Source organism: Achromobacter colocynthidis (assembly GCF_057334535.1).
Map to the genome: position 1 here is coordinate 176,361 of NZ_JBHFIZ010000039.1, position 55,360 is coordinate 231,720.

A 55,360-nucleotide genomic window follows, 5' to 3' on the forward strand; every position below is an offset into this window, starting at 1 on the left:
GGCCATGGGGCGGGGCCGCTCTGCAATCCCTGCGCAAACCGAATTACTTGTTGCGCGCCATCGGGATCAGTTGGTTGACTTCCTTCAGGGCGCCTTCGTAGCTGTTGCCCGCCATGACCGGCGACGTCATGAACTTGCCGCCGACGGCAAACGACGGCGTGCCGTCGATGCGGTAGGCGTCGGCCAACTGGGTGGCGCGCTGCACCTGGGTTTGCACGCTGAACGAATCGAACACGGAATCGAACTTGGCGCGGTCCACGCCTTGCGTGGCAACCCAGTCGCCCATGGACTTCTTGTCGAACAGGCGCTTGTGTTCACCGTGGATGGCGGTGAAGAACTTGGCGTGCAGGTCGGGGCGTTCCAGGGCCAGGAACGTGTAGTAGACCTGTTGCAGCGGCTTCATGCCGGCGTTGAACGCGATGGGGACTTGCTTGAGGACGACGTCCGAAGGAACCGTCTTGGCCCACTCTTCAACCATGGGTTCCATGGCGGCGCAGTGCGGGCAGGTGTAGGCGAAGAATTCCAGCACTTCCACTTTGCCCGGGGTGTCCGACGGCAGCGGCGGGTTGATTGCCACATAGGCTTGCGTGCCTTGAGCGTGGCTTACCGGGCTGAAGAACGCCGAGGCGCTCAGCGCGGCCGCGGCCATGATGCGAATAATCTTGGGGGACAACATGGATGAGAGGTTCCTGAGTAAAAAGTTACAGACAGGCTCGGGGCCGGATAAGTTCAATGCAAAAAATAGCGCCGGATAGGTTTACTGGCGGACCACGGCGGTTTCGATCTTGTTTTCGCCCAGGCGGCCACGCGCGCGATTCATGTCGTCCAGCCGCGCAAACGGACCCACCCGCACACGGTTCAGCGGCTTGCCGTTGACTTCGGCCTTTTGCACCGCCACCGGCAGGCCCAGCAGGATGATGCGGGCCCTTAGCGATTCAGCGTCGCTTTCACCGCGAAACGCACCCGCCTGCAAGTAATACGAACCCGTTGCCGCCGGCGCGGCCTTGGCGGCTGGGGCTGGGGTGGGGGCGGGCTTGGACAGCGGTGTCGGGCTTGGATTTTGCGTTTGAGCCGGCGTTTGACCCGGCGCGGCGGCCTGCGGCTTGTTGGTGGACGGCAAGGTGGCGATCAGCGCACCCAGGTCATCCAGCCGGGATGGCGTTTCGTCGGGCTTGGACGCAGTGCCCGCACCCGGCAGCGGCATCGGCGCGGTGGCGGTTGGGCCGGTGGGCGGTGCGCCCGCCGCCCCGTCGCGGCCGTACAGGCCCGCGTTCGGGTCCGGCGCCTGGCGCGGGTCGGGCAGCTTGCCCGTGTCGCCCTGGCGGGTGGCCCGGTCCACGAAGGGCACGGGAGCCTTGGTGACATAGAAGGCCACGACGGCGGCCACGATCAGGCCGAGGAGCAGGCCGGCGAGCGCCCCGTAAAGGGTGCTGCCGCTTTCGCCAGAGGAACGGCGGGTGGTTTTGCGCTTGGTTGCCATGAACCGATGTTACATCCGCTCGGGCGCGGACACGCCCATCAGCGCCAAGCCATTGGCCAGTACCTGGCGCGTGGTGGCGGCCAGGCGCAGGCGCGCCAGCTTCAAGGCCGCGTCGTCCACCAGTACACGTTCGGCGCTGTACCAGGCGTGGAAGTCCGACGCGCAATCGCGCAGCCAGAAAGCAATGTGGTGCGGCGACAGGTCCTGGGCGGCCAGCGCCACCACGTTGGGGAATTCGGCCAGGCGTTGCATCAGCGCGAATTCAGACGGCGCGGTCAGCAAGGACGTATCGGCGGCGGCCACGTCGGCGGCGGGCATGCCGGCGTTGTTGATCATCGTGCAGATGCGCGCGTGGGCGTACTGGATGTAATAGACCGGGTTCTCGTCGCTTTTCGACAAGGCCAGATCTACGTCGAACACGAATTCGGTGTCGGCGCGGCGCTGGATCAGGAAGTAGCGCACGGCGTCGCGGCCCACCCAGTCGATCAGGTCGCGCATGGTGACGTAGCTGCCGGCGCGCTTGGAGATCTTGACCTCTTCGCCGCCGCGCATCACCTTGACCATCTTGTGCAGCACGTAAGACGGGTAATCCTTCGGGATGCCTTCGTTCAAAGCTTGCAGGCCGGCGCGCACGCGGGCCACGGTGCCGTGGTGGTCGCTGCCCTGGATGTTCACGGCGCGGTGAAAGCCGCGTTCCCACTTGGCCTTGTGATACGCCACGTCCGGCACGAAGTACGTGTAGCCGCCTTCGCTTTTGCGCATGACGCGGTCTTTGTCGTCGCCCGTGCCCAGTTCGGTGGTGCGCAGCCAGAGCGCGCCGCCCTCTTCATAGGTATGGCCGCCGGCAACCAGCGCCTTGACGGTGGCTTCGACGCGCCCCGACGTGTACAGCGAGCTTTCCAGGTAGTAGTTGTCGAACGCCAGGCCGAACGCCTGCAAGTCCAGATCTTGTTCGCGGCGCAGATAGGCCACGGCGAAGACGCGGATGTCGTCCAGGTTGTCGATATTGCCGGTGGCGGTGACGGGCTCGCCGTCGGACGGCTGGATGGTCTTGCCGGCCTGGAAGTCGCGCGCGATGTCGGCGATGTAGTCGCCCTTGTAGCCGTCTTCAGGCCAGTCGGGGGATTCGGTCGTCAGGCCACGGGCGCGCGCCTGCACGCTGATGGCCAGGTTGTGGATCTGGTTGCCGGCGTCGTTGTAGTAGAACTCGCGGGTGACGTCCCAGCCGATGGCGTCGTACAGGCGGCACAGGGCGTCGCCCAGCGCGGCCTGGCGGGCATGGCCCACGTGCAGCGGGCCGGTGGGGTTGGCCGACACGAATTCAACCAGGATCTTCTCGCCGCTGCGCGGGGCGCGGCCAAAGCTTGCGCCCTGCTCGGCCACCGTGGCGATGACGGCCTGGCGCGCCGCAGCGGTAATGCGCAAGTTGATGAAGCCGGGGCCGGCGACTTCGGCGCTATCGACCAGATCTCGGGCCTCGGGGGTGGCGAGCAGCGCGTCCACGATGGCTTGGGCCAGTTCGCGCGGGTTGCGGCGGGCCGGCTTGGCCAGTTGCATGGCTACGTTGGTGGCAACGTCGCCGTGGGCGGCGACCTTGGGGCGCTCGAGCAGCACATTGGCCTGGGCGTCGGGAAGGCTCTGCGCAACGGCGGCCTGGATCAGGGAGATAAGCTGTTTTTGTTGCTCGGGGAGCATGGGCGTCTGAAGAAGTTCTGGGTGAGTGACCAAGGCGGGGATCAAGCGGACGGTGTCCGGGCCGGCGATGTCACGGGAATCATCCGGAATGATAGTTGATTTGGCGGTCCAACCGGCGGGCACGGGGGCGCAAACTGTCCGGCAAGCGTTCGCGCGGGCGGCGGAACTCTCAATAAAATCAATCGCCTAGGTTTCCGGGGACGTGCCGGCGGTAGCGGCCCCTGCACCCGCCCCGTAGCGCCAGTTGGCATCCCTGGGGCGTTGGGGTAGTGTATGTAACGTATTCATTGAGGGAGACCGCAACATGCTGATTACCTTTCACTCCAAGGTCGTGGCCGAAGTTCTGATGGTGTCCGACCACGCCATGCCCATCCTGCAGGCGGCGGGAAAGCCCATCGGCGACAAAATCCCCGAACGCGGTGTGTTCACCGCCGAGCAACTGGGCCCCGCCATCAACGGCATCGAGCGCGCCATTGAAAGCGCTGAGCGTCCCGACGAGGACGAAGACGACGAAGACAAGGCCCCGCGCTCGGCCATGGCGCGCGCGGTGGGCATGAAAGAACGCGCATATCCGCTGCTGGACATGATGCGGCAATCCCAGGCCGCGGGCGTTGAAGTCACCTGGGAAGCGTCGCGCGGCTGGTAGGCAATGTCGCCCGGCGGACAATCTGCCCGGCGTTTTTTGCCTACCCTTGCCGCCTGACGCCCTTTCAAGGAACCCTTTATGCGCTGCGACATCACCATTGTTTTCGACACCCGCCGGTCGCTGGACCTGAACGCCACGGTGGAAACGTCTCCGCAACGCCAGAGCGATGCGCGCGACTGGTTCGACGGCGCCTGGGAAACCCTGGGCTGCGAACCGTTGCGCCCCAGCGGCAAAGTGCTGCTGCTGGACAAGGTGCTGGGCGTGGCCGATGCCCTGGGCTACGACACCCTGTCCAGCGACGCCAAGGAAGCCCGCGAGTTCGCGGAGCACCTGGCCATGGCGCTGGAGCGTCCGCGCATCACCGTTGACCTGCCGGGTTTGACCGTCGGCTACTGACGGCACCGGCGCGGCACACGTGAAAATCCCCGCTCGCAAGGCGGGGATTTGTTTTGGGCGGCGTCCGCGCGTAACGCGGCAGCAGGAAAACCTAGCGAATCCCCGCCCGCATGAATGACTGCACGAACTGCCGCTGAAACAGCAGGAAAGCGATCAGCAGCGGCGCGGCGGACATCAGGGTGGCGGCGGTAATGACCGACCAGTCGATGCCCTGGTCGGTGGACGAGAACACCTGCAAGCCCACGGTCAGCGGCCGGGACTCGACCGAATTGGTGATGATCAGCGGCCACAAGAAGTTGTTCCAGTGGTGGCTGACCGACACCAGCCCATAGGCCACATAGATCGGCTTGGCCAGCGGCACGTACACCTTCCACAGAATCTGCATGGCGTTGGCGCCTTCCATGCGCGCCGCTTCCTCCAGTTCGCGCGGCACGGTCTTGAAGGTCTGGCGTAGCAGGAAGATGCCGAATGCCGACGCGAAGTACGGCAACCCGATGGCGAACACCGTGTCGCGGATGCCCAGTTGGCTCATCGAACGGTAGTTCTCCACCAGCAGCACGTCCGGCATGATCATCAACTGCAACAGCACCAGCATGAAGACGAAATCGCGGCCGCGAAATTCGAAGCGCGCGAAGGCGTAGCCCGCCAGCGTGGACAGCACCAGTTGCGCCGCCAGCACCATCGTGACCAGCATGAAGGTGTTCAGGAAGTAGCGTGGAAACGGCGCCGCGTGCCAGGCGCGCACGAAGTTATCCAGCGTCAACGGCGCGAACAGCTCGAAGCGGGTCGCGTAGGCGGGCGGGTGGAAGGCCGCCCACATCGCGTAGGCCAGCGGCAGAATCCACAACAGGCCTAGCGCCCAGGCGCCCAGGGTATCTAGCTTGTCTTTCATTGATAGTGCGTCCTGCGATCCAGCCAGCGGAACTTGAACAGCGCGGTCAGCGCCAGTACCACCAGCAACACGACGGTCAGCGTGGCGGCGTAAGCCGTGTCCCAGAAACTGAACCCCACCTGGTAGATGTAGTACAGCAGCAAGGTGCTGGCGTTGTCCGGCCCGCCGCGCGTCATGACCACAACATGGTCCACCAGACGGAAGGCGTTGATCAGCGCATTGATCAGCACGAACAGCGTGGTGGGCATCAAGAGCGGCCACAGGATGCGGCGGAAATACTGCCAGCGCGATGCACCTTCCAGCATGGCGGCCTCGCGCAGCGACGGCGACACGGTCTGCAAGGCGGCCAGGTAGAAGATCATGAAGAAGCCGGCCTCTTTCCACACCGTCACCAGCATCAGCGCCGGCAAGGCGGTTGCGCTGCTACCCAGCCAGTTGGCGCCGGGCGCACCGAACCAGCCCATCACCTGCGCAATCAAGCCGTATTGCGGCGTGTAGAAGAACAGCCAGATGTTGGCCACCGCCACCATCGGCAACACCGTCGGCGTGAAGTAGGCCATGCGCAGAAAGCCGCGGCCGCTCAGATTGCGGTTTACCCACAGCGCCATGATCAGCGCAATGCCGATGGACGTGGGGATCGTGCCCAGCGCAAACCACAGGTTGTTCCATAGCGACTGCCAGAACACCGGATCGTCGCGCATGACGGCGTAGTTCTCCAGCCCCACGAAGCGCGCCGGACGCGCGCCCTTGGGGGTAGAGAAAAAGCTGTGCCAAAGCGTCGCCACCGCCGGGTAATGCGTGAAGGCGGCGAGCAGCACGATGGCTGGCAGCAACAGCAGCCAGCCATAAAGCGCATGTAAAGAGCGGCTCATCGTGCTTGTCGGTTTACTTGTAGGAACGCAGGATGCGATCGGCCTCGCGCTGTGCGTCGGTCAGCGCCTGCTGCGGCGTCTTCGACCCGATCAGCGCGGCTTGCAAGGCATCGTTCAGGGTCTTGGTGACGCGCTGGTTCTCATGCGTGGAGAATTCCGCCACGCTGACTTCCAACTGGTCGCGCGCGACCGCCGCGGCCGGCACTTCCTGTGCGTACTTCTTCATCTTCTCGGTCTGCCAGGCGGCCGGCGTCACGGCGACGTAGCCCGTGGCGATGCTCCAGTCAGCCGCGCGTTCCGGCGTGGTGACCCACTGCGCGAACTTCAGCGCGGCCTGTTGCTGCGCCGGTGTACCGCTCTTGAAGATGTAGAAGTTGCCACCGCCCGTCGGGCTGCCGCCGCGCTTTTGCTTCGGCATCATGGCCACGCCGAACGGGAAATCGGCATTCTTGCGGATGTTGGTGAGGTTGCCGGTGGTGGTCCAGACCATGGCCGCCTTCTTCTCCAGGAAGTCCTTCGGCGTGGTGCCCCAGTCGATCGTGCCCGTGGGCATGATCTTGTGCTTGGCGGACAGGTCGCGCCAGAACTGGGCGGCTTCCACCACCGCCGGCTTGTCCAGGTAGACCTCGTTGCCGGCCTCGTTCATCAGGATGGCGCCGTTGGGCGTGGTCAGCGCCTGGAACAGCCAGTAGGCGAACGCGCCGCCCGACGGAATTTCGATGCCCCACTGCGTGGTGTTGCCCGAGGCGTCCTGCTTGGTCAGTTTCTTGCCGTACTCAACCAGTTCGGCCCAGGTGGCCGGCGCGCGTTCGGGATCCAGCCCGGCGGCCTTGAACAGGTCCTTGTTGTAGTACATGACGATGGTCGAACGCTGGAACGGCACGCCCCAGGTGTGGCCGCCCGTGCGGCTGTTCTGCATGAAGGCGTCATAGAAGCTGCCCAGCCACTTCTTGTCGGCATCGGACTTGGCCAGCGAATCGATTGGCACGATGGCGTCTTCGTCGATCAGGGTGAACATGTCGGTCGACAACAGCACGGCCAGTTGCGGCGGCGTGCCGCCCTTGAGCGCCGTCAGCGCCTTGGCGATGGAATCCTGGTACGAGCCGGCGTAGATGGGCTTGATCTTGATGTCGGGGTTTTCCTTCTGGAAGTCCGCCACCATGTCGTCGACGATCTTGGTGATGGGGCCGCCCACGGCCACCGGATAGTAGAACTCGACTTCAACAGGCTTGTTCTGCGCCTGTGCCGGCAGGGACAGGCAGGCGGCGGCCAGGCTGGCGGCCAGGGTCTTCAGTACGATGCGTCGCATGGTGCGTTTCCTTTCCTGTGGATTGGGCGTCTTTCAGCGCCCGACGGTGTTGATGACCGCCGAGTCGGCGGCAAAGAAATGCTGTTGCTCGGTCGGCCACGTCAGGCCCAAGGCCTCGCCGGCGCGGGCGCGCAGATGGCCGCCAACCCGCACGGCCACGCCACTGGTGTCTCCCACGCGGCACACCACGATGGAGTCCGCGCCGAAGTACTCGACGCTTTCGACAATGGCGGGTATGCCCGCGCTGTCGATGCGGATGTGTTCCGGGCGCACGCCCAGCTTGACCGCGCCCGCTGGCGCGTTCGCGATGGTCGGGCCTTGCGTGCCGGTGATGACCGTCGAACCCTGCTGGCTGGTCAGCGCGATCAGGTTCATGGGCGGGGTGCCGATGAAGCGGGCCGCGAATTCGCTGGCCGGGCGCGCGTACAGGCCGTCAGGCGTGTCGTGTTGTTCGATCTGGCCGCCGCGCAACAGCACCACCTGGTCGGCCATGCTCATAGCCTCGGTCTGGTCGTGCGTCACATACACCATGGTGATGCCCAGGTTCTGCTGCAACGCGCGGATCTCGCGGCGCATCTCGTGGCGCAGTTGCGCGTCCAGGTTGGACAGCGGCTCGTCCATCAGGCACACGGGCGCTTCGGAAATCACGGCACGTCCCAGCGCCACGCGCTGTTGCTGCCCTCCCGACAACTGCGACGGCTTGCGGTCCAGCAGATGGGCCAGGCCCAGCAACGCGGCCACGCGCTGCAAGCGGCGATCGAAATCGCGCGCGGGTTCCTTGCGCACCTTCAAGCCGAACAGGATGTTCTCGCGCACGGACAAGTGCGGAAACAGCGCGTATGACTGAAACACCATCGAGATGCGGCGCTTGGCGGGCGGAAGTTGCGTCACGTCGCGGTCGCCGATGCGGATGGTGCCCGACGTGGGCGTGTCCAGCCCGGCAATCATGCGCAAGGTGGTCGACTTGCCGCAGCCCGACGGGCCCAGCAGCACGGTGAAGCTGCCTGCCGGCACCGTGAAGCTCACGCCGTGGATGGCGGCGGCGTTGCCGTACTGTTTGGTGAGGTTATCCAGAACGATGGATGACATGCTGTCTCGAAGATCTAATTGTTAGATCCGCATTGTTGCCTGTTATGAAAACCTTTTCATTGTGCAGCGCAAACATGACGGATTCGTGGCAAGCTCTACGGCTTCAAACTGCGCTTCGCGTGTCGGGCGCAGCGCTCATGCAAAGGGATACGGGCCGGGGTAATCCCCGATAACGGCGTGATGCGTGACAAGGTTCGCGCCCTGCCACCAATGCAACTGGTAGCCCGGCGGTTCCATGATGTATTGCAGTGTCGGGCGGGGGCCAAGCTCCAGCGCCAACTGATGCGCGGTGCCGGGGCACGTTGAGGCGATCGTGCCGCCGAAGCGCTGGAAGATCGTGCGGTGCAAATGGCCGCACAGCACGCGCTCTACCTTGGGAAAGCGCGACACGATGCGCTCCAGTTCCGGCGCGCCCGCCAGCAAGCCGATGGCGTCCATGTGCTCAATGCCGGTCAGGAACGGCGGGTGGTGCATCAACACCAGCGTGGGGCGGTCGGGTTGTTCCGCCAGGCGCGCCGCCAGCCAGTCCAGCCGGTCCTGGCAAAGCTCGCCATGGCTCTTCATCGGCACCACGGTGTCCAGCGCCAGCAAGCGCAGCGGATACGTTTCGATCGCGTACTGGATGAACGGGCCGCCGCCTTGCAGATAGTGATGATCGGGAAACGCAGCGCGCAGCTCCGCACGATCGTCATGATTGCCCGGCAGCAGAAAGTACGGAATCTCCAGCGCGCTCAAGTGGTCGCGCAACACCTGGTATTCATGCGGGCGGCCCAGGTCGGTCAGGTCGCCTGTGATCAGCACGCAATCGGGGCGCGGCGTCAGCGCGTTCAGCGCGCGCACGGCGGGCGCCAGGAACGCTGCGGGGTCGATGATGCCGTAGGCCTTGTCGCCCGGGGTGCGCATGTGCAGGTCGGTGATTTGTGCGATGAGCATGATGCGTACGGAATGTTGGAGATGGATAAAAGCAGCGGAATACGGTCCGCGGTCAACGACGCACGGACGCCGCGGTGCCACCGACCACGATGCAATGCGGCAGGCGATTCGATTGCGGGGGCTGGCCGTGAATCTGCGCCAGCAGGTTCGAGCACGCCGTCTGCCCGATGCCATCGCTGGGTTGCGCCACGGTGGTCAGCGGCGGGGTCAACAAGGCGCCAAAGCGCATGCCGTCAAAGCCGCAGACCGAAATGTCCGTGGGCACGCGCAGCCCCAGCGCGACCAAGTCGGCGATGACGGCGGTGGCCAGCAAATCGTTCGAGCAGAACAGCGCGGTGGGCGCCTGCTTGCCGCGCAGCGCCGCCTTGAGCACGTCGGCGTCGCTGCCGGTATGCGAGCTCATGGCGATGTGCTGCACGGTATCCAGATTCAGCTTCTTGGCGCAGGCGCGCGCGCCCATCAGGCGGCGTCGTGCGCGGTCGGACGCGGTCAAGGGGCCGGTCACCAGCGCAATGCGGCGGTGCCCCAGCGCGGCCAGGTGCGCCACCATGTCGCTGGCCGCGGCGCGATTGTCGACAGAGGCGAATGGGTGCGTGGACGACTCGTTGTAGACCAGCACATAGGGCATGCCCGCGCTGTCCAGATCGTCCAGTGTGGCGCTTTTGTTTACGTCGGCAACCGTAAGGATCAAGCCATCCACCTGGTGATCCATCAAGCCTTGCACCGCCGCCGATTCAACGGCGGGGTCATAGCCGGTGGCGGTCAGCATGACGCTGTAGCCGGATTCGCGCGCCCGCCGTTCCGCGCCTTCGAAGCATTCGGCAAAGACGGGGTTGGACAAGGTGGGCAGAATCAAGCCGATGGTGCGGGTGCTGCCCGACCGCAGGCTGCGGCCCACGCGGTTGGGCCTGAAGCCGGCGCGCTTGGCCACGTTGCGGATATGCGCCAGCGTGTCGGGATGCACGATCTCGGGCTGGTTGAACGCGCGCGAAACCGTCGCCGGCGAAACGCCTGCCTTGCGGGCCACTTCAATAATGGAAAAGCGGGGCGACGGGCGCGTGGCCATATCTTGATGACTGTCAATTTGCTGAAAACGATTTCATCTTACAAGACAAATATGACCTTTGTGTTGCACGGGTTTGCGCTATGCTGGTGCGAACGCAACAACATAAAGCCAGGGCGCGGCGCAGACGAATGACTCGGGAAAACACGGTGTTTTTTCGGTGTTTTTGGTGTTTTTCCCAATTGACGCGGCGCGCACAATGGCTGGGATCTGTCCGCTGAATCCGCGTGGCGATAATGCCGCGCGGCAAGCAAGGACTGACCCCTCGGTCAAGGGGACCGGGTGCGCTTCAGCCGCCACGCAATACGTGGCGCCGGGATAGAGGAAAAAGAAAATGTCTATTGCCTTGAACAGACTTGGCGCGCTTGAAGCCGCGCGCAAGCTGCAACGGCGCGAGTTAACCGCGGTGCAGCTGGTGCGGGCGTGCTTTGCCCGTATCGAGCAGCGTGAGAACACCATTCATGCCTGGACGGCGCTGCAAAAGCAGGCGGCGCTGGACCACGCCCAGGCCCTGGATGACGGCGCCCTGCGCGGCCCGCTGCACGGCCTGCCCATCGGTGTGAAAGACTTGTTCGACACCGTCGACCTGCCCACCCGCTATGGTTCGCCCATTTACGAACGCCACCGCCCCGGCCTTGACGCCGCGTCAGTGGCGCTTTGCCGTGGCGCGGGCGCTGTTGTTGTGGGCAAGACCGTTACCACGGAATTCGCCACCTACCAGGCTGGCCCCACGCGCAACCCGCGCAACGAAGCCTATACGCCGGGCGGCTCGTCCAGCGGTTCGGCGGCCGCCGTCGCCGACGACATGGTGCCCTTCGCGCTGGGGTCGCAAACGGCGGGCTCGATCATCCGTCCGGCCTCATACTGCGGCATCGTGGGCTTCAAGCCCACGTTCGGGGCGATTCCGCGCGCGGGGGTGAAAAGCCTGGCCGAATCGCTGGACACCGTCGGCGGGTTCGCGCGCTCGGTGCCGGACGTGGCGCTGTTCGCCTCGGTCATGATGCGCGATGCGCGCATGCTGAACCTGTCCTACGACGCCAAGCCGCGCATCGGCATGTGCCGCACGCTGCAATGGCGGCATGCGCAGGCCGAAACCAAGGAAGCCTTCGCGCAGGCCGCGGCCACTTTGTCGCGCGCAGGCGCCGTGGTGCAAGAGGTGCCGCTGCCCGCGCAGGATTGCATGCTGGTGCAGTTGCACGCCGACATCATGGCGTTTGAGGCCTCGCAGTCGCTGGCTTACGAACGCCTGCAACACGCCGGCCAGCTCAGCCCCAAGATTCAGGCGGTGCTGGAAGCGGGGTCGCAGATTACGGCGGAACAACACATCAAGAATCTGGCTCGGGCCGAGGAGTCGCGTGCCCGTGTGAATGGTTGGTTCGAGGACTACGACGTGGTGCTGGCGCCCAGCGCTGCCGGCGAAGCGCCGTTTGCCGACCTGGGCACCGGTGACCCGCAGTTCTCGCGGCCCTGGACCCTGTTCGGCCTGCCCTGCTTGAACCTGCCCTTCGCCACAGGCCCGCAAGGCCTGCCCGTGGGGCTGCAGTTGATCGGGCAACGCTACGACGACTACCGCGCGCTGGCAATTGGCGCCTGGGTCCATGAGCGGCTGCTAGAGGCCAATGACACGGACATCGGCGCCTCCGACATGTGGCCGCGTGGCTGAACGCTATCGGGATAGCGTTGTGCAGAAAGCAGAAAGCCCGCCGATAAGGCGGGCTTTTGTTTTGCCGGGTGCGTCAAAGAGAGGTGTGTCTTTGGGTGGCGGCCAGCCCATGTTTCGGGCTGGCTGTGGGCGTTCAGTTCAGGTTGCGCAAACGGAGTGCGCGTCGCAAGCGGAATGCGCGGATCACGCGGATTCGGCTTCTGCGGCTTCCTGCTCAGCGGACGCCACGGCGCCCGCATTGATGTGACGGTTGACGGCGCTCAGCACGGCCTGGAACGAAGCGGTCACGATGTCGCGGTCGATGCCCACGCCAAAGCCCGTGCTGGACTCGCCGACGCGCAATTCCACGTAGGAAGCGGCGCGCGTGTCGGTGCCGGTGCCGATGGCGTGCTCGTGGTAGTCCATGATGCGCACAGGCACGTCCAGCGCGGCGACGAAGGCCGAGATGGCGCCATCACCCTTGCCCGTCACGATGCGGCGTTCGCCGTTGTATTCAAGTTCGGCTTCGATGCTGAAGTGCTGGCCTTCGCCGGCCGACGGATTGCCGTCGATGCGGTGGCGGATCAGCTTCCACGGCGTCTTTTGCTCAAGGTATTCGCGGTTGAAGATGGTGTGCACATCGTCGGCGGTGACTTCGCTGCCGGTCTCATCCGTGACGCGCTGGATGGCGCGGCTGAATTCAATTTGCAGGCGGCGCGGCAAGACCAGGCCGTGTTCCTGTTCAAGCAGGTACGACACGCCACCCTTGCCGGACTGGCTGTTCACACGGATCACGGCGTCGTAGCTGCGGCCAAGGTCGGCGGGGTCGATCGGCAAGTACGGCACTTCCCAGACGGCGTCGGCCTGTTGCAGCGCAAAGCCCTTCTTGATGGCGTCCTGGTGCGAACCCGAGAACGCCGTGAAGACCAGATCGCCCGCGTACGGGTGGCGCGGGTGTACGGGCAATTGGTTGCAGTATTCGGCGCAGCGGCGCACTTCGTCGATGTCGGAGAAGTCCAGGCCCGGATGCACGCCTTGCGTGTACAGGTTCAAGGCAAGCGTGACGAGGTCGACGTTACCGGTGCGTTCGCCGCTGCCAAACAGGCAGCCTTCGATACGGTCGGCGCCGGCCATCACGGCAAATTCAGCGGCGGCAACTGCGGTGCCGCGGTCGTTGTGCGGGTGCACGCTAAGCACGATGCTGTCGCGGCGCGCCAGGTTCTTGTGCATCCATTCGATCTGGTCGGCGTACAGGTTGGGGCTGGTGGCTTCGATGGTGGCGGGCAAGTTCAACACCATCTTGTGGTCGGGCGTGGGCTGCCAGACATCGGCCACGGCATCCGACACTTCCAACGCGAATTCGGGTTCGGTGGTGCTGAACACTTCGGGCGAATACTCGTAGCTCCATTTGGTTTCGGGGCGCTGCGAGGTGTATTGCTTGATCAGGCGCGTGCCGGTGGTGGCGATGCCCTTGATCTCGTCCTTGGACATGTTGAACACGACCTTGCGGAAGGCCGGCGCGCAGGCGTTGTACATGTGGACGATGGCCTGCTTGGCGCCGGCGGCGGCTTCCACGGTGCGGCTGATCAGGTCTTCACGCGACTGCGTCAACACGATGATGGTGACGTCATCGGGGATGCGCTTTTCGTCGATGAGCTTGCGCACGAAATCGAAGTCGGTCTGCGAAGCGGACGGGAAACCCACCTCGATTTCCTTGAAGCCGATCTTCACCAGTTGTTCGAAGAAGCGGAGCTTGCGCTCGACGCTCATCGGTTCGATCAATGCCTGGTTGCCGTCGCGCAAGTCGGTGCTCATCCAGATCGGCGCCTTGGTGATGCGGCGGCTGGGCCAGGTGCGCTCGGAGAAGTCGCGGGTAAAGGGCGCGAAGGGGACGTATTTGGTGGCGGGGTTGGCAAGCATCATTACTACACCTCGATCGGTATCTTTTGAATCCCGTGAGCACTGAGTCTCGTCGGCGCCTGTGACCGGATGACGGTCTTGCGCCAGGGGTTGCCGTGATTAACCGGCAGGATTCACAAATAAATGGGGGAAATCGCGTGTGGCAAACGTGGCTGCCGAGCTACCACGGGGACACTAGGCCCGGCAACCGATCGGTAGGTATAGCGATAGCGCGGCGGCGAAGGAGGAGCGAGCGCGCAGGCCGGCGACCGGAGCGGCGAAGCGTCCGGTGGCAATCGCGGGGAGGGTGCGGTAAGCGGCCATAGGGTGCTAGTCAAACATACTTTTTCGACAAGCGCAAACAGAAACTGCCAGGTTGGGGGTCAGCGCGCCGGGCCGATACGCGGTTCGACGTAGCGTTCGGTGCGCGCGTCGCCGCGCGGTTCGCGGCGGCCGTCATCGCGCGGATCCCGGGCTGGCAGGCTGGCCGATCCGTCCAGAATTTGCGCCTGTTCCGCCACCATGGCGATCTTGCCGATGCGATTGTGGCGAATTTCAGACAATGCGCGGCGCAAGTCGCCTACAGTGAAGGGTTCCTGGCGGTCGCCCCAGGTCCAGCGCAGCACGCCCAGCGATTCTTCAGTCAGATTGGGGGCCAGGTCGGCCAGAACGTCGGTGCCTACCGGCGTCGCGGCGCCCGAGGCCAGGCTGGCCGAAAACCAGGCCCGCACGGAGAAGAAGACGATCAGGGTCCAGATACCGGCGACGACCCACCAGATGTAAGGATTGACCTTCTGCGCCATGTCCTGGGTGGGTTGGCCCAGGGTATGCAGGAAGTCGTAGTTCATGCGCTTGCCGAAATCCAGTATCCACGAGGCAATCAGATACCAAAGGACGACGGCGACGGCGATGACTATCGCGCGCACAACGATTCGGGGTAGCGCCAGTTTGAGCAGGGTCTGGCCGATAAGTCGGCTGTCCTGGCGAACGCTTGCGGGCGAAGTCAGATTCATCATGCAAAATATTGTACCTATGACCCGTCCAATTTTAGAACTGCGACCTGGCCAGCATTTGACGCTGACCCCTCAGCTACAACAATCGATACGATTGTTGCAGTTGTCCACGCTCGACCTTGAGGCCGAGATCTCGCAAGTGCTCGCGGACAATCCCCTGCTGGAGCGGGAAGACGACACCCCCGCCGCCGAGGCGCAAGCCGAATCCGAGCGCGAATCCTCCGTGCAGGACGATGAACCCGCGGTGGAGCGCGAGACGCCCGTGGACGAAATGCCCGGCTCGGGCGGGGTGTATTCGGATGATGACTCCGGCCTGCCCGAGGCGGCGCGCCCTGACACCCTGCGTGAGCACCTGCTGGGCCAATTGATGTTGACGCGGGCCGCCCCGCGCGACGCTGCGTTGGCCGCGCTGCTGATCGACGAGCTGGACGAAAACGGATACCTGGGGTCGCCGCTTGAGGAAATCCTGACCTGGCTGCCCGCCGACATGGAGCCGGACCTGGACGAATTGCGCGCCGCGCTGTCTTTATTGCAGTCGTTCGATCCCCCCGGCATCGGTGCGCGCGACATGGCCGACTGCCTGGTGTTGCAGTTGCGCCACCCCGACCTGTCCCGGTTGCCGGAAGCGGCTGACCCGGCGGTCCTGGCGTGCGCTCGCGCAATCTGCGCACAGCATCTACCCGTGCTGGCGACGGGCAACGCCGCGCGTCTGTGCGCTGCGGTGGGCTGTGACGAGGCGACCTTTCGCGCCGCCCATTCCCTGATTCTGCGGCTAGAACCCCGCCCCGGGCGGGCCTGGACGGTGCCGGCAGCCGATTACGCCGTGCCGGACGTCATCGTGCGCAAGACCCGGCGCGGCTGGCAAGTCACCCTCAATAGCGCTGCGGTGCCCCGGTTGCAGATCAACGGCCTGTATGCGCAGATGTTGGGCAATCAGAAGGAATCCGCGCACGCGGGCCTGCAGACCCAATTGCAGCAAGCCAGATGGATGATCCGCAACGTGGAGCAGCGCTTTGACACGATCCTGCGGGTTGCCCAGGCGATCGTGGAACGCCAGACCGCGTTCTTCAGCCAGGGGCCATCCGCCATGCGTCCGTTGATCCTGAAAGACATTGCTGGCGAACTCGGTTTGCACGAATCGACCATTTCACGGGCCACAACGCAGAAGTACATGCTCACTCCGTTCGGCACGCTGGAGCTTAAGCGCTTCTTTGGCACGGGCGTGTCCACCGACGGCGGCGATGCGACTTCCGCCACGGCGGTGCAGACCTTCATCCGCCAAATGGTGGCTGAAGAGAACCGCGCCAAGCCCTTGTCCGATAGCCAGATCATGCAGAAATTGGCCGATCAGGGGATAGTCATCGCCCGTCGGACGGTGGCAAAGTACCGCGAAGCACTGCGGATTGCCCCCGCCACGCTGCGCAAGGCACAGGCCAGCGCGCGTTGAAATAGGGGACGATTCCGCGCGGATTCGTCCTTTGTTTCAAGGGCTTGCGTGACAATTCCGCTACAACTTTTTTTGTGGACGGGGCTTGTCATTCGTCGAATAATTTTCGATAATCATTCGCATGTACATTTGCGTATGTAATGCCATCACCGAACGCCAAGTCCGCGCCAGCGTGGACGGTGGCGCGACGACGCTGTCCGACCTGCAATTCGAGCTGGGCGTAGCCACGTGCTGCGGCTGCTGCGCGGCAACCGCCGCCGAATACCTGCCGGGCGGCCGCTGTTCCAGCGTGTGCGACGTTCGCTCCATCGCCGTTCCGGTCAATGCTCCTGCCACTCTGGTTGAGTCGGGCGCGGCTGCCAACAACAGCAGCTTCCCCATTCCGCTGGTCGCCGCGGGCTGAGCATTGCCGTCCCCTTCCGGCTCGCTGAGATTTCCCAGCGGGCCGCGCTGTTTTTCCTGCCGGTTTTTCCGCCGCGCATTCCCGCTGTTTTTCCCGCCGTTTCTCTATCGTCCCCTTTTGCCCGCTTTGGGTTGCAAAACCGCAACCTGACGGCATCAGCGCGTTTCTCACCGAAAACACCCCGTCTTCCTCCGATTTCCCAACCCCCAGCGCGCAATATGCCGAGCGTTTGCCGTGGATGGGTGCGCGCAAGGCCGCATATCGCTTGCCTTGCATGAGCAAGGCATCAAGGTCGCATACTCATTCTCATTGGCTTGTCGCTTTCTTGTAGCGGTCCTAAAGCGGTTTACCAAATGCAGAGCAAGGCTAGGCGCGGCCCCGCGCCAGGTGGTAGTCTGCCGGGGTTGCGTACGCGCGGCATCGTGCGCTCCTTTGTCGCGATGCACTCGCGTCGCGCCTGACTGCAAGGAGTCCATTATGAAAGGCGATAAAACCGTCATCCAGTTCTTGAACAAGCAACTGACCAACGAACTGACGGCCATCAACCAATATTTCCTGCATGCCCGCATGCTGAATCACTGGGGCTTCGACAAGCTGGGCAAGCACGAGTACGAAGAATCCATCGGTGAGATGAAGCACGCGGATCGCCTGATCGCGCGCATCTTCATGCTGGACGGCCTGCCCAACCTGCAAGACCTGCACAAGCTGCTGATCGGTGAAGACGTGCCCGAGCTGCTGGCCTGTGACCTGAAGCTGGAGCAAGCGGCGCACACCACCGTCGTGGAAGCCATCGCCTATTGCGAATCGGTGCGTGACTACGTTTCGCGCGATCTGTTCCAGGACATCCTGGACGACACCGAAGAGCACATCGATTATCTGGAAACCCAGATTGAACTGATCGACAAGGTCGGCATCCAGAACTACCTGCAAAGCCAGATGTCCGTGCCCGAGTAATCGGTCCGACAGCCAGGCAATGAAATGGCGCCCCTCGGGGCGCCATTTTCATGTGGGGCTTAAAAAAATGCGGAGTTACTGCGGACGGGCCGGGCATTCCGCCATCGTGCCCCAGGCGCGGTTGGGCGCACAGTACTTGTTGCGGGCGTTCCAGGAGCACGAGGGGCGCTCGAAGAAGCCTTGCGTGGCGCACTGGGCCAACTCGCGCTTGAGCGCGTCCTGCCAGCCGGGAACCCCGGGGGCGGGCGACGTGTTGGGCGGAGGGGGCGGCGCCTGAACCATTTGGGACGTGCCGTAGCCGCCGGCCTGCATTTGGCCACCATTGATGGCGGTGGAGGTGCCAGGCACTTGCAGATCCATCGTGGTGACGTCCGACGAGCCGGACGGCAGCGGCACTTCCGAGGCCGCCGCGATTTCGCGGGCCTGCTCAGGCGTGATGCGTTCGCGCGAGAGCTTCACGGAGGGATCGCTGACGGTGTCGAATAGCGACACCGTATTGACCTGCCATTCCCGATCAGCGGGCTTGTCCGGCACGCCTAGCGTGCCGTCGATGCGGGGCTGCGGGGGTTGCGCCACATAAGGGCGTCCGTTGGCGTCCAGCACAGGCTGCTGCGAAGCCGCCGCGTCCTGTCCAGGAGCCGGTGCAGCGGGCGGCGCGTGTGCTACCAGCCAGTCACCCAGTTGAATACCGCCCCAGGCCGACGCGCCAAGCGCGATCAGGAGCGTTGCGAATAATAAGCGCCAAGACATTGCTACCCTCATCTGCCGTGCGGAGCCCGAACGGGCCTACGCCTTGTCCCCGAAAACTTTGCCTCCATGCTCGCGCATGGCATGGAATTTAACCTCGGGATACAGATCCTCGGCTACGCGCAACTGCGCATGGGAACTGATCAAAAACGCCGCCGCATCGACAACATCATAGGCGATATGGGCGGCATTGGCATCCATGAACTTGCGCAGCGCCTTCGGGTTTTCAGACGTAATCCAACGTGCCATTGTGTAGCGCGAAGGCAGCATCCGGGCGTCCGCGCCGTACTCGGTTTTCAAGCGGTGAGCGACCACTTCAAACTGCAATTGGCCGATGGCGCCCAGCAGCAATGAGCCGCCGGCGGCCTCGGGGCGGAACACCTGAATGGCGCCCTCTTCGCCCAGTTGGGTCAGGCCGGTGCGCAGTTGCTTGGTGCGCAGCGGGTCCTTCACTTCGACCGCCTGGAACAGTTCCGGCGCGAAGAACGGCAGGCCGGTGAACTGCAGCGTTTCGCCTTCGGTCAGCACGTCGCCCAGTTGCAGCACGCCGTGGTTCGGAATGCCGATCACGTCGCCGGCATAGGCCTCGTCCAGCAGCTCGCGCCGTTGCGACAGGAAAGACACCACGTTGTTGGGGCGCATTTCCTTGTTGGTGCGGGCTACCTTCAAGCGCATGCCGCGTTCAAAGCGGCCCGAGCTGACGCGCACGAATGCAACGCGGTCGCGGTGGGCCGGGTCCATGTTGGCTTGCACCTTGAACACCACGCCGGTGAACTTGGGTTCCTCCGGCAGCACTTCGCGTTGCAGCGCCATGCGCGGGCCGGGGGGCGGCGCGTGGTCGACCAGCGCGTCCAGCACTTCCTGCACGCCGAAGTTATTGATGGCGGACCCGAAGAACACCGGGGTCTGCTTGCCGGCCAGGAACTGGTCGCGGTCGAACGGGGGCGCGGCTTCGTTGATGAGTTCGATCTCGCCGCTGGCCTGGTCGAACGCCGAGCCGTAACGGCGGGCGATTTCGGGGTTGGTCAGCCCTTCGATGACGTCGTCATTGTCCGAGCGGCGTTCCTGCCCGGGGCGGAACACGCGCATGCGGTCGCGGCGGATGTCGAACACGCCGCCAAATGCCTTGCCCATGCCGACCGGCCACGAGAACGGCACGGCGTCCATGCCCAGGTGGCCTTCGATTTCCGACAGCAGTTCCAGCGGCTCGCGCACTTCGCGGTCCATCTTGTTGATGAACGTGATGATGGGCGTGTTGCGCGCGCGGCAAACCTGCAGCAGGCGGATCGTCTGCGGTTCCACGCCATTGGCGGCGTCGATCACCATCAGCGCGGCGTCCACCGCCGTCAGCACCCGGTAGGTATCTTCCGAGAAGTCCTGGTGGCCCGGGGTGTCGAGCAGGTTGATGACGCAGTCGCGGTATTACATCTGCATGACCGACGAGGCCACGGAAATGCCGCGTTGCTTTTCGATTTCCATCCAGTCGGACGAGGCATGGCGCGAGGCTTTGCGCGCCTTGACGCTACCGGCGATCTGGATCGCGCCTGCGAACAGCAACAGCTTTTCGGTCAGCGTGGTCTTGCCCGCGTCGGGGTGGGAAATGATCGCGAACGTTCGGCGCCGCGCAACTTCTTGAGGGATATTCATGGTCGGGGAGATTGTACTTAACGCCGCTTTTGGAGCCGGCGCGGTACGGCATCGTGCATGAAAAAGCCTTGGGGCACGCGCTGTCGCCAGCGAGCACCGCAAGGCCCGAAAATTCAGGAATGGCGGCGGAACGACGCCAGGAATACACCAGCCAGAATGAACAGCGACCCAAAGGTGCGGTTCATCCAGCGGATGTGCTTGGCGTCGCGCAGCAGGCGCAGCACGCGCGCCGCCAACAACGTGTAGACACCCATGGCGATCAGGTCGGTGAAGGCCAGCGTACCGGCCAGCGCCATGTATTGCGGCGTCAGCGCCAACGCGGGGTCCACGAACTGCGGCACCACGGCCAAGAGGAACACCGTGCCCTTCGGGTTCATGGTGTTGATCAGGAAGCCGCGCATGACGAGCTCACGGATCGAGGCCTGCTTGGGGTCGCCTGCATCCACCGCAACGGGCGCGGCGTCGGTACGAATCTGACGCACGCCCAGGTAGATCAAATACGCCACGCCCAGATACTTGACCACATTGAAGGCCATTTCGGACGTCGCCAGCACCGCGCCCAAGCCCACGGCCACGACGACGAACTGGAACAGGATGCCCAGGATGAGGCCGGCCGTGTTCCAGTAGCCGCGTGCAAAGCCGTATTTCAATCCAGAGGACATCGCGGAAATCGCGCCCGCCCCGGGTGAGAACGAAATGGCCCAGGAGGCCAGGAAGAACGTCAACCAGGTGGATAAGGGCATGATGGCGCGGGTCCTTGGATCGCAGGAAAGAGGTGCCGGGATATTACTCGCTTGGCTTTACTTGCCCAGCAAGGCCGCGCGCGGACGACCCGAACCGCCATTGCCCGCCGGACGCGGGGCGCCTTCGGCACGGCGCGGGGCCTGCTGCGGACGGCTTTCGCCGCGACCCGCGTGAGCCGGACGGTCAGCGGGCTTGCTGTCGCGCTGGCCACCATTGCCACGGCCTTCGCCGCCGGCGCGAGCCGGTGCGGGGGCACGGCCACCGGTGGATGCGCGAGCCTGGCCCTGGGCCGGACGCGAACGACCGGCGCCAGCGTTGCCGCCGCGGCCGGCGTTACCGCCATTGCCGCCACGACCGCCGTTGCGATTGCCGCCGCGCGGGCTGCGCGCGTCTTCATCGCGTTCCTGGCGTTCGAAGGCGGCGGCGCTGGTGGGCGACGGGGTCCAGCCTTCGACCGGCTTGCGCTCGATCGTCTTCTTGATCAGGCGTTCGATGTCCTTCAGCAGCTTGATTTCGCTGTTGTCGACCAGCGAGACGGCAGCGCCCGTGGCGCCGGCGCGGCCGGTACGGCCGATACGGTGCACATAGTCTTCCGGCACGTTAGGCAGTTCGAAGTTCACCACCTGGGGAAGTTGGTCGATGTCCAGGCCACGGGCGGCGATGTCGGTCGCCACCAGCACCGTCACGGTGCTGTCCTTGAAGCCGGCCAGCGCGCGGGTGCGGGCCGATTGGCTCTTGTTGCCGTGGATGGCGGCGGCGGTCAGGCCGTCCTTGACCAGCTTTTCAGCCAGGCGGTTGGCGCCGTGCTTGGTGCGCGTGAACACCAGCACCTGATGCCAGCCGCTTTCACGGATGATGTGGCTGATCAGGTCGCGCTTGTGATGCTGTTCCACCATGTGCACCGTCTGGGTGACCAGTTCGGTGGCGGTGTTGCGCGGGGTGACCGAGACTTCGCCCGGGTTGTTCAGCACGCCACGCGCCAGCGTGCGGATTTCGTCCGAGAACGTGGCCGAAAACAGCAGGTTCTGGCGTTGCTTGGGCAACAGGGCAAGAATCTTGCGGATGTCGCGGATGAAGCCCATGTCCAGCATGCGGTCGGCTTCGTCCAGCACCAGGATTTCGACGCCGGACAAGTCCACCGTCTTCTGGCCGCAATGGTCGAGCAAACGGCCCGGCGTTGCCACCAGGATGTCCAGCGGCTTGCGCAGCGCGGAGATCTGGGGGTTGATATTGACGCCGCCAAACATCACCATGGACGTCAGCGAGGTGTATTTGCCGTAGGTTTGTACCGATTCGGCCACCTGCGCGGTCAGTTCGCGCGTCGGGGTCAGAATCAGGCAACGGGGGCGGCCGGGCTTGCGCGCTTCCGGCTTTTGCTGCATCAGCAAATGCAGGATGGGCAGCGTGAAACCGGCGGTCTTGCCGGTGCCGGTTTGCGCGGCGGCGAGCAAATCGCCACCTTTCAAAACTTGGGGAATCGCCTGGGCTTGAATAGGCGTGGGTGCGGTGTAGCCGGTATCGGCAATGGCGCGCAACAGGGAATCAGCCAGCCCGAGGTCGGCGAAAGGGGAAGAGGTAGTCAAAACAACTCCAGCGGCAGCCCGTCGCTCAAGTTGAGAGACTCCAATCCAGGCGGACGAATAAGGAGAAAAGGGAAGCGCCCTGATGGGCGAAGCTTGGCAGCGAAGGGCCATAGCGGACGTGTGCAGATTGGCAAAGCACACTCGGCGATTGTAGCTGATGTGGCGGTGCAGCAGCGGATTGCTTTACCGGTGCTGTATTGCGAAGTAACAAATTGCAGCGTATCAGAACGAAATACGTGTTTTCCCTAGGGCGCACTCCCTATAATCGCTGCGCATCTATCCATTCAAAGAAATAAAGGGTCGCTATGAAGAAATCGGCATTAGTGGGCGTCGTGGTTGTTCTGGGCGCGGTGTGGACCGGCACGGCCTGGTACACGGGCCAAAAGGCCGAGGCGTTCGTCAACCAGTCCATCGGCGACGCCAACGTTGAACTGAAGAAGTTCAGCGACCAGTGGGGCATTGCTTCCAGCGTGGAATTGATGTCTTTCGAGCGCGGCGTGTTTTCGTCCACCGCGCGCTATCGCGTCAAGTTCACCCTGCCGGCCGCCGAGGGCAAGCCCGCCGAAGAGCGCGACGTGGTGTTCGTCGAGCATTTGTCGCATGGCCCGCTGCCGATGTCGAACCTGAAGTCGGGTTCGTTCGCGCCGGCCATGGTGGCCAGCGACTTCGTGCTGGAAGAGACCCCGACCGTCAAGGAATGGTTTGCCGCCACCAAGGGCGCGGCGCCGCTGTCCGGCCACTACAGCGTCAGCTACGGCAAGGACATCACCGGCAAGTTCAACATGGCGCCCGCCGACGTTGCGAAGGATGGCACCAGCCTGTCGTTTTCGGGCATGACGGGTAACTTCGACTACACGATCGACACCAAGCACGGCATCTTCGACTTGAAGACCGACAAGCTGGTGCTGGCCGGCCAGAGCGAAAACAGCGACGTGGTCAACATGACCATGCAAGGCATTGCGCTGACCAGCGACATGACGCCGGCGTCCAACGACATGTACGTGGGCAACCAGAAGCTGACGCTGAAGGACTGGACGATCACGTCCAAGGAAAAGCCGCCCGTCCAGTTCAAGGACACGTCGATTGCCGTCGACATGACCGAAGCCGGTTCGGCCATGGGCGCGAAGATGGCTCTGGACTTTGGCATGATCAACGTGCAGGCCAAGGACGTGGCCGGCATGAAGCTGGGCATTGACGTGCAGAAGCTGGACTCCAAGGCGTTCAAGGCGCTGAACGACGTCTACGAAGCCGCCTCGCGCCGCATGATGCAAAGCAACGGCGAAGAGCAACTGCCTGAGTTCACGCCGGAAGAGCAGCAGGTCATCAAGGCCAATGTTGAACAGATCCTGGCGGGCAACCCCACGCTGGCCGTGTCGCCGCTGGAAGTGCGTACCGCCAACGGCACGTCCACGTTCAACCTGAATCTGGACTTCGCCAAGCCCGCGTCCATGGACGGTGAAATCGCCGATACCCTGACGCAAGCCGTGCGCAAGCTGGACGCCAAGCTGGTGCTGTCCAAGGGCAACCTGGGCGACCTGATGGCTGTTGAACCGCAGATGCGTGGCGTGCCGGCCGAACAAGCCGCGCAAACCGCCAAGGGCCAAGCCGAAATGGTCGCCACCATGGCCACCGCGATGGGCATGGCCAAGGTCGAGAACGACAACATCGTCACCTACCTGAACTACGCCGACGGCCAGGTCGACTTCAACGGCAAGAAGATGCCGGTTGAACAGTTCCTGATGATGGTCATGAGCGGCGCGATGGGTGGTGCGCGTTAAGCGTGTTGTGACCCCACGGCGCCGATAAACATCGGCGCCGTCGCATGAAGACTGCTGCGCCGTAAAGGCGTGGCAGTTTTTTTTTGTGAATGCCCAGTCAAGCAGAATAAGAAAAATCTCGGAATCGGTATGAGCCGGACATGTGGGGTCACGTTCGCACATGCCCGGCGGGCCTCCCGATAACGGTTGCTGTCCATACTGTGACGTCAGGTCATCGGGTATGGGAATCATGAAGAAAACATGGATTGCAGGCGTGCTGGGATTGGCCCTTGGCGCGACGGTCACCGCGGCGGCCTGGTACACAGGCAAACGGGCGGAAAGCGATCTGGACCAGACGTTGGGACAGATCAACGGCGTGTTGCAGGCATTGGGCGAATGGGGCGGGCAAACCGTGCCCGTCATCGAGCTTGTTGCGTCCGAGCGTGGCGTTTTCTCGAGCACGCGGCGATACCGGTTGACGTTGATGCCCGCCGGCGGGGGCGCGGGCCCGGCGCAAGAGATCAAGCTTGTCGAAACCCTGGACCACGGCCCGTTTCCGTTTCAACGCCTGAAAGCGGGAATGTATGCGCCGGCGTTGGTGGCCGGCCGCATCCAGTTGGAAGATTCCGCCTTCGTCAAAGATTGGTTTGCCGCTGCCAATGGCAACGTACCGGTGTCAGGCGAATACGCCATTGATTACAGCAAGCAGTACTCGGCCCGCTTCGATGCAACGGTGATGGCGTTGCAGCAGGGCACGGCCATCCTGCGGGTCTGGAACCTGACAGGCAACGTTGCCTACTCCGCCGCCCGGCAACGCGGCGTGGCGCAGTGGCGTGCCGACAAGCTGTTGGTGTTGTCGCAACGTCATCACCATTCAAGCTTTGAGCTGCTGGCTCCGACCTGGCGCCAAGAGCTGAGCAGCGAGCCGGACGGCGCGCTTGCCACGCAGCAGCAGCTGGCGTTCAAAATGGCCACACTGACCGCGCACGGCCAAGCTCTGTGGGTGGCAAAAGACACATCTCTTGCCTTGGGCACTATGCAATTGGGCCGGCTCTGGGGCATCGACACGAAGATTGATATCGGCGCGTTCAAGGGGCGGGAAACAGGGAATGAAACCATCGGCCTGCAACTGACGGCAGCCGTCAAGAACTGGGACCAACACGCCATCAAGGCACTGGTCGAGACTTCCGCGGCCTTGGCTGGCCGTTCGGGCGAAACGGAATACGGGGCGGGCGCGCAGCAATTGATGGCGTCGATGGCGCTGCATCTTCAGGCGTTTCTTGTCGGCCAGCCCACCCTGTCTTCATCGCTGACGGTGCGCTCGGCGTCGAACACGTCCACCCTGAAGTTGGATCTTGGCCTGACCGCGCCCGATCCCGCGCAGTCGCTGCTTCAGGCCCCCATGCTTGGCATGCTGAAGACGCTGGATTTCAGCATGGCGCTATCCAAGCCGATGCTGCGCCAGGTGATCGCCCTGCAGCAGCGTCCGCCTGGCGTGGTGGTTCCGCTGGTCATCCACAAGGCGCTGGCCGCAAGGCAGGTCGACGCCATCGCGCAAGCGCTGCGTGAAATGGGCCTGGCCAGCATCAACGGCGACGCCATACTGGCCCGTGTGCGCCTTGCCGACGGCATGGTGGAATCCAACGGCGCCGTCATGCCATTGGATGCCTTCCTGGGTCGGCTTGGCGGCATGATCAATCTTGAAAATTGAGGCTTAACCTTCCACCACGTCCAGCCCGTCGCGCGACATGGATTGCAGGCGCGGCATCAAGCCAAGCAGGTGCTGGCTGTACGGATGTTGCGGACGCTCGAACAGGCTTTCGGTTTCAGCTACCTCGAGCAGTTCGCCGTAGCGCATCACGCCGACGCGGTCGCACATCTGGCGTATCACCGGCAGGTCGTGGCTGATGAACAGCATGGTCAGCCCAAGCTCTTCTTGCAGGTCTTTCAGCAGGTTCAGAATCTGCGCCTGAATCGATACGTCCAGTGCCGACGTGGGTTCGTCGCAGATCAAGAAGCGCGGCCGGGTGGCCAGCGCGCGGGCGATGCAGATGCGTTGGCGTTGGCCGCCTGAAAATTCATGTGGAAAGCGTTCGGCCGCGCGGTCGCCCAGGCCCACCACATCAAGCAGGTTGGCGACGATACGGCGCGCTTCGGCCTCGGATGCCGCCAGCTTATGAAAGCGAATCGGTTCGGCAATGATGTCCAGCACGCGCATGCGCGGGTTCAGCGACGAGAACGGATCCTGGAAAATCATCTGGATCTGCCGGCGGAACGGATTCAGCTGCTTTTCGCCTTTCAGCGCGGTCAGGTCCGTGCCGCCGAATGTCACCGAGCCTTCCGACGGGGTGTACAGGCCGGATATCAGCCGCGCCACCGTGGACTTGCCCGAGCCGGATTCACCCACCAGCCCAAATACTTCGCCCTCGCCTATGGAAAAGTTGACGCGCTTGACCGCGTCCAGCGTGCGCTGGTTGCGCTTGAACAGCGCGCTCTTCAACACGAAGCGCATGGACAGATCACGCACCTGCACCAGCGGGCCATTCGTCTGCGCGCCGAAGTCGCGCCGCTGCCCCAGCCAGTGCGTGGCCAGGTCCAGCGGTTGTGACGGCGTCTTGACGTCTTCGATGTAGGTGACCAGCGGAAAGCGCTTGAGCTTGATGTCCGGACGCGGCACGGCCGAGATCAGGCTGCGCGTGTAGGGATGGTCGGGGTCGCCCAGGATCTTGGCGGTGGGGCCTTGTTCGACAAGCTTGCCGCGATACAGCACCGCCACGCGGTCGGTCACGTCCGCAATCACGCCCATGTCGTGCGTGATGATGATCATGCCCACCTGCTCTTCGCGGCACAGCTTCTTCAGCAGTTCCAGGATCTGCGCCTGAATGGAGACGTCCAGCGCGGTGGTGGGTTCGTCGGCAATGATGACTTCGGGCTCGCAGCACAGCGCCAAGGCAATCACCACGCGCTGCCGCATGCCGCCCGAGAACTGGTGGGGGTATTGCTTCACGCGCAGTTCCGGCTGGTCGATGCCCACTTGCACCAGCAATTGCACCGCGCGCGTCTTGGCCTCGGCGTGTGTCAGGTTCAGGTGGACCTGCATGGTTTCCACCAACTGGCTTTCCACCGTTTGCAGCGGGTCCAGCGAGGTCAGCGGATCCTGGAAGATCATGCCGATGCGGCGCCCGCGCACCTTGCGCTTTTGCGCGGGCGTCAGCGTGTCGATGCGTTCGCCGTTCAGCAGCACCGAGCCGCCCGCCAAGCGCCCGGGCGCTTCCAGCAAGCCGATCACCGCATTGCCGATGGTGGACTTGCCGGCGCCCGACTCGCCCACCACGCCCAGGATCTCGCCCTTTTCCAGGGCCAGCGATACGCCGTCCACCGCCACCAGCGTGCCGCGACGGCTGGGGAATTCGATGCGGATGTCTTCTATGTTCAACAGGGCCATGACGTCCTCAGCGCAGCTTGGGGTTGAGCGCGTCGCGCAGCCAGTCGCCCAGCAGGTTGACCGATAGCACCAGCGCTACCAGCGCAACCCCGGGGAAAATCGAAATCCACCACATGCCCGAGAACAGATAGCTGTTGCCGATGCGGATCAGCGTGCCCAGCGACGGCGCGGTCGGCGGCACGCCCACGCCCAGGAACGACAGCGTGGCCTCGGTGATGATGGCAATCGCCAGGTGAATGGTGGCGATGACCAGCACCGGCCCCATGACGTTGGGCAGGATGTGACGGCGCAGGATGGTGATGGGCCCGATGCCGATCAGTCTTGCCGCCTGCACGTATTCCTTGTTGCGCTCGACCAGCGTAGAGCCGCGCACGGTGCGCGCGTACTGCACCCAGCCCGAAATGCCGATGGCGAAGATCAGCACATACAGCGCCAGTTGATCGTGCATGTCGCGTGGCAACAGGCCGCGCGCCACGCCGTCGATCAGCAGCGCCACCAGGATGGCGGGAAACGACAGTTGCACGTCCGCGATACGCATGATGAAGCTGTCGATGCGGCCGCCGGCGTAGCCGCTGATGAGGCCCAGCGTGACGCCCAGCACCATCGAGAACAACACCGACGCGAAGCCCACCAGCAAGGACACGCGCGAGCCATACAGCACGGCGGAAAGTATGTCGCGGCCCTGGTCGTCGGTGCCCAGCAGGAAGTCAGGGCTGCCGCCCTCTTCCCAGGCGGGCGGCGTGTTGGCGTCCATGATGCTCAAGGAAGCCAGGTCGAAGGGGTTGTGCGGCGCGATGATGGGCGCGAACAGGGCGCCCAGCAGAATGGCCAGCGTCACGATGGCGGCGATGATGGCGCCGGGCGACCGCTTGAAGCTGTGCCAGATGTCGCTGTCGGCCGCGCGGGCAAACATGGGAGCGATGCGAGCAATCATGTTGATTCCTTTACTTGCTCTGCACGCGCAGACGCGGGTCCACGGCGAAGTACAGCAGGGCCACGACCAGGTTGATGACCACGAACATGAAGGCGATCAGCACCAGGTAGGCCGCCATGACGGGGATGTCGACCATGCTGATCGCCTGGATGAACAAGAGGCCCATGCCGGGCCACTGGAACACGGTTTCGGTGATGATGGCGAACGCGATGATGGAGCCCAGTTGCAGGCCCGTGATGGTGATGACGGGCACCATCGTGTTCTTCAGCGCGTGGCGGAAATTGATCAGCCTTTCCGGCAGGCCGCGGGCGCGCGCGAACTTGATGAAGTCGGCGCGCAGCACTTCCAGCATCTCGGCGCGCACCAGGCGCATGATCAAGGTCATCTGGAATAGCGCCAGCGTGATAGCGGGCATGATGAGCGCCAGCCATCCGGATTTGGTCAGGAACCCGGTGGTCCACCATCCCAGGCTGACGACGTCGCCGCGCCCGAAGCTGGGCAGCCATCGAAGCTGCACGCCAAACACCAGGATAAGCAGGATGCCGATCAGGAAGGTGGGCAGCGAAATGCCGGCCAGGGACAGCGCCATGAAGGCCTTGGACACCACGCCGTGACGCCGCAGTGCCGTGTAGATGCCCATGGGAATGCCCAGCGCCAGGGCCATCACGGCGGATACGAACGACAGTTCAAGCGTGGCGGGCATGCGTTCTTCAAGCAGCTCGCTGACGGGCCGGCGCTGCCGGTACGAGATACCGAAGTCGCCCTGCACCGCGTTGCCGACGAAGCGCGCGAATTGCACCACGAAGGGGTCGTCCAGGCCGAGCCGCACGCGCAATTCCGCGCGTTGTTCAGGCGTGGTGTCCTGGCCGACCATGCTGGCGATGGGGTCGCCTACGTAGCGGAACATGGAGAACGCGATCAGCGCCACCGTCAACATCACCAGCACCGACTGGATAAGCCGTTGCGCAATAAAAGAAAGCATTATCAGTTGCCCTCGTTTGCAGATAACGCCGGGCCGCGCTTGCCATGAAAAGCCGAAAAGCGGGGCTGGGCCGGGCGCGCCCGGATGGCTTGCGCCATCCGGGGCTCAGGTCGTCAAAGGATTACGACAAGAGGGCTTACGGCAACACCACGTCGCGCAGGTCAAGCACGTCGTCGGCGCGCTGGATGACCTTGATGTTGTCCTTCACGCCCCAGGACATCGGCTGCTGGTGCAGCGGCAGGTAGCCGAAGTCGGTGCGCACGATCTCGAAGGCTTCCTTGATCATGGCGTTGCGCTTGGTCTGATCGGTTTCAACGCCGATCTTGTTGGTCAGGTCGTCCACCTTCTTGTTGCAGTAGCCGCCCAGGTTGAACTGGCCGGCGGCGGTCTTCGCGTCGCGGCAGGCGGCAAGGTTCAGCAGCACGTTGTGCGCGTCGGTGGAGCTGGGCGTCCAACCCAGCATGTACATGCTGGTCTGGTTGCCCGCTTGCAGCAGGATCTTGCCGAAGTACTTGGACTTGGTTTGCGCCAGCAGGTTGATCTTGATGCCCACGCGCGCCAGCATGCCGGCGACCGCCTGGCAGATCTTTTCGTCGTTGACGTAGCGGTCGTTCGGGCAGTCCATGGTGACGGTGAAGCCCTTCGGATAGCCCGCTTCGGCCAGAAGCTTCTTGGCGCGTTCGGTGTCGGGCTTGAAGGGCGCGCCGTAGGAATCCGAGTAGCCGTTGATGGCGGTGGCCACCAGCGAGCCCAGCGGCTTGGCCGCGCCGCGCATGATCTTCTCGTTGATGGCCTTGGTGTCCACGGCCAGCACGACGGCTTCGCGCACCTTCGCATCCTTGAACGGGTTCTTGCCCTTTACATCCGAGAACAGCAGTTCGTCGCGGCTTTGGTCCATGCCGATGAAGATCGTGCGGGCTTCAGGCGCGGTCAGCGGCTTGACGCCCTTGGCGTCTTCCAGGCGCTTCCAGTCTTGTACCGGCACCGGTTGCACCAGGTCCATTTCGCCGGAGATCAAGGCGGCCACGCGCGTGGCTTCCTGCGTGATGGGCTGGAAGATGACTTCGTCGACGTTGGTCTTGATGTTCTTGTTCCAGTAGCCGTCGTAGCGCTTGAGCACCGTCTTCACATCCGGCTGGCGCGACACCAGCATGAAGGGGCCGGTGCCGTTGGCGTTCAGGTTGGCGTAATTGCCCTGGTTGTCGCCCTTGACGTTGGTGGCTTCGGTGGTCTTGTTCTTCTCGGCCCACGTCTTGCTCATGATGTACAGAAACACCCATTCGCGCGGCAGGATTGGGTTGGGCGTGGGCGTCGTGACTTCAATGGTGAAGTCGTCGATCTTCTTGATGTCGGAAGCCTTGGCGCCATAGCCCTTCATGTCGGAGCCGGGGGTCAGGCTGCGCTTCCAGGAGAAGATGACGTCATCGGCGGTGAAGGGCGAGCCGTCGTGGAACTTGACCCCTTTGCGCAGCTTGAACACCCACTTGTTGGGCTCGGGGTTTTCCCAGCTTTCGGCCAGAAGCGGCGTCAATTTCAGTTCGCCGTCATAGCCGGCCAGTGTTTCGTAGATATTGCCCTGGAAGCCCAGCGTGAACGTTTCGTTCAAGGCCATCGGGTCCATGGACGTGGCGTCGCCTTGATACGCCCAGTGGAAGGTCTTGGCGGCCGCGCCGGCGCTGAACGCCAGCGATGCGGCAATGGTTGCCGCCAGCGCAGCTTGCTTTAGGTGGGGAAAAGTACGCATAGCCCTCATGCTCCGTGTAGTGCGCGGATCGCGCGACAGAAGTGACAGAGCCCCGGCCCCGACGGGGTCCAGGGCATGGCGTTGCTGCTTACTGCGAAAGACGGCGCGGGGTCGAGCGGCGCGTGGCGCGAACTGCGCACAGGCCGTGGAGGGCGATGCCGGGTATCACTGCGGGTATCACTGCGGAAGACTTCGACTTCACGATAGACCCAACCCCTTTTGATTGTCATGACCGGGACGGGCCCGCGCCAATGCAGATCGAATCTTATAGACGCATTCGTTTAAGCGTCAATCGGTTTGGATTGGGGATAGTCCGTGCTTGCCGTCTGCCTTGAATGGTGCAGGTTGGTGGCCATTCAGGTGGCGTCGGCGGGGCCGGCGGCAAGGGAGCGCGCCAGGTCTTGAACGATACGTTTGCGGCGGTCGCTGTCTTCATGGTGCTTGCCCAATGCTGACCATTCCGGGCGGCTGCGTGCTTCTTTCAGCGCGTCGGGCAAAGGCCCTTTTTTCCAGGCCTCGTCGTCGGGCGGGGCAAGCTTCAAGGGTTCACGCGCGGCGTGGCCGCGGCGTTCCAGCGCGTCGATCAGTTGGCGTTGGCGCAAGGCCAGCAAGCGCAGCACGGCGTCGTCGACACTGATCTCGCGCCAGCCGCGCAGCTTGCCCGCGACACGCTTGCCCAGCTTTTCCACGCCCTGCCACAAGCCGCCCGCCGCCGCGCCGATCAGCATGCCCGTGCCTAGGCTCAGGCCCGCGCTAAGCAGGTCCACCGCCGCGCCGGCCATGGCGCCGGCGGCGGCGCCCATGCCCACTTGCACGCCCATGTCCTTGAGCGCCTGCGGATGGAAGAGGTCCATGCCCCAGCGTTCACCTTGCAGCGGCAGCGCGTCGTCGTTGAAGTCGGACGCGCGGAAGTTGTAGAGCGCCAGCAAGGCGTTCACGCAGGCCTGTTCGCGCTGCCGCACGAGGTCGCGCAACTGGTTGGACGCAGCGGCCAGCGCGCTGTCATCGTTGGGGCTGGTGAGATGCAGCGCCGCCACGTCGATAAGCAGATCGGCCAGCAGTTCGTAGGCGGCGGCGTGGCGCTCGCGGCGCTGCGCGGACAGGCTGTCGGCCAGGCGTGCCAGTGCGCCGGCGTGGCGGTCCAGCAGCACGCCCAGCTTGGCGTAAAGCTGCTGCTCGCCATCCAGCGGGGGCGCTACGGTGTCGAATTCCACCACGGCGTGCAGGCCCAGCCGCGCCATGGCGCCGCGCCATTCGTCGGCGCGGTGCGCGGGTGCGTTCACGAAATTCAACACGGGCAGCAGGGGGCGGCCGCAAGCGGCAAGAATGGCGAGCTCGTCGCGGTGCTTGCCCAGCACGGGATCGCGCGCGTCGATTACGTACAGCGCCGCGTCGCACTCCAGCATTTTTGCCAGCACGCGGGCTTCTTGTTCGAAGCGGCCATGCGCTTCGGGTGTATCCAGAAAGCGGCGGATGCGCGCGGGGCCGTCCAGCCGCTCGTCCGTGGCGCCCAGCCGTTCCAGGTATTCCAGCAGCGCGATGCTGTCTTCCATGCCCGGCGTGTCGAACCATTCCAGCACCGCGCGCCCGTCCAGGCGCAGGCGCGCGCCTTCCACGTGGCGCGTGGTGCCGGGGCTGTCGGCAACCTCGCCAAAGCGGGTGTCGCGCGTCAAGGTGCGCAACAGCGAGGTCTTGCCGGTATTGGTGTGGCCGACCAGGGCGATCTTGATGATGTCCTCAGCCATGGCCGGCCTCCAGCCACGTGAGCGGCAGCGTGGGCGTTTGCAGGATGGCGTCGGCCGGCAAGCCCAGCGCCAGCAAGCGTTCGCGCCACAGCGCGGCGCGCGTGGCCGCGCCGTCTTCGACGGAAGCGATCAGCCAGACGCCGGTGTGGCCCGCGTGGGCGGAGAGTTCGGCGATCAGCGACAAGGTGCCGCGGTCTGGCGTTTGGCGCGCGTCGCAGGCGATCAGCAGACGCGACGCCGCGGCTTGGGCCAAGGCGTCCAGCACGCGGTTGCGTTCTTCGCGCGTGTCCAGGTTGCCGGCCATTTGCACGCTGGCGGGCAGGCCGGCGGGTGGCCAGGCCAGGTCGGCGGGCAGTTCCAGCCCCAGCAGCACGGGCTGCCCCGCCAGGCCGGACAGGGGTGCGGACTGCATGCGGGGCTGATGCAGCGCGTCTACCGGGCGGTCGATACCGGTGGATTGCACGGGCGGCTCCAGGCGGTCGCGCAGCGGCGAGAAGCCGGCAAGCCTAGGGTCGATGCGCAAGCGGCGCAACGCCCGCAGCGTGGCGCCGACGCACAAGGCCCCGGCCAGCAGGCGCGGCAAGATGCCGTAGACCACCAGCACGCCGATCAGCCACCACGACCAGCGCACCTGCGCGTTGGCCGCCACCGTCTGCGCGCCGTCGCTGGCCCGGATGACGTCGGCATCCGGCATCGGAAAGCCCAGATGCGCGGGCAGCCAGCCGATGGCCTGGGTCAGCCAGACAAAGGTGTCGGGCGCCAGCAGCGTGGTGGCCCAGACGAAGCGGTAACTGGCGGTGGACAAGGCCACCAGCAATGCCGCCAGCGCGGCGCACAGCGCAGTCAGCCACAGCAGATGGCTGACCGCGCCAAACAGCCAGCGCAAGGCGCCCGCGCGGGCCAGCAGGTTCAGAAAGGCTTGCGGCACCAGCGCGCTGTCGGGCCCGCGCGCCAGCTTGCGGGTGGCCCAGAGCCAGAGCCGCCCCAGTCCGGTCGCGGCGGAGGGCTTGAGCAGAAAGCTGGCCAGCCACAGCAGAAAGGTCAGCGCGTGCAGACCCAGCAAGGCGCCCAGCGCCCACAGCACGTTCACGGGGCGGGAGCCGTCGCCCAGCGCGCCCAGGGCCACGGCAATGCCGGACATCAGGGCCAGCACGAACAGCGCCGCCAGCATGGCCTGGGCGCTGCGGCGCCAGCCGTCCACTAGCGGGGAAAGGTTTTCGCGTTGCGCCAGCAAGTCGGCGCGGGCCAGGATGCGCGACGGCAGATCGGTGTCAAGCTGGCGCACGCGCCGGACCGCGTCCGCGTCGTCCATCGGACCCCAATGCGTTTCACGCAGGCGGATGAGTTCGGCCAGCCAATGCGCGCGCAAGGGGCGCGGGGTGGCGGGGCCAGGCGGCGAATCAAAAGCGCGAGAGGTCGAGGGCGGCATCGCGTCGGTAGGCAGCGCGGTCGGACCGCGGCGTGAGGCCGCAAAGGGCGATGCGCCATTGTAGACCGGGCGCATTCGGCAACGGGGGCGGAACGCGTGCTGACAGCGGGCTACACATCGGACCCGACAGCGAACCGAGGCGTGGCCGAGGTCAGTGCTGGCGGTGTGCGTTGCGGTATTGGCCGGGGGTAAGGCCGACGGCCTCGCGGAACACGCGCGACAAGTGGCTGGCGTTGCCGAAGCCGCTGGCCTGCGCGATGCCGGCCAGGTCGCCTTTGCCGGCCGCCAGCAGCCCGCGCGCATGCGCCAGGCGCCGTGCGCGTACCCAGGCGTGCGGCGGCTCGCCGAACGAGGTGTGGAACATACGGGCGAAATGGTAGGTGGACAGGGCCGCCACGCCCGCCAGTTGGTCCAGCGTCAAGGGCTCGTGCAGGTGCGCGTCCACATAGTCCATGACGCGTCGGCGCACGGCGGGCGCCAGGCCCCCGCGCGCGGGTTGCGGCGTCTTGCGCGCCACGCCCTGTTGCAGCAAATGATGCAGCACGGTTTCGGCGGCGCTGCTGGCGGCCAAGCGGTCGGCGGGTTGCGCCCAATCGGTGCCCAGCAGTTGCCGGCACACGTCGATCAGCGACGGGTCCTGGATGTAGGTGCGGTCGCGCAGTTCCAGCGCGCGGGGTTCGCAGTCCAGACGCATGACAGCTTCGCGGGCCAGCCGTTCGGGGGCGATGTACAGGTGCAGGAAGTGCACGGTGTCGTTCATGCACCAGCGCGAATAGTGTTCGGCCGGCAGCACGCAGAATTTTCCGGCGCCGCCATGCAGCGTGTCGCGGCCGACGCGAAACGACTTGTCGCCGCCGTGCAGATAGAGCGACAGCGTGTGATGGCCGGGCGTGTCGTAGCCCAGCGTTTCGTGCGCGCTGCGCCGCCATTGCGAGATGGCCATGCCTTCGCCCAAGGGCGACGCGCGTTCCAGCGTGGCGGTGGAACGCGACAAAGTGCGAAAGACGGAGAAGTCGGCCGGGGCCGAAGCAGCGGTGCCCATAGTGGCGAAATGCTAAGCGATCTTGTGCGCGCCGCGCCGCCTGGCCGCGCAAAAACAGCAAGATCCGGCAATCGCCTTGAAAGGGGCCGGCGCACACTGGCGTTCCGGCGGGCGGCCTAGCCACGGCGGCTTCATGTCCCCTTTTTTGCGCATCGCATCGTGAACCTGTTTCTGTATTTCCTGACTGTCGTCATCTGGGGCACCACCTGGATCGCCATCAAGCTGCAACTGGGCGTGGTGGCCATTCCCGTGTCGATCTTTTATCGCTTTGCGCTGGCGGGCCTGGTTTTGTTCGCCGTGCTGCGCTTGACCCGCAAGCTGCAGAAACTGGACCGGCGCGGGCATTGGCTTTGTGTTGGCCAGGGGCTATGTCTTTTTTGCTTGAATTTCCTGTGCTTCTACACGGCCACGCAATGGATCCCCAGCGGTCTGGTGTCGGTGGTGTTTTCGGCCGCCACGCTGTGGAACGCGCTGAACGCCCGCCTGTGGTTCGGCACCCGGATCGCACCCCGCGTGATGGTGGCGGGGGCGGTCGGCTTTTCGGGCCTGGTGCTGTTGTTCTGGCCCGAGCTTGCCAGCCAGCAGGCCAGCCATGAAACCTTGCTGGGACTGGGCTTTGCCCTGCTGGGCACGTTCTGCTTTTCCACCGGCAACATGCTGTCGTCCTTGCAGCAGCGTGCGGGTGTGCGGCCTCTGACCGGCAATGCCTACAGCATGCTCTACGGCGCGGCGATTCTGCTGGCGGGCTGCCTGGTGGCCTGCCTGCCGTTTCAGTTCGACACGTCGACGCCGTATGTCGGCGCCCTGCTGTATCTGGCGATTCCGGGGTCGGTGATTGCGTTCACGGCGTATTTGACGCTGGTCGGGCGCATGGGGCCTGCGCGCGCGGCCTACTGCACGGTGCTGTTCCCGGTGGTGGCGCTGGGCGTGTCGACGGTGGCCGAGGGCTACCAGTGGACGCCGCCCGCGCTGGTGGGCCTGGTGCTGGTGATGGGCGGCAACCTGCTGGTGTTTTCCAAGTGGTCGCCGTTTGTGCGGCGGGTGGCGGGATAGATTGATCTCGGACTCAAGGCGAGGCCAGAGTTTCGAGTTCCGAGTTCCGAGTTCAGCCCGGCGCTGATCGCGCCAACAGCCCCAACGCATCCAGCAGGCGGTCGATCTCGTCGCGGCTGGTCAGGGGGCTGACCGACACGCGCGCAATTTGCGACAGGCCGCGCGCTTCCATGTCCAGCGGCGTGTAGGGCACGCCATTGCTGCCGATAGTGATACCGTCCGCCGCCAGCGCGCGCTGCACGTCGGCGGCGTTCCAGCCTTCCAGATTGAATGCGATCAGGCTGGATTTTTCACGGCCCTGGTCCAGCACGGTAATGCCGGGAATGGCCGCGAGCTCGGCGCGCAACGTTTGGGCGGTGGCGTCCAGCGTGGCGCGGATGGCATCCACCCCAAGTTCCAGCGCCTCTTGCAAGGCATGGGCCAAGCCACAGCGCAGCGCCATCGAGGCTTCGGCCGGCTCCAACCGCGCGGCGTCCGCCCGCAGCATGGGCCGGCCGTCCATGCCCAGGGGGGCGGAGTGGGTGTCGACGAAGGCGGGCGTCAACTGATCTAGGAAGCCGCGCCGCACATACAGCAGGCCGGTGCCGCGCGGACCGCGCAGGGCCTTGCGGCCCACGCTGCTGAGTACGTCGCAGCCGATGTCGGCCACATCAATCGGCAACTGGCCAAGCGCTTGCGCCGCATCCACAAAATAGGGAATGCCGGCTTTGCGCGCGACGCGGCCGATGGCGGCGGCCGGGTTGATCAGGCCGCCGTTGGCCGGTAGCCATGTCAGCGTGATCAGCCGCACGCGCTCGTCCAGCATGGCGGCCAGTGCGTCGGCGTCCACGCAGCCGCTGGCGTCCGACGGAATGGTTTCCAGCACCGCGCCCGCGCGCTCGGCGCTAAAGCGCATGGTGGCCAGGTTGCCGCCCCACTCATGGCGCCCGACCAGGATGCGATCGCCCGGCCGCCACGGCGCAAGCGCCGCGAAGGCCGCGCCCCAGCCGGCGGAATTGCCGCTGGTCAGGGCAATTTCTTCCGGCTGTGCATTCAGCAGTTGGGCGGCCAGCGTGCGGGCGCTTTCCGTCAACGCGCGCGAGGCCACGCCGGCTTCCATGGGGCCCTGGGTGGCTTCGCGATGCAGATGCGCCTGGATGGCTTGCACGGTGCCGGACGACGGCAGCGAGGAACCCGCGTGATTGAAGTGGACGCTGGTTTGCGTGCCCGGCGTCTGGGCGCGCAAGGCCTGGATGGTGGCGGGGCTGAGGGGGGCGGGGCTCGGGGCGGCGGACATGGTGGCGGTTATGGGAGGCTCAGGCGGAGGTCAGGGCGATGACGGCTTCGATTTCCACCGCCACGCCTTGCGGCAAGGACGCCACGCCGACGGCGCTGCGCGCATGGCGGCCGGCATCGCCGAACACCTCCACCATCAGGTCGGAAGCACCGTTGGCGATGGCGCTCTGGCGATTGAAGTCGGGCGTGCTGGCCACAAAGACGCCCAGGCGCACCACGCGCGCCACGCGGTCCAGGCGGTCGCCGGTGGCGGCGGCAATTTGCGCCAGCAGGCCCAGCGCGGACAGGCGGGCCGCTTCAATGCCGTCGGCATCGGAAATCTGGTTGCCCAACTGGCCCAGGTACTGGGGTTTGCCGCCCTTGCGCGAGATCTGCCCCGAGATGGTGAGCAGGTTGCCTTCCAGCACAAAGGGCACGTAGTTTGCGGCGGGCGCGGCGGCCGCTTCCAGGGTGTAGCCCAGTTCGCTGACGCGGCCGGAAATCGTTTGAGTCATGGTGGATCACCTGTGAACAAGTTGAGGATGCATGCGGTGCGTGGGTCGCACGGCGAGTGCACGGAGGCAATTGTTGATGCTATCGGCCGCGCCGCCGCCTGACCAATCAATTCTTGCGCCCGACGCATGAGTCAAACTAATGCGTGCCGGCGTCGTCCGGCTCATCCGCCCGGGCGGCTTCGGCCAGCCAGTCGCGCAAGGCGAGGGCAGCCGGAGACAGCGCTCCGCGTGGTGTCACAAACCACCAGCCTATGCGGGGGTCTTGCAGGACGGCGTCGGGCAATGCCTGCACCAGCGCGCCGCTGGCCAGATGCGGGGCAATCAGCCGGTGCCGGCCCATGGCCAGCCCTTGTCCCGCCAAGGCGGCTTCGACCACGATGTTGTAGTCATGCAGGCGCACCGTTTGGGCGCGGCCCAGGTCCATGCCGAACCGCCGCGCCCAGGCATCCCATTCAAAGGGTTGCCTGGCGTGCGAGGTCAACAGGGGGTGGCGCAGCAGATCGTCCGGGGTGCGGGCACGCTTGCGTCCCCGCCCAAGCGCCGGCGCGCAAACCACGGACAGGGTTTCCGTCATTAGCAGCCGCGCGCTCACGCCGGGCCATGCTCCGCGACCATAGCGTATGGCCACGTCCACCTCGCCGCCCGCCACGTCGGCCAGACCAATGTCGGGCTGCAATTGCAGGTCGATGCCGGGATGCGCGGCGGCAAACGCGGGTAGCCGAGGAGCCAGCCAGCGCGTGGCGAACGAGGCCAGCAAGCCCACCTTCAGCGTGACGCGCGCGGCGGCGGGCGCACGAATCTGGTCGGTGCCTTGGCGCAGCAGTTCGAATGCCGCGTGCACATGGTCGTAGTAGGCCTGCCCGGCGGGCGTCAGCGCCACCGCGCGCGTGCGGCGTTCAAAGAGCGCAACGCCCAGTTCGCTTTCCAGCCGCTGGATGTGGTGGCTGATGGCGCTTTGCGTGACGAAGAGCTCCTGCGCGGCCAGCGAAAAACTAAGGCGCCGCGCTGCCGCTTCAAAAGCGCGCAGGGAGACCAGGGCGGGCAGGGATCGCGTGGAACGCATGGGGAAGGCGGTGGTGTGGCTCGGTGGTGTTGCGCTTTGATGTCGCTAGATGGCGTTGCGGGGTGATGTCGCGGGGTGACGTCGCGGGGTGACGTCGATACGGATGCCCGTCATGCTACGCGCTTCGAATACCGGGAAGCAAAGCACGGGTGCAAAACGCTTGTGGCAAGCACTTATGCCAAGCACCAATGCAAAAAGCCCGCAAACAAGTTGCGGGCTTTTTTAGGGGTACTGCTAGCGGTGCGGGTTTTGCTGCGGTCTTGCTGCAAGCATTACATGCACTGCTGAATTCTTGGCTCCCCGAGCTGGGCTCGAACCAGCGACCTGCGGATTAACAGTCCGTCGCTCTACCGACTGAGCTATCGGGGAACAGGTAGAGGGGCCGAATTATGCACAAAAAATGGGAAGAATGCAAAGCGGCCTGAAAATTTTGTTCAAGCGTGCTGGATCGCGTGGGCCGTGCGGAACAGTTGCGGCACGATATCGCGCAGCAAACGATCGCTGGGGTAATCATGCCGAGGCGCGCTGACACTGATGGCCGCCAGCGGCACATCGCGCGCATCGCGCAACAGCACCGCCGCGCCCACCTGGTTCTGCAACACCTGGTCTTCGGTCAGCGCATAGCCGTCGTCGCGCGCTTGGCGGATCAGCGCCAGCAAGGCGTCGGGCTCAACCACCGTGCGCGGCGTGAAGGCGCGTGGCGGCGCGTGCAGCAGCGCCTGACGGATGACGTCGTCGTCCTGCTGGGTCAGCAGCATGCGGCCGCCGCTGTTGCACCACGCGGGCATGCGCCGGCCCGGCAGCATTTCGGCCAGGGTCAGTTGGCGACTGGGCAGGCGCAGCAGATAGATCATGTCACTGCCCGCCAGCACGCTCATGTGCACGGCCAGGCCGCAGCGGTCACGCAGCGCGACCAGATGCGGCGCGGCCATGGACACGAGGCGGTCGTTGCGCAAAAAGAAGTAGCCCAGCTCCACCACGCGCGGACCCAGCCGGTAGCGGCGCGTGGCCGCGTCCTTGACCAGGTAGCCCAGGCGTTCCCAGGTATGGACGAAGCGCTGCGCGGCGCTTTTCCCCAGCCCGGTCAGGGTGGCGATGTCGGTCAGCCCCAGTGAATCCGAGGCGTCGCGAAAGGCATCCAGCACCCGCATGCCTTTTTCCAGCGAGGCAACAAACAAGGCGTCGTCCGCGTCGGGCGTGGCGGTGGCGGCAAGCGGGGTTTTGCGAGTCGTCATGAAGGGGAAGCCTAGGGGGCGCAAGGGGCTGAAAGCAAGGGTGGATGAGGCGCGAAGACGTTGCCGGGGCTAGTTTCCCCGAATTGTCCGGGCGTCTAATACGCACTATAAAGTTGATTATTCAATACTTTGTATCGCATAGCAATACACCAACGCCGCTGAATGAGTCCCCGCATGAGCCCCGTTTTATGAGCAACACCTCTTCCCTTTGCGACCTTAGCGCCGTGGCGATGCGCGCCGAGATCGCCGCCGGCCACCTCAGCGCCCGCGACGTCACCGCCGCGCACCTGGCGCGTATCGACGCCTGCAATCCCCACGTCAACGCTGTCGTGACCCTGGACGCCGAAGGCGCGCTGGCCCACGCCGCCTTGGCCGACGAGCGGCAAGCGAACGGCCACCCGCTGGGCTTGCTGCATGGCCTGCCGATCGTGCACAAGGATTCATTCCTGACGGCCGGCATGCGCACGACTTACGGATCGCCGCTATATCGCGACTTCGTTCCCGAGCGCGACAGCCTTATCGTTACCCGGGAACGCGCGGCCGGCGCCATCACGCTGGGCAAGAGCAACCTGCCCGAATTCGGCGCGGGCTCGCAAACCTTCAACACGGTCTTCGGCGCCACCCGCAACCCGTACGACCTGCGCATGACGGCGGGCGGCAGCAGCGGCGGCGCGGCGGCGGCATTGGCCGCGCGCATGGTGCCCCTGGCGGACGGCACGGACATGGGCGGCTCGCTGCGCAACCCGGCGTCGTTCTGCAACGTGGTGGGCCTGCGCCCCTCGCCCGGCCGCGTGCCGCAATGGCCAACGGCCAGCCCCTACAACGCGTTGACGGTTGCCGGCCCCATGGCGCGCACCGTGGCTGATGTGGCGCTGCTGCTGGCCGCCACGGCGGGCCCCGATGCGCGCGACCCCCTGGCCATCGAACAGGACCCCGAGCGCTTCCTGGACAGCCTGTCGCGCGATTTCAAGGGCGTGCGCATCGCCTACGCGCCCGACTGGGGTGGCCTGCCGGTGCAGCGCGCGGTGAAGCAGGTGCTGGAGCGTCAGTTGCCGGTCTTCACGGACCTGGGCGCACGGGTGGAGCCGGCGTGCCCGGATTTCACCGGCGCCAACGACGCCTTCCACGCGCTGCGCGGCCAGGTTTTCGCGGTGGGCTACGAGGCCGCGCTGCGCGAACATCGCCATCAACTGAAAGACACGGTGATCTGGAATATCGAACTGGGGCTGACCCAGTCCCCCGCTGCCGTCTTGCAGGCCGAGCGCGACCGGGCGGCGCTGTTCGCGCGCATGCATGCCTTCATGCAGACCCACGAATTCCTGATCGGCCCGGTCAGCCAGGTGCTGCCATTTCCGGTGGAAGAGGAAACCGTCAGCCGTATTGAAGACACGTCGATGCAGAACTACATCGACTGGATGCGCTCGGGCTATTACCTGTCCTTGACCGGCCATCCCGCCATTTCCGTGCCCTGTGGCTTTACCGATGAGGGCTTGCCGGTCGGCATCCAGATCGTTGGCCGCTATCGGCAGGAACACGCGCTGCTGCAATTGGCGCATGCGTTCGAGCTTGCCACCCAGCACTGGCGCCGCACGCCCGTGCTGCCCGACTGACCATTCCAAACACAACACAAGGGGAAATCCATGAAGAAAGCCTTTTCGAGCGCCCTCGCGCTATGCGTCCTGGCCGCCACGCCGCTGCTGGCGTCGGCCGACACGTATCCGTCCAAGCCGATCACGATGGTGGTGCCGTTCCCGCCTGGCGGCTCCACCGACGTCATCGGCCGGCTGTTTGCCGCCAAGCTGGGCGAGCGCCTGGGCCAGACCGTCGTGATCGAGAACAAGCCGGGCGCCAACACCAGCATCGGCGCGGTGGCCGTGGCGCGCGCGGCGCCTGACGGCTACACCTTGATGATCACGGGCGCGCCCACCTTCACGTCGAACCCGTTGCTGTATTCGAATCTGAATTACGACCCGCTCAAGAGCTATGAATATGTGGCCGTGGCGGGCAGCACGCCGTTCGTGATCCTGACCAATCCGCAGACCGGCATCGGCACGGTGGCCGACATCACCAGCAAGTCGGCCACGCAGCCGCTTAGCTTCGGGTCATTCGGCAACGGCTCCACGCCCCATATCGCCGGCGAATCGCTGGCCCAACGTACCGGCGCCAAGCTGCTGCACGTGCCCTATCGCGGCAGCGCGCCCGCCATGACGGACCTGATCGGCAACCAGATCCCGTTGTCGATCGACACGCTGGTGGCGGGCCTGCCGCAGATCAAGGCAGGCAAGGTGCGCGCGGTGGCCTTGACCGGCGGCGAGCGCTCGTCCTTGGTGCCCGATGTGCCCACCGTGGCGGAAGGCGGCGTGGCGGGCTACGACTTCCAGACCTGGTTCGGCGTGGTCATGCCCAAAGGCACGCCCGAGCCCGTCGTGCCCAAAATGTCCAAGGAAATCCAGGCCGTGATGGCCGAACCCGACACGCGCGCCCGGTTGCAGGAACTGGGCTTTGATGCAACCTACCAGGACCCCGCCGCGTTCCGCGCCAAGGTGCAGAGCGAACTGGAGCGCAATGTGGCCATCATCAAGGCGGCGGGAATCAAGCCGGATTGATCGGCTGAACGCGCTTGGCGCACATGCCGGAATTTGCCTATTCGTCCGGCAGTTCCGGCGTGACCGATGTGCGTCAGGCTGATCCCTTATCATGGCAACCAGAAGGCTCGCGACCTCTCTCGATTTTTCTGGATTACTCCATGTCTTCGTTCGACATTCAGTTGCTGCTCACCGCCCTGGTGAGCGTCTTGGTGCTGGTCGCCCTTATCGTTTCCCGCATACGCATGCATCCGCTGCTGGCGCTATTGATCGTGTCGATCGGTGTCGGTTTCGCCACGGGCATGGCGCCCACGGCCATTGTGAAGAATCTGACCGACGGCGCGGGCAAAACGCTGGGCGCGGTCGGCGTGGTCATCGCGCTTGGCGCCATGCTGGGCAAGATCCTGGCGGATTCCGGCACCACCGAGCGCCTGGCCAACGCCATTTTGCGGCGCACGTCCGTCCGCATGATTCCGTGGGCCATGACGCTGGTGGCGTTCGTCATCGGCATTCCCATGTTCTTCGAAGTGGGCCTGGTGGTCATGCTGCCGCTGATCTTCAGCGTGGCGCGCAAGCTGGAAGGCCAGCAACGCTTCAAAGGGTCGGCCTACATCTACGTGGGCGTGCCGGTCATTGCCGCCTTGGCCGCCATGCATGGCATGGTGCCGCCGCATCCCGGCCCGCTGACCGCCATCGCCACCTTGAAGACCACGGTCGGTCCCACGATGATCTACGGCTTTCTGGCCGCCCTGCCGGCCATGGTGCTGGGTGGCCCGTTGTACGGTGCATTCCTCACGCCGCGCATGACGACCCGCCCCGACGAGGCCTTGCTGGAGCAGTTCACCGCCACCACGGAACACGGTTCGGGCGCGTCTGCACCCAGCGTCGGCCTGGGTGTCTTGGCTGCCTTGCTGCCCGCCCTGCTGATGTTGGTACACGCGCTGGCCGAGATGCTGCTGCCCAAGGATTCCAGCCTGATGCACGTGGCGGCCTTCCTGGGCAACCCGCTGGTCGCCATGTTGCTGGGCGTGTTGTTCGCCGCCGTGACGCTGGTGTTCATGCGCGGCGGCGACGCCGAAAAGCTGCGAGACGGCCTGGGCAAAAGCCTGAAGCCCATCGCCGGCATCATGCTGATCATCGCGGGCGGCGGCGCGTTCCAGCAGGTGCTGACCAGCGCCAAGGTGGGCGACGCCATCGTGCACCTGACGCATCAATTCGCGTTCCCGCCATTGATCCTGGGCTGGCTGATCGCCATGCTGTTATCGGTGTCCACCGGCTCGGCCACCGTCGGCATCGTGGGCGCGGCGGGCCTGTTGGCGCCGCTGGCGGGATCGGACCCCACCTTGAACCTGCCGCTGCTGGCGCTGTCGATCGGCTGCGGCTCGCTATTCTTCAACTACGCCAATCACGCCGGCTTCTGGATGGTGAAAGAGTCGTTCGGCATGACGATGGGCGAAGCCACCAAAACGATTTCCGTCGTGCAATCGATCGTGGCGGTAGCAGGCTTGATCATGGTGCTGCTGTTCAACATGCTGCCGGCGTTGGGTTGAGGGCGGCGGGGTGCGGTTGAAAAGCAAAAATCCCAACCGGATGGGCTGGGATTTTTTTTGGCAATCGCGCGGTAGTTTCTGGTGCCGGTGAAAGGAATCGAACCCTCGACCTTCTCATTACAAGTGAGCTGCTCTACCAACTGAGCTACACCGGCACGGCGTGCCGGGGCACGCGCAGGGACTGCATTGTAATGAAAAATCGGCGGCGCCGCGTGCGGACTGGCACGGGACGCCGCCAACATTCAATTTGAATCCCACAGGAGCGCGGTAGCGGCGTTCACGGAGAGGGCGTGCCGGGCACGCCATCCCCGCGTAACGCACACTACTTGACGATAGTCAGGCGCGGGCGCTTGGGTTCGTCGTCGTTGCCGCCGTCGTCGCTGGGCGTGGCGTCGGCCTGGGCCTCGACGCCTTCCAGGGCAGCGGGTTCCGCCGCGCCTTGGGCGCCTGCTTCCGGCGGTTCATAGGGCTGTACTTCGAAGCCCATGCCCGCGCCGGTTTCGCGCGCGTAGATGGCGCTGACGGCGCCGACGGGTACGTAGACGTTTTCGGTCACGCCGCTGAAGCGGGCTTGGAATTCAATGAATTCGTTGCCCAGCACCAAGCGGTTGGTGGCCAGCGTGCCCACGTTCAGTGTGATCTGACCGTCACGAACATGCGCGACGGGCACCATGGTGTGCTCATCGACCTGCACGGTGATGTACGGCGTGTAGCCGTTGTCGGTGCACCATTCATGCAGTGCGCGGATCAGATACGGTTTGGTCGAAGTTTCACCCATCACACAGCCAGCCTTAACGACGCATTACTTTTTCCGAAGGCGTCAGCGCTTCGATGTAGGCCGGGCGCGAGAAGATGCGTTCGGCGTACTTTTGCAGCGGAGCCGCGTTCTTGGGCAGTTCGATGCCGTAGTGATCCAGGCGCCACAGGAGCGGGGCCACGGCCACGTCGAGCATCGAGAACTCTTCGCCCAGCATGTACTTGTTCTTCAGCAGCATCGGGGCCAACTGGGCCAGGCGATCGCGAATGTTCTGGCGCGCGTTGGCCAGCTTCTTCTCGTCGGGCTTGGTGCTGCGGTCTTCCAGCGTCGAGACGTGAACAAACAGTTCTTTCTCGAAGTTGTACAGGAACAGGCGGGTACGGGCACGCATGACGGGATCGGCCGGCATCAGTTGCGGATGCGGGAAGCGCTCGTCGATGTACTCGTTGATGATGTTGGACTCGTACAGGATCAGGTCGCGCTCGACCAGGATGGGCACTTGACCGTACGGGTTCATCACCGCGATGTCTTCGGGCTTGTTGTACAGGTCGATGTCACGGATCTCGAAGTCCATACCCTTTTCGAACAACACGAAGCGGCAGCGTTGCGAAAACGGACACGTGGTTCCGGAATAGAGCACCATCATGGTGAAAGTCCTTTATGAAAAACGAAAGGCCAGCGCCTAAATCTAGCAGGCGCTGGCCCCGATTGCCAGGCGGGATAGGCGTACGGCCCTATCCTCCGTTGCCGTCCCTTATTAATGAGGTAGCGGCTTGCATGCCTGGCGGGGCGTTGCGGTTAGCGCACGTGTTTCCAGTACGAGGCGTTCAAGCGCCACGTAACCAGGAAGAACAACAGCAGGAACAACATGACGCCGACGCCGATGCGGACGCGCAATGTCTGGACGGGCTCAGCCATCCAGGACATGAATGCGGTCAGGTCTGCGACGTCGTTGTCGTATGTTGCGACTTGGGCCGGGTTGGCGGCCTTAAATTTGGCATCAAAGGTGGCATGGCCGTGGTAATCAGCTACCGGTTCGGCCTTGACCGTGGAAAAACCTTGAGCATCGTACACCGTCGTGATGCGTTCCCAGTTTTTGGGTGCGCCTTCCTTGGCATCCTTGACTTCCACTTCATGCATGGCCACGGTCGTCAGCTCGCGCGGACCCTGGCGTTCCCAGAGGGCGTGCGGCATGCCCACGGACGGGAAAACCAGGTTGTTCCAGCCCGTGGCGCGCGACGTGTCGCGGTAGAAGGTGCGCAGGTAGGTGTAGATGTAGTCGGCGCCGGACGGGCCGGCGTTGACCGATTTGGCGCGGGCGATCACGGATAAATCCGGGGGCGTCGTGCCAAACCACTTCTTGGCGTCCTGGGGCGTCATGGCGATATGCATCATGTCGCCCACCTTTTCGCCGGTGAACAGCAGGCTTTCCTTGATTTGCTGGTCGGTCAGGCCAATGTCCTTGAGCTTGTTGTAGCGCATCGAGGACGCGCTATGACAGTTCAGGCAGTAGTTGACGAACAGCTTGGCGCCGTTTTGCAGCGACGACATGTCGTTGACGCGGTACGGCGCCTTGTCCAGGGGGAAACCGCCTTCGGCGGCAAATGCGGTGGTACACGTGAGCATCAAGGCCACGGCACCAATCAGCTTCTTGATCATGGTTAATCCGTTATCTGGTGGGCTCAGTGGGCGTGGAACGTAACGCGCTCGGGCACTTGCTTGAAGGTGCCAAGGCGGCTCCAGACCGGCATCAGGAAGAAAAATGCCAGGTACAGCAGCGTGCCGATTTGCGACGTGATGTTCAACGGCGGACTGGGCGGCTGCGTACCGATGTAGCCGAGCACCAGGAAGTTGACCATGAAGATGCCGTAGATCCACTTGTGCCACGTGGGCCGGTAGCGGATCGACTTGACCGGGGAATGGTCCAGCCAGGGCAGGAAGAACAGGATGACGACCGTACCACCCATGGCCACCACGCCCCAGAACTTGGCGTCGATCACGCGCAGCAGCACGGCCACGACGATGAGGATGCCGGGGATGGCAATGCGCAGGATGCCGCGCAGGTTGCTCTTGATCAGCAACGCCAGCGCGCCCAGTACCGACGCGCCCGCCAGCACCCACGTGAATTCGTCGGTGGTGGCTCGCAGCATCGAGTAGAACGGCGTGAAGTACCAGACCGGCGCAATGTGCGGAGGCGTCTTCAGCGAGTCAGCAGGAATGAAGTTGTTGTACTCGAGGAAGTAGCCGCCCATTTCCGGCGCGAAGAACACGATGAACGCGAACACGAGCAGGAAGCCCGCCACGCCCATCAGGTCATGCACGGAATAGAACGGGTGGAACGGGATGCCATCCTTGGGCCGGCCGTACTTGTCTTTCGGGCCCTGCTTGATTTCGATGCCGTCCGGGTTGTTCGAGCCGACTTCGTGCAGCGCCACCAGGTGAGCCGCGACCAGGCCCACGAGCACCAGCGGAATCGCGATGACGTGGAAGGCGAAGAAGCGGTTCAAGGTGGCGTCCGACACGACGTAGTCGCCGCGGATCCAGATAGACAGTTCCGGGCCGATGAACGGAATGGCGGCGAACAGGTTCACGATCACCTGGGCGCCCCAATACGACATCTGGCCCCACGGCAGCAGGTAACCGAAGAAGGCTTCCGCCATCAGACAGAGGAAGATCGCCACGCCGAAGATCCACACGAGTTCGCGCGGCTTGCGGTAGGAACCGTAAAGCAGCCCGCGCAGCATGTGCAGGTAGACGACGACGAAGAACATCGATGCGCCGGTTGAATGCATGTAGCGCACGAGCCAGCCCCAGGGGACCTCGCGCATGATGTATTCAACGGATTGGAACGCGCGTTCGGCGTCCGGCTTGTAATGCATGACCAGGAAAATGCCGGTCACGATCTGCAGCACCAGGACCAATAAGGCCAGAGAGCCAAAGAAATACCAGAAGTTGAAATTCTTTGGTGCGTAGTATTCGGACAGATGGGCTTTCCAGGTGGATGTCACCGGAAAACGCCGGTCCAGCCACCCCAACAGGCCTGTTGTCTCGACGGTTTTCTCGCCAGCCATGTAACGGCTCCTTCTCTAATACGTGGCGTATTTGTTTTACTTACGTAATCGGGAAAAAAGCGCGACGCGAGCGTCAGGCCTTGTTGTCTTCATCGACGCCCACAATGATGCGGGTATCGCTCAGATACTGGTACGGCGGAACTTCGAGATTATCGGGAGCAGGCTTGTTCTTGTAGACCCGGCCAGCCAGGTCGAACGTGGAGCCGTGGCAGGGGCAGAGAAATCCGCCTTGCCAATTGGCGCCCATGCCGCCACCGCCGCCTGTTTCGAAGTGCGAGGTGGGCGAGCAGCCCAAGTGAGTACAGATGCCGACGCAAACGAAGATCTCGGGCTTGCGCGAGCGAACTTCGTTCTTGGCATATTCGGGAGTGAAGCCTGGCCGCTCGGATTCGGGGTCGGCCAGCAAGGGGTCCAGCGTCTTGAGGGCGGCGAGCTGTTCGGGAGAACGGTGCATGATCCACACCGGTTTCCCACGCCATTCCACGGTTTTCATGGAGCCGACGGGTATATCGCCGATATCCACTTCAACGGGGGCCCCGGCCGCGCGGGCCGTTTCAGAGGGAGAAAATGTGCTCACAAGCGGCACTGCCGTTGCGACACCTGCTACGCCACCCACAGCACAGGCGGTGGTAACCCAGAAACGTCGCGAAGGATCGGGTGGCAGGTTGGGATCAACCGCACCGTCATCATCGTGCACCAGCGTATCCTGACTCATCTTCCTATCCTTGTTGATGCGCCCGCTCTACGAGTAGCATCATTTCTGCGGCATCGGGTTCGCGGGAATATGTAACAACATAGCAACCGCGTATTATAGCGCCAGCCCACTCAAGGGCGTATCACGATGGGAGTGCTTTTATGAGCAAAAAGACTGGTTTCATCAAAGAATTCCGAGATTTCGCTGTAAAAGGCAACGCGGTTGACTTGGCGGTGGGTGTGATTATCGGCGCTGCCTTCGGCAGGATCGTCGATTCGATGGTGAAAGACATCATCATGCCCTTGGTCAATTTCATCTTGGGTGGCGCAGTCGATTTTTCGAACAAGTTCTTTGTGCTGTCGATGCCTGCCGGCTACAACGGCCCGATGACGTATGCCGACCTGACCAAAGCGGGCGCTTCTGTGTTCGCCTGGGGTAATTTCGTGACGATCCTCATCAACTTCGTGTTGTTGGCGTTCGTGATTTTCTGGATGGTCAAAGCCATCTACAAGGCCCGCACCAAGGCCGAGGAAGCACCGGCCGCGCCGGCCGCAACGCCCGAAGACGTGGCGCTGCTGCGCGAAATCCGCGACCTGCTCAAGAAATAAGACACGGCAAGCGCTGCGTGGCGCGCGCGCCACGGGCTTGCTGCCCGCTGGGTACTGAACCGCAGCGGGCGCCACTGCGTTATGCCGGGTTATCAAGGTCGATGAATTCGACCTTGATGCCGAACTGCTCGGCGACGGCCTGGCCCAGCGCCTGGGCGCCATAGCGCTCGGTGGCGTGGTGGCCGGCCGCGATAAAGCCGACGCCGGTCTCGCGTGCAAGGTGCACGGTGGATTCAGACACTTCGCCTGTGATGTAAGCGCTGGCGCCGGCATCCACGGCGTCGGCCAGCATGCCCTGCGCACCACCGGTGCACCACGCCACGCTTGATAAGGGTTGATCCGGGTCGCCCACTACCAGCGGCTGCCGGCCCAGCCGTTCGGCCACGCGCGCGCCCAGTTGGCCCAGGGTCTTCAGGCCGGCGGCCTCGCCCAGCCACACCAGATTGTCTTGCCCACAGGTGCGCGGCGACCCATCGTCGCGCCGCGCGGGAGTCAGGCCCAGCACGCGGGCCAGTTGCGCGTTGTTGCCCAGCGTGGGATGCGCATCCAGCGGCAAGTGGTAAGCGTATAGATTCAGGTCATTCTTCAGCGCCAGCGCCATGCGCGTGCGGCGCGTGCCGATCACGCGCCGGTCTTCGTTGCGCCACATCCAGCCGTGGTGCACGAGCACCGCGTCGGCGCCCCGTTCAACTGCCGCGCGCAGTAACGCTTCGCTGGCGGTGACACCGGTGATAATGTGTGCGACTTCGGATCGGCCCTCCACTTGCAAGCCGTTGGGGCAATAGTCCTTGAAGCGGGCGGCTTGCAGGGTGTCGTCCAGCCAACTGGCCAGCACGTGAGAGTCCACTTTTTTCATTGCTCGTCCTATCAGAATCATGCGCCGATATTGGCTGATATTTGCTCAGGCCGTCACGGTCTGCCTGGCTATTCTATTCGTGGTCACCACCTTGCGGCCCGACCTGCTGCGCCTTGCCGGGCCGGGGGCCGCGCAGCCTGCCGCCGCGGCGGCCGCGCGCCCAGCCGCCGGCAGTGGCGTGGGGCCGGTATCGTATGCGGACGGCGTGGCGCGCGCGGCGCCGTCGGTGGTGAACGTTTACACGACCAAGCACGTCAATGTGCCGCTGGTGCCGCTGCCCGACGATCCGGTGCTGCGCCAGTTATTCGGCCAGGTGCCGGGCATGAGCCGGCGTCAGGCAACGACCAGCCTGGGCTCTGGCGTCATCGTGAGCCAGGACGGCCATGTGTTGACCAACTATCACGTTGTGCAGGCGGCTGACGCCATCGAGGTGGCGCTGACCGACGGTCGGCGCGACACCGCGAAAGTGGTGGGCGCGGACCCGGATACGGATCTGGCCGTGCTGAAGCTGAGTTCCTTGAGGACGCTTCCGGCCGCCACGCTGGCCGCCGATCGTGGCCTGCGGGTGGGTGATGTGGTGCTGGCGATAGGCAACCCGTTTGGCGTGGGCCAGACCACCACCCAGGGCATCGTGTCGGCGTTGGGGCGCAATGGGCTGGGGCTGAACACCTACGAAAGCTTCATCCAGACCGACGCTGCCATCAACCCGGGCAACTCCGGCGGCGCGCTGGTGGACGCCGAGGGCAATCTGGTGGGCATCAACACCGCTATCTATTCCGAATCGGGCGGGTCGATGGGCATCGGCTTTGCCACGCCGATCGAGATTGCGCGCAAGGTGATGGACGACATCGTCAAGACGGGCTCGGTCAAGCGCGGCTGGCTGGGCGTGGAACCGCAGGACGTGACGCCGGAGCTTGCCCGTGCGTTTGAACTCAAGAACGACACGCGCGGCGTGATCATCGCTGGCGTGATGCGCGACGGCCCGGCCGCGCGCGCCGGCCTTCGCGTGGGCGATATCGTGCAGACGGTCAATGGCAAGCGCATGACCGATACCACCCAATTGCTGGCCGAGATTGCGCAGTTGCCGCCTGGCCAGCGCACCACGCTGGGCGTCTTGCGCGCAGGCAAGGCGGTCGAGGTGGCCGTGGTGGTTGGGACGCGTCCCGGCAAGCCGCGCTAGCGGGCTGCGGTGCGCCCTGCCTGGCAGATCGCTAGGCATCGGGCGGTTGCCGTTCGGCCAGCAGGCGCACCATCGACAACACGGCTTTTTTCGTGCTGTCGGGTTGGCTCTGCAGCAATGCGCCGATCTCGGCGCAGTAGCTGTCCGGGGCGGCTGCCGGCGCATCCGGCGTAGCGGTTGTTGGCAAGCAGCTTGCGCCGAATTCCGTCACGCTCACCACGCCGTCGCTCAACCACGGGACGGTGGTGTCCAACGCTTTCGCCAGCCGCAGCAAGGTGGCGCGCGAGGGGGCGTAGTGCTCATCGCGGGTAAGAATTCGGTGGATGCAGGATTGCGGCACGCCGGAAAGGCGCGCCAATTGGTTTTGGCTGTGGATGCCGCGCCACCGCATCAGGGCGCGCAGCCTTTGAGCAGGCGACATGCCATCAATGTAGGGTGGCGGCCGGGCGCCGACAAGAGTGAAAGAGTCCGATACTGTGCCGCGTCTGCATGGAGTCTTGCGCCGCTTCTTGCGCCATGTATTGCGCAGTACGAGCGGCAGATGCAAGCGGCGGATGTGAATAGGGCCGCCCGAAGGGGCCCCCACGCAACGCAGGCTCAGCGCAGCTCTGTCAGTGGCGTTCTGTCAGTGAATCAGAGACAGCGTCGTCGGCCGCGCCGGGCTTGGGCGTGACCATGCGGGCGCAGATCAGCCCAACTTCATACAGCAGGCACAGCGGCACGGCCAGCATGAACTGGCTGACCACGTCGGGTGGCGTGACCACGGCGGCGATGATGAAGGCGCCCACCACCACGTAACCGCGCGCGGCCCGCAGCTTGGACAGTTCGACGACGCCCATCTTCACCAGCAGCACCACGGCCACGGGCACTTCGAAGGTGATCCCGAACGCCATGAACATCGTCATGACGAAGCTCAGGTAGGCCTCGATGTCCGGGGCCGGCGTGATGGACTGCGGCGCGAACGTGGCAATGAAATGGAACACCGTGCGGAACACCACGAAGTAGCAGAACGCCATGCCCGCGATGAACAGGAACGTGCTGGAGACGATCAGCGGCAGCGCCAGGCGCTTTTCGTGGCGGTACAGACCGGGCGCCACAAAGGCCCAGGCCTGGTAGAGCACGACGGGCAGCGCCACGATGAACGCGGCCATCATCGTGACCTTGACCGGCACCATGAACGGCGTGATGACGCCCGTGGCAATCATGCGCGTGCCTTGGGGCAGCGATGCCAGCATGGGGGCCGCCAGCACGTCGTAAATGGCTGATGCGCCGGGATAGATGAACAGCACGATGAACACGGCCACTACCGCGCCGACGGCGCGCATCAGGCGGGTGCGCAATTCAACCAGGTGAGAGATGAAGGTCTCTTGCTGGCCTTCTTCTTGGGAAGCGTCCTGGGTCACGTCGGTGTTCCGGAGGGCGGGACGGGCTTGGCGGCGGGCGCGGCGTCGTCAGCCTTGGGCGCGCGGGGCGCCGGGGCAGGTTGTTGAGAGGCGGGGGGCGCAGCCGGGCTGGATTCGGCCGCGGGCGGCAGATCCAGGTCCAGGTTGTGGCTTTGCCCGGGGGGCGCGATGGTGCGTGCGGGTTCGGGCGCGGGTTCGGCCGGGGCAGCGGCAGCGGGGGCCGGGGCGTCGCCCACGATCACGGGTGCGACCTTGCCATTGGCTTCACGGGCCACTTCGTCGAGTTCGGCACGGAATTGCTGAACCGGCTCTTGCAAGGAAGCGTGCGTTTCATTCAGCGACTGTTGCACGCCTTGCGCGGCGTCTTCCATTTCGCTTTTGAATTTGCGCAGCTCGTCGATTTCGATTTCGCGTTGGATATCGGACTTAACGTCGTTGACGTAACGCTGCGCGCGACCCAACAGGTGGCCGATGGTGCGGGCAACCTTGGGCAGGCGTTCGGGACCGATGACGATCAAGGCGATGACGCCGACCACCATCAGTTCAGTGAAACTGACATCAAACATGCGACGGCCGCTCGGGAAATGAAGCAATAAGGGCCGGCCCTTTCAGGGCGGGCCCGGGATAAGAGCCGTGGCTCAGGAGTTGGTCTTTTCCTTGGCCTGCACGTCGATGGTGTCATCGGACACGCGCTGCTGCGCGATCGGGTCCGCCGGCTTGTCGCCGTTGGCGTCCTTCATGCCTTCCTTGAAGCCCTTGACCGCGCCGCCCAGATCCGAACCGATGTTGCGCAGCTTCTTGGTGCCGAAGATCAGCGCCACGATGACCAGAACAACCAACCAATGCCAAATGCTGAAACTACCCATGATGTTTCTCCGAATTACGCGGTGGGGGCCACGCGTCCTTTCCAGGGTCGCGAGCCGCCAATGATGTGGAAATGCAAATGCGGGACTTCCTGGCCGCCTTCGACGCCAGAGTTGATCATGATGCGAAATCCGCCATCAGGGCCCGGACGGCAACCGTTTTCGGCTGCTAGCCGCGGCGCCAACGACATCATTCTACCCAACCAACCTGCGTCCTCGCCCGTAATATCCTGCATGGATGTGACATGACGTCGAGGGATCAGCAGCAAATGCACCGGTGCTGCCGGATTGATATCGTGAAATGCAACAAAGTCCTCGTCCTCATAGATCTTCTTGGACGGGATCTCGCCAGCGGCGATCTTGCAGAAAAGACAGTTGTCGCTCATGTTTCCGGGCTCCGGGGTCAGTCTTTGGGGCGGCTGGCTTTTTCGGCCAGACCCGACAGGCCTTCGCGGCGGGCCAATTCGGCCAGCACGTCTTCCGGCCGCAGCTTGAAATGCGTCAGCGCGACCAGGCAGTGAAACCACAGGTCGGCCGTTTCGCTGACAATGCGTTCCGGCACGCCGTCTTTCGCGGCCATGACCAGTTCCGTGGCTTCTTCGCCGATTTTCTTCAGGAAGGAATCGGGGCCCTTGGCCAGCAGCTTGGCGGAATAGGACGCGGTCGGGTCGCCGCCGTTTTCTGGGCGGCGGGTTTCCAGCGTGTCGGCGATGCGCGCCAGGATGTCGGCGGCGCTTAGCGTTTGATCGGTCATTTGTAGATCAGTTCGGGGTCTTTGAGCACGGGGGCGACCGTGACCCAGGAGGCGTGGTCCGTCGGCCCTTCCAGGCGGCGGAAAAAGCAGCTTGCGCGGCCGGTGTGGCAGGCAATGCCGCCTTCCTGGTGGACCTTTAGCAGGATGACGTCGCCGTCGCAATCCAGGCGCAATTCGTGCACTTCCTGCACGTGTCCGGATTCCTCGCCCTTGCGCCACAGGCGTTGGCGCGAACGCGACCAGTACACTGCGCGGCCGGTGGCGGCCGTTTCGGCCAGCGATTCGCGGTTCATCCAGGCGACCATCATGATCTGGCCGTTTTCGGCGTCTTGGGCGATGGCGGGAATCAGGCCGTTTTCGTCGAAAACGACGTCAGCCATCCAGGCG

General features: G+C 64.3%; 52 protein-coding genes, 2 tRNA genes and 1 pseudogene (1 of these 55 running past the window's edge). 14 read left to right on the forward strand and 41 right to left on the reverse strand.

Annotated features, from left to right (window positions below; all coding sequences use genetic code 11):
• Window positions 1-43 precede the first annotated feature (43 nt).
• The 3 genes from ACE04A_RS27320 to argS form a co-directional block, all read right to left on the reverse strand.
• On the reverse strand, window positions 44-676 hold the full coding sequence (locus ACE04A_RS27320; protein ID WP_259251411.1) for a thiol:disulfide interchange protein DsbA/DsbL: 633 nt from the start codon (window positions 674-676) through the stop codon (window positions 44-46).
• A gap of 81 nt (window positions 677-757) precedes the next feature.
• Entirely contained in the window at window positions 758-1,480 is a 723-nt protein-coding gene (locus ACE04A_RS27325) for an SPOR domain-containing protein (protein ID WP_448715733.1), read from the reverse strand.
• Between the two features lie 9 nt (window positions 1,481-1,489).
• The gene (argS, locus tag ACE04A_RS27330; protein WP_485820715.1) at window positions 1,490-3,175 is read right to left on the reverse strand and encodes an arginine--tRNA ligase; all 1,686 of its coding nucleotides are present in this window, start codon (window positions 3,173-3,175) and stop codon (window positions 1,490-1,492) included.
• Between the two features lie 304 nt (window positions 3,176-3,479).
• Here argS and ACE04A_RS27335 point away from each other — a divergent pair, with 304 nt between their 5' ends.
• Window positions 3,480-3,821 carry a DUF1840 domain-containing protein gene (locus ACE04A_RS27335; protein WP_259251414.1) on the forward strand — a complete coding sequence of 114 codons (342 nt, stop codon included), beginning with the start codon at window positions 3,480-3,482 and terminating at the stop codon, window positions 3,819-3,821.
• A 78-nt stretch (window positions 3,822-3,899) separates the two neighbouring features.
• On the forward strand, window positions 3,900-4,217 hold the full coding sequence (locus ACE04A_RS27340; protein WP_100853586.1) for a hypothetical protein: 318 nt from the start codon (window positions 3,900-3,902) through the stop codon (window positions 4,215-4,217).
• Window positions 4,218-4,308: 91 nt separating this feature from the next.
• Here ACE04A_RS27340 and ACE04A_RS27345 read toward each other — a convergent pair whose 3' ends face one another.
• The 6 genes from ACE04A_RS27345 to ACE04A_RS27370 form a co-directional block, all read right to left on the reverse strand.
• A complete protein-coding gene (locus ACE04A_RS27345) occupies window positions 4,309-5,109 on the reverse strand; it encodes a carbohydrate ABC transporter permease (protein ID WP_100853585.1) in 801 nt (266 codons plus the stop codon).
• Entirely contained in the window at window positions 5,106-5,981 is an 876-nt protein-coding gene (locus ACE04A_RS27350) for a carbohydrate ABC transporter permease (RefSeq protein ID WP_448715735.1), read from the reverse strand. Before ACE04A_RS27350 ends, ACE04A_RS27345 begins: the two co-directional genes overlap by 4 nt.
• A 13-nt stretch (window positions 5,982-5,994) precedes the next feature.
• The gene (locus tag ACE04A_RS27355) at window positions 5,995-7,290 is read right to left on the reverse strand and encodes an ABC transporter substrate-binding protein (protein ID WP_259251415.1); all 1,296 of its coding nucleotides are present in this window, start codon (window positions 7,288-7,290) and stop codon (window positions 5,995-5,997) included.
• A 33-nt stretch (window positions 7,291-7,323) separates the two neighbouring features.
• A complete protein-coding gene (locus ACE04A_RS27360; protein ID WP_485820716.1) occupies window positions 7,324-8,379 on the reverse strand; it encodes an ABC transporter ATP-binding protein in 1,056 nt (351 codons plus the stop codon).
• Between the two features lie 135 nt (window positions 8,380-8,514).
• Window positions 8,515-9,312 (reverse strand): phosphodiesterase, encoded by a 798-nt coding sequence (locus ACE04A_RS27365; protein ID WP_448715737.1) that lies wholly within the window; start codon window positions 9,310-9,312, stop codon window positions 8,515-8,517.
• Between the two features lie 52 nt (window positions 9,313-9,364).
• On the reverse strand, window positions 9,365-10,378 hold the full coding sequence (locus tag ACE04A_RS27370) for a substrate-binding domain-containing protein (protein WP_259251419.1): 1,014 nt from the start codon (window positions 10,376-10,378) through the stop codon (window positions 9,365-9,367).
• Between the two features lie 331 nt (window positions 10,379-10,709).
• On the opposite strand from ACE04A_RS27370, the gene ACE04A_RS27375 reads away from it, so the two are divergent.
• Window positions 10,710-12,038 carry an amidase gene (locus ACE04A_RS27375; RefSeq protein WP_438859693.1) on the forward strand — a complete coding sequence of 443 codons (1,329 nt, stop codon included), beginning with the start codon at window positions 10,710-10,712 and terminating at the stop codon, window positions 12,036-12,038.
• A 183-nt stretch (window positions 12,039-12,221) separates the two neighbouring features.
• Here the strand turns inward: ACE04A_RS27375 and leuA are convergent, their stop codons facing one another.
• A complete protein-coding gene (gene leuA, locus ACE04A_RS27380) occupies window positions 12,222-13,940 on the reverse strand; it encodes a 2-isopropylmalate synthase (RefSeq protein ID WP_259251421.1) in 1,719 nt (572 codons plus the stop codon).
• A gap of 359 nt (window positions 13,941-14,299) precedes the next feature.
• Window positions 14,300-14,932: a hypothetical protein gene (locus tag ACE04A_RS27385; RefSeq protein WP_279993582.1), complete on the reverse strand. Its 633-nt coding sequence runs from the start codon at window positions 14,930-14,932 to the stop codon at window positions 14,300-14,302.
• Window positions 14,933-14,948: 16 nt separating this feature from the next.
• Here ACE04A_RS27385 and rpoN point away from each other — a divergent pair, with 16 nt between their 5' ends.
• From rpoN to bfr, 3 genes are all read left to right on the forward strand, one after another.
• Window positions 14,949-16,376 carry an RNA polymerase factor sigma-54 gene (rpoN, locus tag ACE04A_RS27390; RefSeq protein ID WP_447987706.1) on the forward strand — a complete coding sequence of 476 codons (1,428 nt, stop codon included), beginning with the start codon at window positions 14,949-14,951 and terminating at the stop codon, window positions 16,374-16,376.
• A gap of 121 nt (window positions 16,377-16,497) precedes the next feature.
• Window positions 16,498-16,779 (forward strand): (2Fe-2S)-binding protein, encoded by a 282-nt coding sequence (locus ACE04A_RS27395; protein ID WP_050448875.1) that lies wholly within the window; start codon window positions 16,498-16,500, stop codon window positions 16,777-16,779.
• Window positions 16,780-17,256: 477 nt separating this feature from the next.
• Window positions 17,257-17,733, forward strand: coding sequence for a bacterioferritin (gene bfr, locus ACE04A_RS27400; protein WP_050448876.1), 477 nt, complete (start codon window positions 17,257-17,259; stop codon window positions 17,731-17,733).
• Window positions 17,734-17,808: 75 nt separating this feature from the next.
• Here bfr and ACE04A_RS27405 read toward each other — a convergent pair whose 3' ends face one another.
• The 4 genes and pseudogenes from ACE04A_RS27405 to ACE04A_RS27420 all read right to left on the reverse strand — a co-directional run bounded on the left by ACE04A_RS27405 (window position 17,809) and on the right by ACE04A_RS27420 (window position 22,454).
• Window positions 17,809-18,495 carry a hypothetical protein gene (locus tag ACE04A_RS27405; protein WP_259251425.1) on the reverse strand — a complete coding sequence of 229 codons (687 nt, stop codon included), beginning with the start codon at window positions 18,493-18,495 and terminating at the stop codon, window positions 17,809-17,811.
• Window positions 18,496-18,519: 24 nt separating this feature from the next.
• Window positions 18,520-20,127 (reverse strand): annotated as a pseudogene (locus tag ACE04A_RS27410) (peptide chain release factor 3).
• A gap of 113 nt (window positions 20,128-20,240) precedes the next feature.
• Window positions 20,241-20,870 carry a LysE family translocator gene (locus ACE04A_RS27415; protein ID WP_448715740.1) on the reverse strand — a complete coding sequence of 210 codons (630 nt, stop codon included), beginning with the start codon at window positions 20,868-20,870 and terminating at the stop codon, window positions 20,241-20,243.
• Window positions 20,871-20,927: 57 nt separating this feature from the next.
• Complete coding sequence (locus ACE04A_RS27420; RefSeq protein ID WP_259251429.1) at window positions 20,928-22,454, reverse strand: DEAD/DEAH box helicase; 1,527 nt, start codon at window positions 22,452-22,454, stop codon at window positions 20,928-20,930.
• A gap of 305 nt (window positions 22,455-22,759) precedes the next feature.
• Here ACE04A_RS27420 and ACE04A_RS27425 point away from each other — a divergent pair, with 305 nt between their 5' ends.
• A complete protein-coding gene (locus ACE04A_RS27425; protein ID WP_259251431.1) occupies window positions 22,760-24,232 on the forward strand; it encodes a YdgA family protein in 1,473 nt (490 codons plus the stop codon).
• 229 nt (window positions 24,233-24,461) lie between these two features.
• Entirely contained in the window at window positions 24,462-25,922 is a 1,461-nt protein-coding gene (locus ACE04A_RS27430) for a YdgA family protein (RefSeq protein ID WP_448715741.1), read from the forward strand.
• Window positions 25,923-25,925: 3 nt separating this feature from the next.
• Here the strand turns inward: ACE04A_RS27430 and ACE04A_RS27435 are convergent, their stop codons facing one another.
• The 7 genes from ACE04A_RS27435 to ACE04A_RS27465 all read right to left on the reverse strand — a co-directional run bounded on the left by ACE04A_RS27435 (window position 25,926) and on the right by ACE04A_RS27465 (window position 35,532).
• The gene (locus ACE04A_RS27435; protein WP_259251433.1) at window positions 25,926-27,656 is read right to left on the reverse strand and encodes a dipeptide ABC transporter ATP-binding protein; all 1,731 of its coding nucleotides are present in this window, start codon (window positions 27,654-27,656) and stop codon (window positions 25,926-25,928) included.
• A gap of 7 nt (window positions 27,657-27,663) precedes the next feature.
• Entirely contained in the window at window positions 27,664-28,590 is a 927-nt protein-coding gene (locus ACE04A_RS27440; RefSeq protein ID WP_259251434.1) for an ABC transporter permease, read from the reverse strand.
• A gap of 10 nt (window positions 28,591-28,600) precedes the next feature.
• Window positions 28,601-29,572 (reverse strand): ABC transporter permease, encoded by a 972-nt coding sequence (locus ACE04A_RS27445; protein ID WP_485820717.1) that lies wholly within the window; start codon window positions 29,570-29,572, stop codon window positions 28,601-28,603.
• A 136-nt stretch (window positions 29,573-29,708) separates the two neighbouring features.
• The gene (locus ACE04A_RS27450) at window positions 29,709-31,316 is read right to left on the reverse strand and encodes an ABC transporter substrate-binding protein (RefSeq protein WP_279993587.1); all 1,608 of its coding nucleotides are present in this window, start codon (window positions 31,314-31,316) and stop codon (window positions 29,709-29,711) included.
• Between the two features lie 356 nt (window positions 31,317-31,672).
• Window positions 31,673-33,061, reverse strand: coding sequence for a GTPase/DUF3482 domain-containing protein (locus ACE04A_RS27455; protein ID WP_485820718.1), 1,389 nt, complete (start codon window positions 33,059-33,061; stop codon window positions 31,673-31,675).
• The gene (locus ACE04A_RS27460; protein WP_448715743.1) at window positions 33,054-34,490 is read right to left on the reverse strand and encodes a DUF2868 domain-containing protein; all 1,437 of its coding nucleotides are present in this window, start codon (window positions 34,488-34,490) and stop codon (window positions 33,054-33,056) included. Before ACE04A_RS27460 ends, ACE04A_RS27455 begins: the two co-directional genes overlap by 8 nt.
• Window positions 34,491-34,641: 151 nt before the next feature.
• Window positions 34,642-35,532, reverse strand: coding sequence for a helix-turn-helix domain-containing protein (locus tag ACE04A_RS27465; protein ID WP_050448890.1), 891 nt, complete (start codon window positions 35,530-35,532; stop codon window positions 34,642-34,644).
• Window positions 35,533-35,691: 159 nt separating this feature from the next.
• Here ACE04A_RS27465 and ACE04A_RS27470 point away from each other — a divergent pair, with 159 nt between their 5' ends.
• On the forward strand, window positions 35,692-36,585 hold the full coding sequence (locus tag ACE04A_RS27470; protein ID WP_485820719.1) for a DMT family transporter: 894 nt from the start codon (window positions 35,692-35,694) through the stop codon (window positions 36,583-36,585).
• A 52-nt stretch (window positions 36,586-36,637) separates the two neighbouring features.
• On the opposite strand, the gene ACE04A_RS27475 is transcribed toward ACE04A_RS27470, so the two are convergent.
• The 5 genes from ACE04A_RS27475 to ACE04A_RS27495 all read right to left on the reverse strand — a co-directional run bounded on the left by ACE04A_RS27475 (window position 36,638) and on the right by ACE04A_RS27495 (window position 40,652).
• Window positions 36,638-37,861 (reverse strand): aminotransferase class V-fold PLP-dependent enzyme, encoded by a 1,224-nt coding sequence (locus ACE04A_RS27475; RefSeq protein ID WP_485820720.1) that lies wholly within the window; start codon window positions 37,859-37,861, stop codon window positions 36,638-36,640.
• 19 nt (window positions 37,862-37,880) lie between these two features.
• Window positions 37,881-38,354, reverse strand: a complete 474-nt coding sequence (locus tag ACE04A_RS27480) for a RidA family protein (RefSeq protein WP_259251441.1) — start codon at window positions 38,352-38,354, stop codon at window positions 37,881-37,883.
• Between the two features lie 136 nt (window positions 38,355-38,490).
• Window positions 38,491-39,417: a transcriptional regulator GcvA gene (gene gcvA, locus ACE04A_RS27485; protein ID WP_448715746.1), complete on the reverse strand. Its 927-nt coding sequence runs from the start codon at window positions 39,415-39,417 to the stop codon at window positions 38,491-38,493.
• A gap of 293 nt (window positions 39,418-39,710) precedes the next feature.
• A tRNA-Asn gene (locus tag ACE04A_RS27490) sits at window positions 39,711-39,786 on the reverse strand.
• A gap of 65 nt (window positions 39,787-39,851) precedes the next feature.
• Entirely contained in the window at window positions 39,852-40,652 is an 801-nt protein-coding gene (locus ACE04A_RS27495; protein ID WP_259251444.1) for an IclR family transcriptional regulator, read from the reverse strand.
• 188 nt (window positions 40,653-40,840) lie between these two features.
• Between ACE04A_RS27495 and ACE04A_RS27500 the strand changes: the two genes are divergently transcribed.
• The 3 genes from ACE04A_RS27500 (at window position 40,841) to ACE04A_RS27510 (ending at window position 44,787) form a co-directional block, all read left to right on the forward strand.
• Window positions 40,841-42,262, forward strand: a complete 1,422-nt coding sequence (locus ACE04A_RS27500; protein ID WP_485820721.1) for an amidase — start codon at window positions 40,841-40,843, stop codon at window positions 42,260-42,262.
• A 30-nt stretch (window positions 42,263-42,292) separates the two neighbouring features.
• Window positions 42,293-43,258, forward strand: coding sequence for a Bug family tripartite tricarboxylate transporter substrate binding protein (locus tag ACE04A_RS27505; protein WP_485820722.1), 966 nt, complete (start codon window positions 42,293-42,295; stop codon window positions 43,256-43,258).
• Window positions 43,259-43,398: 140 nt separating this feature from the next.
• On the forward strand, window positions 43,399-44,787 hold the full coding sequence (locus tag ACE04A_RS27510) for a GntP family permease (RefSeq protein ID WP_100853558.1): 1,389 nt from the start codon (window positions 43,399-43,401) through the stop codon (window positions 44,785-44,787).
• A 79-nt stretch (window positions 44,788-44,866) separates the two neighbouring features.
• On the opposite strand, the gene ACE04A_RS27515 is transcribed toward ACE04A_RS27510, so the two are convergent.
• The 6 genes from ACE04A_RS27515 to petA form a co-directional block, all read right to left on the reverse strand.
• Window positions 44,867-44,942, reverse strand: a tRNA-Thr gene (locus tag ACE04A_RS27515).
• A gap of 167 nt (window positions 44,943-45,109) precedes the next feature.
• Window positions 45,110-45,565, reverse strand: coding sequence for a ClpXP protease specificity-enhancing factor (locus ACE04A_RS27520; RefSeq protein ID WP_259251448.1), 456 nt, complete (start codon window positions 45,563-45,565; stop codon window positions 45,110-45,112).
• 13 nt (window positions 45,566-45,578) lie between these two features.
• Entirely contained in the window at window positions 45,579-46,190 is a 612-nt protein-coding gene (locus ACE04A_RS27525; RefSeq protein ID WP_050448901.1) for a glutathione S-transferase N-terminal domain-containing protein, read from the reverse strand.
• Window positions 46,191-46,342: 152 nt separating this feature from the next.
• Window positions 46,343-47,203: a cytochrome c1 gene (locus ACE04A_RS27530; protein ID WP_100853546.1), complete on the reverse strand. Its 861-nt coding sequence runs from the start codon at window positions 47,201-47,203 to the stop codon at window positions 46,343-46,345.
• 23 nt (window positions 47,204-47,226) lie between these two features.
• A complete protein-coding gene (locus ACE04A_RS27535) occupies window positions 47,227-48,615 on the reverse strand; it encodes a cytochrome b (protein ID WP_100853545.1) in 1,389 nt (462 codons plus the stop codon).
• Window positions 48,616-48,688: 73 nt separating this feature from the next.
• A complete protein-coding gene (gene petA, locus ACE04A_RS27540; RefSeq protein ID WP_485820723.1) occupies window positions 48,689-49,330 on the reverse strand; it encodes a ubiquinol-cytochrome c reductase iron-sulfur subunit in 642 nt (213 codons plus the stop codon).
• A gap of 140 nt (window positions 49,331-49,470) precedes the next feature.
• Between petA and mscL the strand changes: the two genes are divergently transcribed.
• On the forward strand, window positions 49,471-49,917 hold the full coding sequence (gene mscL / locus ACE04A_RS27545; protein ID WP_259251450.1) for a large conductance mechanosensitive channel protein MscL: 447 nt from the start codon (window positions 49,471-49,473) through the stop codon (window positions 49,915-49,917).
• A gap of 79 nt (window positions 49,918-49,996) precedes the next feature.
• Here mscL and ACE04A_RS27550 read toward each other — a convergent pair whose 3' ends face one another.
• Complete coding sequence (locus ACE04A_RS27550) at window positions 49,997-50,773, reverse strand: Nif3-like dinuclear metal center hexameric protein (RefSeq protein WP_259251451.1); 777 nt, start codon at window positions 50,771-50,773, stop codon at window positions 49,997-49,999.
• Between the two features lie 19 nt (window positions 50,774-50,792).
• On the opposite strand from ACE04A_RS27550, the gene ACE04A_RS27555 reads away from it, so the two are divergent.
• On the forward strand, window positions 50,793-51,953 hold the full coding sequence (locus ACE04A_RS27555; protein ID WP_485812096.1) for a trypsin-like peptidase domain-containing protein: 1,161 nt from the start codon (window positions 50,793-50,795) through the stop codon (window positions 51,951-51,953).
• A 31-nt stretch (window positions 51,954-51,984) separates the two neighbouring features.
• On the opposite strand, the gene ACE04A_RS27560 is transcribed toward ACE04A_RS27555, so the two are convergent.
• The 7 genes from ACE04A_RS27560 to hisI all read right to left on the reverse strand — a co-directional run.
• Window positions 51,985-52,374 carry a helix-turn-helix domain-containing protein gene (locus ACE04A_RS27560; RefSeq protein ID WP_448716829.1) on the reverse strand — a complete coding sequence of 130 codons (390 nt, stop codon included), beginning with the start codon at window positions 52,372-52,374 and terminating at the stop codon, window positions 51,985-51,987.
• 190 nt (window positions 52,375-52,564) lie between these two features.
• A complete protein-coding gene (gene tatC, locus ACE04A_RS27565; protein WP_259251454.1) occupies window positions 52,565-53,356 on the reverse strand; it encodes a twin-arginine translocase subunit TatC in 792 nt (263 codons plus the stop codon).
• A complete protein-coding gene (tatB, locus tag ACE04A_RS27570) occupies window positions 53,353-53,922 on the reverse strand; it encodes a Sec-independent protein translocase protein TatB (RefSeq protein WP_447987717.1) in 570 nt (189 codons plus the stop codon). The genes tatC and tatB overlap by 4 nt, the downstream gene beginning before the upstream one ends.
• A gap of 72 nt (window positions 53,923-53,994) precedes the next feature.
• Window positions 53,995-54,222, reverse strand: a complete 228-nt coding sequence (tatA, locus tag ACE04A_RS27575; RefSeq protein WP_100853537.1) for a Sec-independent protein translocase subunit TatA — start codon at window positions 54,220-54,222, stop codon at window positions 53,995-53,997.
• Window positions 54,223-54,236: 14 nt separating this feature from the next.
• The gene (locus ACE04A_RS27580) at window positions 54,237-54,605 is read right to left on the reverse strand and encodes a histidine triad nucleotide-binding protein (protein ID WP_448716831.1); all 369 of its coding nucleotides are present in this window, start codon (window positions 54,603-54,605) and stop codon (window positions 54,237-54,239) included.
• A gap of 17 nt (window positions 54,606-54,622) precedes the next feature.
• Window positions 54,623-54,973: a phosphoribosyl-ATP diphosphatase gene (locus tag ACE04A_RS27585; RefSeq protein WP_100853535.1), complete on the reverse strand. Its 351-nt coding sequence runs from the start codon at window positions 54,971-54,973 to the stop codon at window positions 54,623-54,625.
• Window positions 54,970-55,360, reverse strand: the 3' portion of a protein-coding gene (gene hisI, locus ACE04A_RS27590; protein WP_485820724.1) for a phosphoribosyl-AMP cyclohydrolase. The gene runs 14 nt beyond the window's last position; 391 of the gene's 405 nt are visible here — the last part of the coding sequence; its start codon lies off the right edge, out of view; the stop codon is at window positions 54,970-54,972. The genes ACE04A_RS27585 and hisI overlap by 4 nt, the downstream gene beginning before the upstream one ends.

Excerpts from the sequence above, each read along its gene's own strand:
- ACE04A_RS27320 (WP_259251411.1), bottom strand. The coding sequence starts at position 676 with ATGTTGTCCCCCAAGATTATTCGCATCATGGCCGCGGCCGCGCTGAGC.
- ACE04A_RS27325 (WP_448715733.1), bottom strand. The coding sequence starts at position 1,480 with ATGGCAACCAAGCGCAAAACCACCCGCCGTTCCTCTGGCGAAAGCGGC.
- argS (WP_485820715.1), bottom strand. The coding sequence starts at position 3,175 with ATGCTCCCCGAGCAACAAAAACAGCTTATCTCCCTGATCCAGGCCGCC.
- ACE04A_RS27335 (WP_259251414.1), top strand. The coding sequence starts at position 3,480 with ATGCTGATTACCTTTCACTCCAAGGTCGTGGCCGAAGTTCTGATGGTG.
- ACE04A_RS27340 (WP_100853586.1), top strand. The coding sequence starts at position 3,900 with ATGCGCTGCGACATCACCATTGTTTTCGACACCCGCCGGTCGCTGGAC.
- ACE04A_RS27345 (WP_100853585.1), bottom strand. The coding sequence starts at position 5,109 with ATGAAAGACAAGCTAGATACCCTGGGCGCCTGGGCGCTAGGCCTGTTG.
- ACE04A_RS27350 (WP_448715735.1), bottom strand. The coding sequence starts at position 5,981 with ATGAGCCGCTCTTTACATGCGCTTTATGGCTGGCTGCTGTTGCTGCCA.
- ACE04A_RS27355 (WP_259251415.1), bottom strand. The coding sequence starts at position 7,290 with ATGCGACGCATCGTACTGAAGACCCTGGCCGCCAGCCTGGCCGCCGCC.
- ACE04A_RS27360 (WP_485820716.1), bottom strand. The coding sequence starts at position 8,379 with ATGTCATCCATCGTTCTGGATAACCTCACCAAACAGTACGGCAACGCC.
- ACE04A_RS27365 (WP_448715737.1), bottom strand. The coding sequence starts at position 9,312 with ATGCTCATCGCACAAATCACCGACCTGCACATGCGCACCCCGGGCGAC.
- ACE04A_RS27370 (WP_259251419.1), bottom strand. The coding sequence starts at position 10,378 with ATGGCCACGCGCCCGTCGCCCCGCTTTTCCATTATTGAAGTGGCCCGC.
- ACE04A_RS27375 (WP_438859693.1), top strand. The coding sequence starts at position 10,710 with ATGTCTATTGCCTTGAACAGACTTGGCGCGCTTGAAGCCGCGCGCAAG.
- leuA (WP_259251421.1), bottom strand. The coding sequence starts at position 13,940 with ATGATGCTTGCCAACCCCGCCACCAAATACGTCCCCTTCGCGCCCTTT.
- ACE04A_RS27385 (WP_279993582.1), bottom strand. The coding sequence starts at position 14,932 with ATGATGAATCTGACTTCGCCCGCAAGCGTTCGCCAGGACAGCCGACTT.
- rpoN (WP_447987706.1), top strand. The coding sequence starts at position 14,949 with ATGACCCGTCCAATTTTAGAACTGCGACCTGGCCAGCATTTGACGCTG.
- ACE04A_RS27395 (WP_050448875.1), top strand. The coding sequence starts at position 16,498 with ATGTACATTTGCGTATGTAATGCCATCACCGAACGCCAAGTCCGCGCC.
- bfr (WP_050448876.1), top strand. The coding sequence starts at position 17,257 with ATGAAAGGCGATAAAACCGTCATCCAGTTCTTGAACAAGCAACTGACC.
- ACE04A_RS27405 (WP_259251425.1), bottom strand. The coding sequence starts at position 18,495 with ATGAGGGTAGCAATGTCTTGGCGCTTATTATTCGCAACGCTCCTGATC.
- ACE04A_RS27415 (WP_448715740.1), bottom strand. The coding sequence starts at position 20,870 with ATGCCCTTATCCACCTGGTTGACGTTCTTCCTGGCCTCCTGGGCCATT.
- ACE04A_RS27425 (WP_259251431.1), top strand. The coding sequence starts at position 22,760 with ATGAAGAAATCGGCATTAGTGGGCGTCGTGGTTGTTCTGGGCGCGGTG.
- ACE04A_RS27430 (WP_448715741.1), top strand. The coding sequence starts at position 24,462 with ATGAAGAAAACATGGATTGCAGGCGTGCTGGGATTGGCCCTTGGCGCG.
- ACE04A_RS27435 (WP_259251433.1), bottom strand. The coding sequence starts at position 27,656 with ATGGCCCTGTTGAACATAGAAGACATCCGCATCGAATTCCCCAGCCGT.
- ACE04A_RS27440 (WP_259251434.1), bottom strand. The coding sequence starts at position 28,590 with ATGATTGCTCGCATCGCTCCCATGTTTGCCCGCGCGGCCGACAGCGAC.
- ACE04A_RS27445 (WP_485820717.1), bottom strand. The coding sequence starts at position 29,572 with ATGCTTTCTTTTATTGCGCAACGGCTTATCCAGTCGGTGCTGGTGATG.
- ACE04A_RS27450 (WP_279993587.1), bottom strand. The coding sequence starts at position 31,316 with ATGCGTACTTTTCCCCACCTAAAGCAAGCTGCGCTGGCGGCAACCATT.
- ACE04A_RS27455 (WP_485820718.1), bottom strand. The coding sequence starts at position 33,061 with ATGGCTGAGGACATCATCAAGATCGCCCTGGTCGGCCACACCAATACC.
- ACE04A_RS27460 (WP_448715743.1), bottom strand. The coding sequence starts at position 34,490 with ATGCCGCCCTCGACCTCTCGCGCTTTTGATTCGCCGCCTGGCCCCGCC.
- ACE04A_RS27465 (WP_050448890.1), bottom strand. The coding sequence starts at position 35,532 with ATGGGCACCGCTGCTTCGGCCCCGGCCGACTTCTCCGTCTTTCGCACT.
- ACE04A_RS27475 (WP_485820720.1), bottom strand. The coding sequence starts at position 37,861 with ATGTCCGCCGCCCCGAGCCCCGCCCCCCTCAGCCCCGCCACCATCCAG.
- ACE04A_RS27480 (WP_259251441.1), bottom strand. The coding sequence starts at position 38,354 with ATGACTCAAACGATTTCCGGCCGCGTCAGCGAACTGGGCTACACCCTG.
- gcvA (WP_448715746.1), bottom strand. The coding sequence starts at position 39,417 with ATGCGTTCCACGCGATCCCTGCCCGCCCTGGTCTCCCTGCGCGCTTTT.
- ACE04A_RS27495 (WP_259251444.1), bottom strand. The coding sequence starts at position 40,652 with ATGACGACTCGCAAAACCCCGCTTGCCGCCACCGCCACGCCCGACGCG.
- ACE04A_RS27500 (WP_485820721.1), top strand. The coding sequence starts at position 40,841 with ATGAGCAACACCTCTTCCCTTTGCGACCTTAGCGCCGTGGCGATGCGC.
- ACE04A_RS27505 (WP_485820722.1), top strand. The coding sequence starts at position 42,293 with ATGAAGAAAGCCTTTTCGAGCGCCCTCGCGCTATGCGTCCTGGCCGCC.
- ACE04A_RS27510 (WP_100853558.1), top strand. The coding sequence starts at position 43,399 with ATGTCTTCGTTCGACATTCAGTTGCTGCTCACCGCCCTGGTGAGCGTC.
- ACE04A_RS27520 (WP_259251448.1), bottom strand. The coding sequence starts at position 45,565 with ATGGGTGAAACTTCGACCAAACCGTATCTGATCCGCGCACTGCATGAA.
- ACE04A_RS27525 (WP_050448901.1), bottom strand. The coding sequence starts at position 46,190 with ATGATGGTGCTCTATTCCGGAACCACGTGTCCGTTTTCGCAACGCTGC.
- ACE04A_RS27530 (WP_100853546.1), bottom strand. The coding sequence starts at position 47,203 with ATGATCAAGAAGCTGATTGGTGCCGTGGCCTTGATGCTCACGTGTACC.
- ACE04A_RS27535 (WP_100853545.1), bottom strand. The coding sequence starts at position 48,615 with ATGGCTGGCGAGAAAACCGTCGAGACAACAGGCCTGTTGGGGTGGCTG.
- petA (WP_485820723.1), bottom strand. The coding sequence starts at position 49,330 with ATGAGTCAGGATACGCTGGTGCACGATGATGACGGTGCGGTTGATCCC.
- mscL (WP_259251450.1), top strand. The coding sequence starts at position 49,471 with ATGAGCAAAAAGACTGGTTTCATCAAAGAATTCCGAGATTTCGCTGTA.
- ACE04A_RS27550 (WP_259251451.1), bottom strand. The coding sequence starts at position 50,773 with ATGAAAAAAGTGGACTCTCACGTGCTGGCCAGTTGGCTGGACGACACC.
- ACE04A_RS27555 (WP_485812096.1), top strand. The coding sequence starts at position 50,793 with ATGCGCCGATATTGGCTGATATTTGCTCAGGCCGTCACGGTCTGCCTG.
- ACE04A_RS27560 (WP_448716829.1), bottom strand. The coding sequence starts at position 52,374 with ATGTCGCCTGCTCAAAGGCTGCGCGCCCTGATGCGGTGGCGCGGCATC.
- tatB (WP_447987717.1), bottom strand. The coding sequence starts at position 53,922 with ATGTTTGATGTCAGTTTCACTGAACTGATGGTGGTCGGCGTCATCGCC.
- tatA (WP_100853537.1), bottom strand. The coding sequence starts at position 54,222 with ATGGGTAGTTTCAGCATTTGGCATTGGTTGGTTGTTCTGGTCATCGTG.
- ACE04A_RS27580 (WP_448716831.1), bottom strand. The coding sequence starts at position 54,605 with ATGAGCGACAACTGTCTTTTCTGCAAGATCGCCGCTGGCGAGATCCCG.
- ACE04A_RS27585 (WP_100853535.1), bottom strand. The coding sequence starts at position 54,973 with ATGACCGATCAAACGCTAAGCGCCGCCGACATCCTGGCGCGCATCGCC.